Source organism: Flavobacterium sp. HJJ, assembly GCF_015351475.1.
GTDB lineage: Bacteria > Bacteroidota > Bacteroidia > Flavobacteriales > Flavobacteriaceae > Flavobacterium > Flavobacterium marginilacus.
The window spans coordinates 1-57,671 of the sequence record NZ_JADKPR010000023.1 but is presented as its reverse complement, the minus strand read 5'-3'; the positions used below and the strand labels follow the sequence as shown (position 1 = coordinate 57,671).

37 protein-coding genes (1 of these 37 running past the window's edge) are annotated in these 57,671 nt (G+C 36.9%); 16 read left to right on the top strand and 21 right to left on the bottom strand.

Annotated elements, in window-relative coordinates; translation table 11 throughout:
- The 3 genes from IRZ80_RS16485 to IRZ80_RS16475 all read left to right on the top strand — a co-directional run.
- Nucleotides 1-351, top strand: the 3' portion of a protein-coding gene (locus IRZ80_RS16485; RefSeq protein ID WP_194642676.1) for an ArsR/SmtB family transcription factor. It extends 93 nt beyond the left edge of the window; only the last 351 of its 444 coding nucleotides appear in the window; the start codon falls outside the window, past its left edge; it ends in the stop codon at nt 349-351.
- A 95-nt stretch (nt 352-446) separates the two neighbouring features.
- On the top strand, nt 447-1,163 hold the full coding sequence (locus IRZ80_RS16480; RefSeq protein ID WP_194642675.1) for a DsbA family protein: 717 nt from the start codon (nt 447-449) through the stop codon (nt 1,161-1,163).
- 9 nt (nt 1,164-1,172) lie between these two features.
- A complete protein-coding gene (locus IRZ80_RS16475; RefSeq protein ID WP_194642674.1) occupies nt 1,173-2,165 on the top strand; it encodes a Gfo/Idh/MocA family protein in 993 nt (330 codons plus the stop codon).
- Between the two features lie 72 nt (nt 2,166-2,237).
- Here IRZ80_RS16475 and IRZ80_RS16470 read toward each other — a convergent pair whose 3' ends face one another.
- The 13 genes from IRZ80_RS16470 to IRZ80_RS16410 form a co-directional block, all read right to left on the bottom strand.
- A complete protein-coding gene (locus tag IRZ80_RS16470; protein WP_194642673.1) occupies nt 2,238-4,631 on the bottom strand; it encodes a glycosyl hydrolase family 95 catalytic domain-containing protein in 2,394 nt (797 codons plus the stop codon).
- 118 nt (nt 4,632-4,749) lie between these two features.
- Entirely contained in the window at nt 4,750-5,457 is a 708-nt protein-coding gene (locus IRZ80_RS16465) for a transposase (RefSeq protein WP_194642672.1), read from the bottom strand.
- Between the two features lie 139 nt (nt 5,458-5,596).
- The gene (locus IRZ80_RS16460) at nt 5,597-7,105 is read right to left on the bottom strand and encodes a family 43 glycosylhydrolase (RefSeq protein ID WP_194642671.1); all 1,509 of its coding nucleotides are present in this window, start codon (nt 7,103-7,105) and stop codon (nt 5,597-5,599) included.
- Between the two features lie 60 nt (nt 7,106-7,165).
- Nucleotides 7,166-9,115: a sialate O-acetylesterase gene (locus tag IRZ80_RS16455; RefSeq protein ID WP_194642670.1), complete on the bottom strand. Its 1,950-nt coding sequence runs from the start codon at nt 9,113-9,115 to the stop codon at nt 7,166-7,168.
- Nucleotides 9,116-9,265: 150 nt separating this feature from the next.
- Nucleotides 9,266-10,774: a cellulase family glycosylhydrolase gene (locus IRZ80_RS16450; RefSeq protein WP_194642669.1), complete on the bottom strand. Its 1,509-nt coding sequence runs from the start codon at nt 10,772-10,774 to the stop codon at nt 9,266-9,268.
- 194 nt (nt 10,775-10,968) lie between these two features.
- Nucleotides 10,969-13,197, bottom strand: coding sequence for a glycoside hydrolase family 3 C-terminal domain-containing protein (locus tag IRZ80_RS16445; protein ID WP_194642668.1), 2,229 nt, complete (start codon nt 13,195-13,197; stop codon nt 10,969-10,971).
- A gap of 49 nt (nt 13,198-13,246) precedes the next feature.
- Nucleotides 13,247-14,827 (bottom strand): GH39 family glycosyl hydrolase, encoded by a 1,581-nt coding sequence (locus IRZ80_RS16440; RefSeq protein ID WP_194642667.1) that lies wholly within the window; start codon nt 14,825-14,827, stop codon nt 13,247-13,249.
- Between the two features lie 111 nt (nt 14,828-14,938).
- Nucleotides 14,939-16,948: a glycoside hydrolase family 97 protein gene (locus IRZ80_RS16435; RefSeq protein WP_194642666.1), complete on the bottom strand. Its 2,010-nt coding sequence runs from the start codon at nt 16,946-16,948 to the stop codon at nt 14,939-14,941.
- An 87-nt stretch (nt 16,949-17,035) separates the two neighbouring features.
- Nucleotides 17,036-19,435, bottom strand: a complete 2,400-nt coding sequence (locus IRZ80_RS16430; protein ID WP_194642665.1) for an alpha-xylosidase — start codon at nt 19,433-19,435, stop codon at nt 17,036-17,038.
- Between the two features lie 30 nt (nt 19,436-19,465).
- A complete protein-coding gene (locus IRZ80_RS16425) occupies nt 19,466-21,946 on the bottom strand; it encodes a glycoside hydrolase family 2 TIM barrel-domain containing protein (RefSeq protein WP_194642664.1) in 2,481 nt (826 codons plus the stop codon).
- A gap of 113 nt (nt 21,947-22,059) precedes the next feature.
- On the bottom strand, nt 22,060-23,478 hold the full coding sequence (locus IRZ80_RS16420) for a hypothetical protein (RefSeq protein WP_194642663.1): 1,419 nt from the start codon (nt 23,476-23,478) through the stop codon (nt 22,060-22,062).
- Nucleotides 23,479-23,500: 22 nt separating this feature from the next.
- Nucleotides 23,501-25,075 (bottom strand): RagB/SusD family nutrient uptake outer membrane protein, encoded by a 1,575-nt coding sequence (locus IRZ80_RS16415; protein ID WP_194642662.1) that lies wholly within the window; start codon nt 25,073-25,075, stop codon nt 23,501-23,503.
- 11 nt (nt 25,076-25,086) lie between these two features.
- Nucleotides 25,087-28,224, bottom strand: a complete 3,138-nt coding sequence (locus IRZ80_RS16410; RefSeq protein ID WP_194642661.1) for a SusC/RagA family TonB-linked outer membrane protein — start codon at nt 28,222-28,224, stop codon at nt 25,087-25,089.
- A 755-nt stretch (nt 28,225-28,979) separates the two neighbouring features.
- Between IRZ80_RS16410 and IRZ80_RS16405 the strand changes: the two genes are divergently transcribed.
- The 7 genes from IRZ80_RS16405 (at nt 28,980) to IRZ80_RS16375 (ending at nt 34,038) form a co-directional block, all read left to right on the top strand.
- A complete protein-coding gene (locus IRZ80_RS16405; RefSeq protein WP_194642660.1) occupies nt 28,980-29,699 on the top strand; it encodes an NUDIX hydrolase in 720 nt (239 codons plus the stop codon).
- 55 nt (nt 29,700-29,754) lie between these two features.
- Nucleotides 29,755-30,459 carry an NUDIX hydrolase gene (locus tag IRZ80_RS16400; protein WP_194642659.1) on the top strand — a complete coding sequence of 235 codons (705 nt, stop codon included), beginning with the start codon at nt 29,755-29,757 and terminating at the stop codon, nt 30,457-30,459.
- 86 nt (nt 30,460-30,545) lie between these two features.
- Entirely contained in the window at nt 30,546-31,820 is a 1,275-nt protein-coding gene (locus IRZ80_RS16395; RefSeq protein WP_194642658.1) for a Y-family DNA polymerase, read from the top strand.
- Nucleotides 31,811-32,251, top strand: coding sequence for a LexA family protein (locus IRZ80_RS16390; RefSeq protein WP_194642657.1), 441 nt, complete (start codon nt 31,811-31,813; stop codon nt 32,249-32,251). Before IRZ80_RS16395 ends, IRZ80_RS16390 begins: the two co-directional genes overlap by 10 nt.
- Nucleotides 32,252-32,433: 182 nt before the next feature.
- Nucleotides 32,434-33,234 (top strand): polysaccharide deacetylase family protein, encoded by an 801-nt coding sequence (locus tag IRZ80_RS16385; protein ID WP_194642656.1) that lies wholly within the window; start codon nt 32,434-32,436, stop codon nt 33,232-33,234.
- Between the two features lie 111 nt (nt 33,235-33,345).
- Nucleotides 33,346-33,615: a hypothetical protein gene (locus IRZ80_RS16380; RefSeq protein ID WP_194642655.1), complete on the top strand. Its 270-nt coding sequence runs from the start codon at nt 33,346-33,348 to the stop codon at nt 33,613-33,615.
- Nucleotides 33,616-33,690: 75 nt separating this feature from the next.
- Nucleotides 33,691-34,038, top strand: coding sequence for a hypothetical protein (locus IRZ80_RS16375; RefSeq protein WP_194642654.1), 348 nt, complete (start codon nt 33,691-33,693; stop codon nt 34,036-34,038).
- A gap of 192 nt (nt 34,039-34,230) precedes the next feature.
- Here the strand turns inward: IRZ80_RS16375 and IRZ80_RS16370 are convergent, their stop codons facing one another.
- The 8 genes from IRZ80_RS16370 to IRZ80_RS16335 form a co-directional block, all read right to left on the bottom strand.
- The gene (locus IRZ80_RS16370; RefSeq protein WP_194642653.1) at nt 34,231-35,934 is read right to left on the bottom strand and encodes a sodium/sugar symporter; all 1,704 of its coding nucleotides are present in this window, start codon (nt 35,932-35,934) and stop codon (nt 34,231-34,233) included.
- A 299-nt stretch (nt 35,935-36,233) separates the two neighbouring features.
- Entirely contained in the window at nt 36,234-37,268 is a 1,035-nt protein-coding gene (gene galE / locus IRZ80_RS16365; RefSeq protein ID WP_194642652.1) for a UDP-glucose 4-epimerase GalE, read from the bottom strand.
- A gap of 1 nt (nt 37,269) precedes the next feature.
- A complete protein-coding gene (locus tag IRZ80_RS16360; RefSeq protein ID WP_194642651.1) occupies nt 37,270-38,319 on the bottom strand; it encodes a UDP-glucose--hexose-1-phosphate uridylyltransferase in 1,050 nt (349 codons plus the stop codon).
- Nucleotides 38,320-38,464: 145 nt separating this feature from the next.
- Entirely contained in the window at nt 38,465-39,637 is a 1,173-nt protein-coding gene (gene galK, locus IRZ80_RS16355) for a galactokinase (RefSeq protein WP_194642650.1), read from the bottom strand.
- Nucleotides 39,638-39,727: 90 nt separating this feature from the next.
- Nucleotides 39,728-42,154 carry a DUF4982 domain-containing protein gene (locus IRZ80_RS16350; RefSeq protein ID WP_194642649.1) on the bottom strand — a complete coding sequence of 809 codons (2,427 nt, stop codon included), beginning with the start codon at nt 42,152-42,154 and terminating at the stop codon, nt 39,728-39,730.
- A 130-nt stretch (nt 42,155-42,284) separates the two neighbouring features.
- Nucleotides 42,285-43,319, bottom strand: a complete 1,035-nt coding sequence (locus tag IRZ80_RS16345) for an arabinogalactan endo-beta-1,4-galactanase (RefSeq protein WP_194642648.1) — start codon at nt 43,317-43,319, stop codon at nt 42,285-42,287.
- 13 nt (nt 43,320-43,332) lie between these two features.
- Nucleotides 43,333-44,427, bottom strand: coding sequence for an arabinogalactan endo-beta-1,4-galactanase (locus tag IRZ80_RS16340; protein WP_194642647.1), 1,095 nt, complete (start codon nt 44,425-44,427; stop codon nt 43,333-43,335).
- Between the two features lie 15 nt (nt 44,428-44,442).
- A complete protein-coding gene (locus tag IRZ80_RS16335; protein WP_194642646.1) occupies nt 44,443-45,495 on the bottom strand; it encodes an aldose epimerase family protein in 1,053 nt (350 codons plus the stop codon).
- Between the two features lie 97 nt (nt 45,496-45,592).
- Here IRZ80_RS16335 and IRZ80_RS16330 point away from each other — a divergent pair, with 97 nt between their 5' ends.
- The 6 genes from IRZ80_RS16330 to IRZ80_RS16305 all read left to right on the top strand — a co-directional run bounded on the left by IRZ80_RS16330 (nt 45,593) and on the right by IRZ80_RS16305 (nt 57,084).
- Nucleotides 45,593-46,591, top strand: coding sequence for a GntR family transcriptional regulator (locus tag IRZ80_RS16330; protein WP_194642645.1), 999 nt, complete (start codon nt 45,593-45,595; stop codon nt 46,589-46,591).
- Nucleotides 46,592-47,341: 750 nt separating this feature from the next.
- Nucleotides 47,342-49,219, top strand: coding sequence for an NPCBM/NEW2 domain-containing protein (locus IRZ80_RS16325; protein WP_194642644.1), 1,878 nt, complete (start codon nt 47,342-47,344; stop codon nt 49,217-49,219).
- Between the two features lie 29 nt (nt 49,220-49,248).
- Entirely contained in the window at nt 49,249-50,307 is a 1,059-nt protein-coding gene (locus IRZ80_RS16320) for a glycoside hydrolase family 43 protein (RefSeq protein ID WP_194642643.1), read from the top strand.
- Nucleotides 50,308-50,322: 15 nt separating this feature from the next.
- Nucleotides 50,323-52,944, top strand: coding sequence for an alpha-L-arabinofuranosidase C-terminal domain-containing protein (locus tag IRZ80_RS16315; RefSeq protein ID WP_194642642.1), 2,622 nt, complete (start codon nt 50,323-50,325; stop codon nt 52,942-52,944).
- Nucleotides 52,945-52,955: 11 nt separating this feature from the next.
- Nucleotides 52,956-55,328: a glycoside hydrolase family 127 protein gene (locus IRZ80_RS16310; protein ID WP_228520936.1), complete on the top strand. Its 2,373-nt coding sequence runs from the start codon at nt 52,956-52,958 to the stop codon at nt 55,326-55,328.
- A 58-nt stretch (nt 55,329-55,386) separates the two neighbouring features.
- A complete protein-coding gene (locus IRZ80_RS16305; protein WP_194642641.1) occupies nt 55,387-57,084 on the top strand; it encodes a GH39 family glycosyl hydrolase in 1,698 nt (565 codons plus the stop codon).
- Nucleotides 57,085-57,671 lie beyond the last annotated feature (587 nt).

Here is a 57,671-nt window from a genome sequence, read left to right as displayed (position 1 = left end):
ATGACTTTGCTCTGGAATAAAAACCACAGGACCTGTGGCGAAATTGTCTCACAAATTCCCTTAGCACAATCGACCATTTCCAAACATTTATTAGAATTAAAAAAAGCTGATCTATTAAAAGTAAAAAATGTCGGTAAAAAAACCATTTATTCCATTGAAGTAGAAAAAATACAAATTCTTAAAAAGTATTTAACCAATTATTTATCGAACAAATTACTTTCAAAAGAAGCAGAAACTGCAATACTTCCTCCAGCTCCAAAAAATAATAAAAGAGACAAACTATATTTAAAGGATTACAACTACCAATTTCCAAAGAAAAAAAGTAATTCAGACGAAAGCAATATTGAGTAGAATTATAATAAAAACTTAAATAATAAAAGTTCGAAATTCAATTTCTTTAATTTTGCACTTTAAAATATTTGGCAAAGCCAATAAAATAAACAAAAATGGAAAATCAATTAAAAATACAAATCTGGTCCGATGTAATGTGCCCGTTTTGTTATATAGGCAAAAGAAAAATAGAAGAAGCATTAACACAATTTGAAAATAAAGATTCAGTCGAAATAGAATGGAAAAGTTTTGAATTGGATCCGTCATTTAAAGCTACTCCTAATGAAAGCATTGCAGACCATCTCGCTGAAAAATACGGCAGAGACAGAGATTGGGCTGAATCAATGCTGGAAAACACAACTCAAACTGCTAAAAGTAACGGGCTGGATTTTCATTTTGAAAAATCGATTTTGGCCAATTCATTAAACGCACACCGATTAATTCATTTAGGAAAAAAGCACAATCTAGCCAATGAGTTAGAAGAACTGCTGTTCAAAGCTTATTTCACAGAAGGAAAAAACGTAAATGATTGGAATACACTGCAGGAAATTGGTCAGAATGCGAGATTGCCTATTGACGAAATCAAACAGCTTATAGATAATGATATTTACACAAAAGAAGTACGCCGAGATCAGCAGGAAGCCCAAAAACTTGGAATTACTGGTGTTCCTTTCTTTGTATTTGACAATAAATATGCAATATCCGGCGCACAGCCAACAGATACTTTTTTGAAAACCTTGGAAAAAACTTGGGCAGAAGGAAATTTTGAAACCAAACTAAAACTTCAAAATACCCCTGATGAAAACAGCTGTGGTATCGATGGTTGTGAATAACACAAAATTATGAACGAAACAACAAAAAATCTAAGATGGGGAATAATAGGCTGTGGCAATGTCACTGAAATAAAAAGCGGTCCTGCCTACCAAAAAACCGCAGGTTTTACTATTGGCGCGGTAATGCGCAGAGATCCTGAAAAAGCTGCAGATTATGCCAAAAGACATGGTATTGCAAAATTCTATACCGATCCCGATGCCTTAATAAACGATCCCGAAATTGATGCTGTTTATATTGCAACACCGCCCGATACCCATAAATTTTATGGTTTAAAAATTGCCGAAGCAGGAAAACCATGCTGTATAGAAAAACCATTAGCGCCAAATTATCAAGACTGCCTGGACATTGCTGAAGCTTTTGAAGCAAAAAATATTCCCATATTTGTTGCTTATTACAGACGTACGCTTCCACGATTTGAACAAATTAAAAACTGGATTGACTCGAAAATCATTGGTGATATCAGGCACATCAGATGGCACCTGAGCAAGCCTGCAAACGATCAGGACCGTTCAGGCGAATACAACTGGAGAACTGATATAAATGTAGCACCAGCAGGATATTTTGATGATTTGGCCAGTCATGGACTGGATTTGTTTATCCATTATTTCGGTAACATAAAAAAAGTCTCTGGTCTCAGCTTAAATCAACAGGGATTGTACACTTCAAAAGATGCCTGTGTCGCATACTGGATCCACGAATCGGGGATAACAGGGAGCGGAAGCTGGAATTTTGGCACATTCGAACGGGAAGATATAGTCGAAATTTATGGCAGTGAAGGAAAAATCACGTTCTCTATATTTGAAAACGATCCATTAATCCTAAAAACTGCCACAGGAGAAACTACTCATAACATACCACATCCTGAAAATGTTCAGCTGCATCATGTAGAACAGATGCGGGATCAGCTTTTAGGAAATCACAAACATCCGTCAAACGCATTTACAGCTGCACACACCAGCTGGGTGATGGATCAGATTATTAGAAACCCGATTATAAAGTAAAAGTTAAACACGAATTTCACGAATTGCCACAAATTCTTTTCGTGCTGATTCGAGAAATTCGTGTTAACTATTTTACCAGACAATTTCCGATTTCTGACCTTTAATTAAAGTAATATTTTGTTTTTTGCTTCCGCAAATGAGGGTTGTTTTACCACCATTTTTGGAAGAAACAGTAACTTTTTGCAGAATTTTATTATTCCATTCCATCGAAATTTCAAAACCTCCTCTGGCACAGATTCCTTTTACCGATCCGCTTTCCCAAGCATCAGGCAGTGCAGGCAATAATCTAATTTCATTTTCATTAGACTGAACCAGCATTTCGGCAACAGCTGCTGCACCGCCAAAATTACCGTCAATCTGGAATGGCGGATGTGCATCGAATAAATTAGGGTACGTGCCTCCTCCTCTTCTTGGATGCTCCGTTTTTTTACCATCAGGGTCAACATATCTGAGAAGCTCACGAAACATTTTATAAGCGCGGTTCCCATCCCAAAGTCTTGCCCAAAGATTGATTCTCCAGCCTTTTGACCAGCCAGTTGTTTCATCTCCCTTGATTTCCAAAGTTTTTCTGGATGCTTCTGCTAAATCAGGAGTTTTTAGAGGCGTAATATGATCTCCTGGAAAAAGTCCAAACAACTGTGATTGATGACGGTGCCTTGGATCTTTATCATCCCAGTCAAAATACCATTCCTGCAGATTTCCTTTCTTCCCAATCTGATAAGGATGTAATTTCCCTAAAGCTTCTTCCAGTTTTCCTCTAAAATCGGCATCAATATCTAAAACTTTTGAAGCTTTTATTGTTTTGTCAAAACATTCTCTAATCATCGCCAAATCAGCAGTTCCTCCGTATAAAGTTGCCCCTATGAATCCATCTGGTGTCAAATACTGATTTTCGGGTGAAGTAGATGGTGAAGTGATTAAATTACCATTTTTATCAGTAACCATCCAACCCAAACAGAATTCAGCTGCGCCTTTCATCAATGAATAACCTTCATTTTTCAAATAATTTTTATCCTGCGTAAAAACATAATGCTCCCAAATGTGCGTGCTTAACCAAGCGCCTGCCAAAGGCCAGCAGGCCCACATTGGGTCTTCTTTTCCAAACTGCCCGACAGGATTACTCATCGCCCAGATGTCAGAATTGTGAGCAGCAGTCCATCCTTTGTCAACTCCATAAAAAGTCTTGGCAGTTACTTTACCCGTTACCGAAAGATTTTTGATCAAACCCAAAAGAGGCAGATGCATTTCGGACAGATTGGTGTTTTCTGCCAGCCAATAATTCTCCTGTGCATTAATGTTCAATGTATAATCACAGCTCCAAGGCGGATTCACATAAGAATTCCAAAGTCCCTGCAAATTGGCAGGAACTCCCAAAGTCCTTGAACTGCTTATTAATAAGTAACGACCATACTGAAAATACAGTATTTCTAAATTCTTGTCTTCTTTTCCATCCGCGTAGCGCAATAAACGTTCATCAGTCGGCAAATCGGGAGCTGTTGTTTTTCCTAAATCCAATGAAACACGATTGTGGAATTTTTGATAATCAGCAATGTGGGATTGTTTTAATTTATCGAAAGTTTTACCAAAAGCTTTATTCAAATGATCAGATGCAATCGCTTTGTTGTCCAAGCCTTCGGTGTTCGGATTTTTATCAAAACCATTAAAACTCGTTGAAACTGAAACGTAAATCACAGCTTCAGATGCATTTTTAATTCCTAAGCTCTTATCAGAAGTTACAATTGTTCCGTCCGTACTTTTGATTTTAACTAAACTTGTAAACCGTGTTCCTCTTTCTTTATTGCTCAAAAAAGCAAGCGGAACAGTGTATTGCTCGTTTTCGTGTATCGGTGCAACGCCATTTAGCGCAAGCACATTGTCTTTGAGTTCCGAACTTGAAGTCAGTAAACTGCTAGAATGAATATCAAAATTTAAAGCACCTTTCTGACTGCTGGTCAACTTAATCACCATAATTTGATCGGGTGCAGAAACAAAATATTCGCGTGTGTATTTTACGCCGTCAATTTCGTAACTTACCTTAGAAACTGCATTTGAAATATCCAATTCCCTGTAATAATTAGAAGTTTTTCCGGTATGAAAATTATTGATTTCAAGCGTTCCTAATGGCGCATAGGACTCGGCATTTTTACCTTGTAATTTTTTATTCAACTCTTCGGCAAGCTGGTAATTTTCATTTTTCAGCGCTTCGCGAATGGCGGGAATGTTTTTATATGCTTCGGGATTCATATTGGCATTTACGGGTTCTCCCGACCAAAGCGTGATATCATTCAGATATATTTTATCCGAATTGACACCTCCAAAAACTGTCGCCCCCATTTTACCATTTCCCAAAACCAGCGTTTCCTCAAAATAATCGGCTGGCTGTTTGTACCACAATTTATGGGTAGATTGTGCTATCGATTTTCCGCAGAAAATGGAAATGGCAAAAACTATATATAACTTTTTCATAAAATAAAATTTAATTTTTTTTTCTGTGTGACGGGATTCCTGTACAGACGGGTTTCAAATCTATCTCAACGCTGTACTTGATATACCCACGTACAGACGGGTTTCAAACCCGTCTGTACTATTCAAAAAAACAATCCTCATCCCATTTCTTAGGATTATTTATTATATAATCTATAATTCTATTGTATTCTGCTTCATTCCTAATAATATGATCGTGAAATCGTTCCTGCCAATTTGAAACACCTTTTGAATTTCTCTTTTCATTTATTCTTCGGGATGAAAATGATTTCAAAGCTCGGATAAATTCAAATACACCGTGGATATTTTTATCGGAATTAATATTAGTGGTACAGACGGGTTTCAAACCCGTCTCTACGGTATCTAATTCTGGATTGAAATTCGAAACCCCGAAATTATGCGTGGTACAGACGGGTTTCAAACCCGTCTCTACGGTATCTGACTCTGGATTGAAATTCGAAACCCCGAAATTATGCATGGTACAGACGGGTTTCAAACCCGTCTCTACGGTATCTGATTCTGGATTGAAATTCGAAATCTCGGAATTATGCGAGGTACAGACGGGTTTCAAACCCGTCTCTACGGTATCTGACTCTGGATTGGAATTCGAAACCCCGAAATTATGCGTGGTACAGACGGGTTTCAAACCCGTCTGTACGGGATTCAACTCTTTTGAATTATCCACTCCTATAATACAATGAATATGATTTGGCATAATCTGAAATTCTCCTAGAATAATATTATCATAATGATTTGGTAAATCCAACCAACAATCCATTACAATTTGACCGTATTCATTCAAAATCATTTCTTCATCTTTTATATGTCAAAATAAATGATCTTTATTTTTTGTACAAATGGTGATAAAATAATCTCCTGGATTATCATAATTCCACCATTTTGCTCTCGCAGAATCAATGCGATATTTGCCCTGAAATTTAGTCATATTATTTCACCCCCTTATAAACAAAATTCTTAAACGTCACCGAACCATCTCCTACCGCAGAAAGTCCCAATTTAAGACTCATAAAACCACTCAATACATTATGGTTGAAAGAGGAAACCTCAGCAGAGTTCTCGATTTTCAGCCAATCCTTTCCATCGATGCTGTAGAACATATTAACCACTTGTTCCCTTTTTTCCAAACGTAAAAACAAATGGGTTTTGTTCACCCCTTTTACCGTTGGAAATTGCCAAACCCTCAGAATCGCCATAATGTTTTCCTTATCGAAAGCGATTCCGGTAAACAATTTAGTATCGTAGAAAAGAACCAGTCCAGCAGAAGCATTTTCTTCGATTTCAACTTCAACATCTGCTGTATAGGAATGATCAGAAGGAGTGCATAACAATGGTGAACTTTCACCAATACCCGTTCCTTTTCCTTTGATTTTTATTCCATTGGAAGAAAACGTAGTTCTTTGGGAATCAAATTCGTCAAAAAACTGCCATTGTGAATTGAGCTTACTTCCTGTAAAAGTATCCGAAAGTGTGAAATCACTTTTTACGGATTGACCAGCTGGTTTTTTTATTGCATCTTCGGTTTTGATGCCGTCTTTTATTTTGAACCAGCCATCTTTTGTCCATTCTATAGGCTGTAAAAGAGTTTGACGTCCCATATTGTAATAGCCGTTTTCATAGCCGTGAAAAACCATCCACCAATTTCCTTTAACATCGTCAATTATCGTTGCGTGACCTTTAGACCACCACTTTTCCGAACTGTCATTTGTTCTGATGATAGGATTATTCGGCGCGTTTTCCCACGGTCCAAAAGGAGATTTGGAACGTGCCGAAATTACCATGTGGCTGGTTGCCGGCCCTGCGGTTCCGCCTTCGGCAACGGTCAGATAATAATAATCATCTTTTTTAATCATTTTCGGGCCTTCAAGACAAAAACATTCTATTGACCAATCGCTTGGTATTTTCCAGCCATCATAGGCGTGTATCGCTTTTCCGATTACCGAAAGTCCGTCTTTAGAAAGTGGCACATAACTTCCGTCGCTGAAATACAGAAAACGATTCCCTTTATCATCCACAAAATGTCCTGGGTCAATGCTTCCAATTTTTAAGTCAATCGGATCACTCCACGGGCCATTTATAGTATCTGCCGAAACTACATAATTGGTATTATTGGCGGGGAAATAAATATAAAATTTATTGCTGTATTTAACCAAATCTGGTGCCCAAACGGAACCCACGCTTTTGGTAAGTGCGTGTGTAACGGGTTTCCAATTAATTAGATCCTTGGAAGTCCAAATCAATAATCCTGGATAATAGTTGAAAGAGGAATGCACTATATAATAATCCTCTCCGTCTCGAAGGATTGATGGGTCTGGATAATCTCCAGCAAAAATTGGATTGCTGTACGTATTTGGTTTTTGCTCGCTTTGATGCTGTGCATTTACAATAAACGATAAAAAAAACAATAAAAACCGTATTTTTAATTTTAGAAATTCCATAATCTTTTAATTTTTTGCACTACAGACGGGTTCTTATACAGACGGGTTTCAAACCCGTCTCTACGGATTTATTTTATACTTTTCATTCGTAGTAATCGTTTCCCAATTATCAGTTCTGAAAGGCGAAGCCGGAAATTTTTCTTTGTTGAAAAGGTTAATTTCAGTATCGTCATCTGCCCAGCCGTAATGCACGGCAACAGGATTAGGAACACTTCCGCTGGAAACGATTACTTTGTTGTCTTTGATAATCGCTTTCGCGGAATGAAAAACTTTATCGGTGCCAGCGATTTCAAAACCTTTTACGTTCTCGGAATTATCAGAAGTTGACAATCCGCTTCCAATGTCATTAAATGAAAGAACAATTTGATTTGCCTTTATTTCCTGAGATTTAAAAATTGGTCCGCTGTAAACTTGCTTTTTCCCATACACATTGTTCAGAGCTATTGCAGACAAACGCAATCCTACATCTTTTTTGTTGGTTGGATGAATGTCTTTTGCATTTCCAATATCAGTGGTTACAGCCATTCCAGTATTTGGCAATTTCAAAGTTTCGGATTGTGCTTCGCGAAGTTCTGCCCAACGACTTCCTACTTTACTGTTTCCTTTGAACTCATCGAAAGTTGATAATTGCACAAAGTAAAAAGGAAAATTCCCCTGATTCCATTTGGTTCTCCAATCATTTATCATCAAAGGGAAAGCTTTTTTGTATTGGCTCGCTCTCCAAACATTGGCTTCACCCTGATACCATAAAACTCCTTGAATAGCATACGGAACGAGCGGATTTACCATCGCATTGTACAATAACGAAGGATAACTGTTTGGTGAAACTGAAACTTTTACTTGTACAACATTGAATTTCCATAATCCATCAAGTGTCACAGCCGAACCATTGAAATCGATTCTCAAATCAGCTGGATCTCCGTAAATACCTCCTCCTCCAGTATAATCGGTGATTTTTACAGCAATTACGTTTGTACCTTCTTTCAAAACATTTACGGGAATCTTATACATCCGTTCCCTATCCCAAATGTTATTGGTTCCGACCAAAATTCCGTTAACATACGTCTCGTCTTCGTCATCTACTTTTGACAAATATAGAACCGCTTCTTTTTTGGCTTGATCTGCTGTTAAAGTAATCGTTTTTCGCATCCACACGACTCCATCAATATTTCCGATCTGCTGATTTTCCCAAAGAGAGGGTACTTTTATTTCCGGCCATTTCGTATCATTAAAATCTGGATTTTTGAATTGGTCCTGATTAACTTCCGTTACTTGAAAACTCTGAATTTTTTGAATATTATCTAAAAGTGATTTTTTATACGTTTCAAAAATGGCATCCATATTTACCGAAGGTACGCCTGCAATCATATCCTTGAATTCATCGCTTTTTTCAAAAGCTTCACGGCTTGTCCAGGTCTCCACACAGGTTCCGCCCCAAGAAGTGTTGATGATTCCGATTGGGATTTTTAATTCGGCATATAGTTTCTTTGCAAAGAAGTAACCCACTGCAGTAAAATCCTTGATATTTTGTTTATTGGAAACAGTCCATTTTCCAGCTTTTAGATCTTCTTTTGGTGTACTGCTTAAATCTTGAGCTACGCCAAACTGACGAATCATTGGCTCGTTTGACTGTTCTTTTTGGACTTCAAAATCAGGAAGTTTATACATTTGAAATTCCATGTTCGATTGTCCGGAACAAATCCAGACTTCGCCAACTAAAACATTTTTTATGACAATTTTGTTGTTACCAGAAATGGTCAATTCAAAAGGCCCGCCCGCTTTTTCAGTATCCAGTTTGACCATCCATTTTCCGCTTTTATCGGCAATGATGCTTTTAGTCTGTTTATTGAACTGAACCTGAACTTTTTCATTGGCATCAGCCCAGCCCCAAACTGGAATTGGTTTGTTCCGCTGTAAAACCATTCCGTCAGAGAATACTAATGGCATTTTAACATAGGCATTAGCCCAAAAACCATTGACAATAAATAAGATAACAAGTATTTTTTTCATTTGTATTATTGATTTTAAAATGTTAGTCATTTAACTTTGTTCTATAAATATACAAATGACCAAGTTATAAAAATATTTCGGGACGATTATTTAAAACAAAAATGCTCTAAATAATAATCCCGAAACTAATTTAATCTATCTTCATTTAATTTATTTTAATCCATCAAGTAACCCCGTTAATGCCTGCTGATCATAAACCGTATTGGTGCTTCTGTCAAATAAAGACATAGTATTTACACCTAAATTTCCAGCATCCCAGTAAAAAGGTATCATACCATTGGCTCTTGCCTGTTTTACAACATATTTAAAAAAGGCCGCTCTTGATTTTAAATGCAATGTTAATGCATCTCCTGTTAGATCACGTCTTATTGCGCCAAATTCGCCTAAAACCACAGGAATTCCTTTGTCTACAAATTGTGTTTTCATAGAAAGGAAAAACTTATCTACGTCAGCTTCTTCACCCCAAGTAGGATTGTGTGCAGTATCGGTAGTGGAATGATTTCCTACTCCCCAATAGTAAAACATTTTGCCCCAATCAGCGTCTTTGTCCATAAGAGTAAATTGATAAGGGTAGAAGTGAACCTCAGCCATCATTCGGTTTGCAACCTTGTCCGTAGGTAAAGTTGTCATCAATTTATTTGTTTTATCGATATCTGTTGATGGTCCCTGAATGATTAAGTTACGATATGCGTTTTTACCACCTGTAGATCGAACAGCATCAATAAATGTTTGATGATACGATTTTAAAACTGCCATCTGGGTAGCATCTTCAACATTAGGTTCGTTTGCACAAGCAAAAAGCAAGTGCTCATCAAAACCGCGTAAATAGGTCGCAATCTGTTCCCAAAATGCTTTTTGTTTAGCATTATTTGCTTCTTTTTTATCTTCGGTACAATTTTTTTCTAACCAGCCGCCATCCCAGTGAATGTTAACTATAACATACATATCATTATCCACACAGTATTGCACTACTTCTTTTACTCTTGCTAACCATGCTGCACTGATTTGTGCAGTTGTACTATTAGCATACTGATTCCAAGAGCAAGGAATCCTGATAGCATTAAAGCCATTTGCTTTAACCAGATCAATCAGTGCTTTAGTAACTTTTGGATTTCCCCAGGCGGTTTCACTTCCAGGTGTCGCCTCCAATGTATTTCCAATATTCCAGCCTAATTTCATTTTGGCAGCCAGCTGCGCAGCAGTACTTCCCATTCCTACAGCATCATCAGCAATCGGGTTAGTATTATAACTAGGATATAAACCAGTAACAACGATAGTTCCTCCAGCTTGTGAAATTGAAATCTGAATTGAGGCAGATTCACTAGAACTTATAGTTACTGTAGCAGTTCTTGCAGCTACAGCTGTATTTTCTAACGCTGTAATTGTTACTAAACTGGTCCCTTTTGTTCCAGAACTTTTACTCAACTGAATCCAACTGACATTTGAAGCAATTGTCCATGTCTTAGCATCAGTAGTAACAGTTACACTCGCAGCATTTTCTTTAGCTTCAAAATCTATCTTAGAAACATCTGCGGTAAGTGTTTTCGTTTCTTCTTTTGGTGCTGCAGCAACAGTATCATTGGAACTGCAGGCCATAACACTTAAAAAAGCGAAACAAAGAAAGAAAAGAATTCCATGTCTTTTAATTTTGTTATTCATAATAGTATTGATTTTTGGTTGGTTTAATAGCTGCTATTATTTTATTATGATTATCCTTAACTAATACCAAACAGATCGAATTAGCTGCAGATTAAAAAGATTTACACAGATTTTTAAAAAAATAGTAATGAAATCTGTGAGAATCTGCGCAATCAGTGCGAAAAAAAACATGGTATTATTTGCGGACAGTCATATTATTTTATAACAATATCAATTTTGTTTTTAATATCTCGGGAAGAATTTCCAATATTCAAAGTATATTTTCCTGGCTCTACGATCCATTTTTTGCTCTCGGCGCTATAATATGCTAATTCTTTTACAGGAACCTGAATTGTTACAACTGCAGATTTTCCGACACCAACAAATACTTTTTGAAATCCTTTTAACTCTTGAGCAGCGCGGTCGATTTTTGAATCTGCTTTAGAAACATACAATTGTACTACTTCTTTACCATCTGCTTTTCCTGTGTTCTTAACCGTTACTGAAACTGTGATTGTTTCATTATCAGCATAAGATTCTTTATCTGCTTTTGCATCACTGAAAGCAAAAGTAGTATATGATAATCCGTATCCGAAAGGATATAAAGGTTCAACGTTTTTAGTATCAAACCATCTGTATCCTACCAAAATTCCTTCTTTATATTCAACCGCTTTATCGCCGGGGAAACTATTAGTAGCGTGAGCAGGAGAATCCATTAATTTCTTGGGCATTGTCCAAGGTAATTTCCCTGAAGGATTTACTTTTCCTAACAATACATCGGCCAATGCGTTTCCTCCTTCAGAACCATTGAACCAGCTCCAGACTAATGCATTTGTTTTTTTGCTTAAATCATTAATTTCAAAAGGAGCTCCAGCAATTAAAACCACTATCGTTCTTGGATTTACTTCCAATACTTTTTTAATTAATTCTTCTTGGCCAAATGGTAAATTTAATGTTCGACGATCTGAAGATTCTGTTTCATAATCGCGGTTTGAACCTGCAAAAACAACAGCTACATCTGAGTTTTTAGCCGCTTCTATTGCTTCCTGCAGTTTGGCTGGATCTAATTGATCGATTGTAACTGGACCTGTAGAAGTTATATTTCCTAAGTTTCCAGCATTTTTTTTATCATAACGCTCCAAATATCCTTCTGCATAATTAATTTTAATAGAAGCTGGGAGTCTGTTTTTTAATCCTTCTAGAGGAGTGATTTCTCTTTTTGTTTTTACACCAGCTCCAAATCCTCCCAAAGCATTTTTCTTCGCTGCATTATTACCAATAACTGCAATAGATTTTACGCCGTCTAATTTTATAGGCAGTGCGTTATTTTCGTTTTTCAAAAGTACTATCGCTTCTGAAGCAATTTTATAGGCATCCTGATAATGTGCTTCGGTAGCAATACTTCCTGTGGCACGTTTTTTTCCGCCCATTGCTTTTACCTGATACAAAGTATGCAGAATACGTCTTACATGTTTGTCAATTTCTTTTTCTGAAATTTCACCTTTTTGGGCTGCTGCAATTAATTTGTCAGCCAGGAAAAATTCGTTAAACTTTTTTGGAGTTCCCATTTCGACATCCAATCCATTCTCCAAAGATTTTACAGTAGAATGCACTGCAGCCCAATCAGACACCACAATACCTTTAAAGTTCCATTCGTCACGTAAAATTTTATTTAGCATATAATCATTCTCACATAAATATTCACCTCTGAATTTATTATAAGCTCCCATAATACTATACGCTTTTGCTTCTCTAACAGACGCTTCAAAAGCAGGCAGATAGATTTCGCGGAGCGCACGCTCATCAATCTGCACATCAACAAAATCACGGTTCGTTTCCTGATTATTAGCAGCAAAATGTTTTACGCAGGCCATAACATCATTATCCTGCAGACCAACAATTAAAGGCACAGCCATCTTTTTGTTCAAAAATGGGTCTTCACTCATATATTCATACGTTCTGCCCCCAAGCGGTGTTCTGACGATATTAATAGCTGGTGAAAGCAGCATATCCTTATCTCTGGCACGCATTTCCTGTCCTAAGCTATTCCCGAAAGTATATCCCATTTCTGTATTCCAAGTAGCAGATAATGCGCCGCCCGCTGGATAATAAGTCGCAAAATCGTTTGTTAATCCCGCTGGAGACCAGTTATCACGGGAAATTTCTTCACGTACTCCAAGCGGTCCATCTGCCATTTTTAATTCTGGAATTCCCAAGCGTTTTACTCCTCCGGAAGTAAACATACTGTTACCATGCAGCATTCCTATTTTTTCTTCCAGAGTCATTTGAGAAATCAGCTTCTCAATAGCGGCATCATTCTCGTTTGTTATCTCTTTTCCAACATAAGTATTCTGCTGTTTTTTAGATTTCACTGCCTGTGCACTGCCGTCAGCAAATGCCAGAATAGACACAGCTATGGCAGCATATTTTATTTTATTCTTCATTTTTATTCGGAATTATTATGATTAATTATTGGTTTAAATTTTCAAGTAACTATTGCTTAACAAAACTGAAAAAGACAACATCATTCTCATTTATCTTATAACTTCTGCTGTACTTTCCTGTAGCATCAATGATCACTTTTTCAGTTGCAATTGGCAGACCGCTGTTCTTCTGCTTAATTGATTTTACTTGTTCAAGAGTTAGCTGGCTTGGTCTTCCCATCGCAAAATAATCAGTGTAAGCATCATTGACTTTATAACCCACTTTATAAATCTCCAGATTATATTTTCCTTTCTGTAAGCCTTCCACTTCAATCTTAACCTCCCCTTTTGATTTTGATGGTAAATCTTTTATATAATAGGCTTGATTATTCACATCCTTTTCAGGAAGTGTATAAGTGAAATCCCAAAATAAAAGCTGTACATCGCCCTTAGCATTTTTAGTTGCCCAAGAGGAAGTGTCACTGTTTTTTAGCTCAGTCTCTCCTAATTTGTTCATTAGAAAATAAGAGAAATAAGCTGGTTTTTTAATTCCCTGCGTGTTCAATAATCCAAAGCCTCCGTGAAAAGGCGTGAATCTTGGGCCCGGTTCTTCAAAAATATCGGTAAAAACCCAATACGACATTGAATTTGGAGCATTGCCTGATTGTTTTAATTTTTTAAGAATATAAGCCGCCGAATGGTAGCTGTCATGAATTGGATCGGCAGGAGTGTAAGACGTACTCCATTCGGTATAATGGAGTTCGAGATTAGGTTTCACAGAAGCTGCAATTTGTTTTCTAGAATTAATAACATCACCGCTCACGCTCCCCTCGTCCTTATTTAAAACAGTACCTGTAGAACCGTATTCATCCAAATATCCTTGGCTTACACCATAGGTATGTGTCGAAATAAAATCAATTGGTACATTATTTTTAGCGCAAAAATCAATGGTTTCCGGAACCCAGCCAGCGCCTGCAGTTGCGGGACCGCCAACTTTGTAAGCAGGGTCTACACTTTTGACAGCTTTTGCAGCATACTCATATAATTTGAAATAATCCTGCTGCGTTCCTGTCCAAAATCCTGGCGAAAGATTCGGCTCATTCCAAACTTCAAAATACCAGGTTTTTACTTCAGCAGCTCCGTAGCGCTGAGTAAAATGCTGTGTCAGGTTTTTAATTAAATCACCCCATTTAGTATAATCTTTTGGCGGAGTAACATTCCCTTTCCACCAAAAAATAGTTTCTTTTCCGCTCGCTAATGCTGACGGCATAAAACCCAATTCCACAAAAGGTTTCATTTTAATACTCAAAAGAAAATCGAATAAAACATCAACATACTGGTAGTTGTATTCGGGATTTCCTTTGCTGTCCTCACGATACACTGCCATATCATCTGTCAGTAAACCATGCATACGAATGTATTTAAAATCACATTCCTTTTTGGCCATAGCCAGCTGCTGCTGCCAATCGGCACGCAAGCCCTCATTGGCACGGCCTGCACCAATACATTCTTTGAACATGGTGTTCATTTTCCCGGTAACATTATTATAATTTACTTTTATAATTCTGTTATCGGAACTGCTGTTTTGTCCAAACAAATTGAAATTGATTGAATTAATGAAAACCAGTACTGTTATTAAAATTCTTTTCATAAAATATGTTTGAAATTAAACCATTGAATTGTGATTTTTTTACTGTGAAAATTGTTGCTGTTATTGTTGTAGAGATGCACTGCAGTACATCTTTACAACAAAATATCCAGACTATAATTTTTTGAATCTAACTGCTGTTCCTCCGGCTCCTCCTAAATGTAATTTTAGTTTATCTGAAGCTTTAACGGTTTTCTTCGAAATCGCAATTGCAGATGGATTATGTGTCTCATCAGTACCTTCGGCATCAGCATAAATCTGAGCTTCGTAAGTCGCGTTTTTATCTAAAAATGACAATGAAACTTCAACATCACGTGCTTTTTCATTTGTGATAGTTCCTAAATACCAATCAGCACTGTTTCTGTCTTTACGGACAGTAGTAATGTATTCTCCAATTTTTCCTTCCAGTACTTTTGTATCTTCCCAGTCAGTTGGGACATCTTTTAAGAACTGTAAAGCTGGTTTGCCTTCGTAATTTTCAGGAAGATCGGCCATCATTTGAATTGGAGCATAAATGGTTATATACAATGCCAGCTGCTGTGCTGCAGTACCGTGAACTCTTTTTCCAGGATAACCTTGCTTCACCTCAACATCAAAAATCCCCGGCGTAAAATCCATTGGTCCGGAAAGCAGTCTCGTAAAAGGAATAATAGTTAAATGACTTGGAGGGTTTCCTTCGCTCCAAGCATTGTACTCCTGCCCTCTCGCTGCTTCTCTCGAAACCATATTTGGAAAAGTACGGCGTTCTCCTGTGTCTTTTATTGACTCATGATACAATACTGCCAAGTCATATGTTGCTGCTTTCTCTAAAATATATCTGAAATAATTCACTCCAAATTGACCGAAATGATTTTCTTTCATATTTAATTTAGACCCCACGTGTCCAATTTTCACAGAGTGCATTCCTAATCTTTTGTACAAAGCAAAAGCATCGTCCACTTCTTTTAAGTAATTAATCAGGTTTGAACCAGTTTCGTGGTAACCAATTAACGCAACGCCTTTTTTATTTCCATACTCCACAACTTTTTCTAAATCAAAATTGTCTGCACTTTTTGTGAAACTGAACATGTGCATTTTGTTTTCATACCAAGCCGGTGTCCAGCCTTTGTTCCAGCCTTCAATCAGCAGATGATGAAAACCTTCTTTAGCTGTAAAATCCATATATTCTTCGGCACGTTTGGTTGTTGCGCCCTGAATTGGACTTTCCCAAAATGAATATTTCCCGATGTGCATTCCCCACCAGATTCCGAAATATTTGTATGGTTTAAAATAATCTACTTTACCTAATTTATTTGGATCATTAAGATTCAGAATCAAATAAGAAGTGATTAAATCCCCTGGCTTTTCACCAATTTGAAGTGTTCTCCATGAAGACGTAAAAGCGTCTTTTACTCTTACTTTCACCCCATCAGCCCAAGGCACCAAATCAGATTTCAACTGTGTTCCTGTATTGTTTACCAAAGTCATGCTGGCAAAATCTTTTAGATTAGCTTCATGAAAACTTAAAGCCAGTCCGCTTTTGCTTTCAATAGTAAGCGGTGTAAGAACGGTATCAAGAGTGCTTACCGGTGCATCTTTAAAAAGGTATTCATCACGATTTTCTCTGTTAGCCGGAATCCACCATGCTTTTCCGTCGTCTTTCAGATTGAAAGTCGTTTTTTCATCCATGATAAAAATACTGTCATTCTTTTCTTGTTTTGGATATTCGTATCTAAAAGCAATACCATCATCATAGGCGCGAAACTGAATGTTCAGTCTTCGTTTTTCACTGCTCTTTTGCTGCAGCTGCACAACCATCTCATTATAGTGGTTTCTGATTTTTTTCTTTTCTCCCCATACTTGTTCCCAAGTTTCATCAAAAGAACTGTTTTTTACATCGATAACTTCAAAATTGGTACTGAAATCCTCATTTCCTTTTAGCGTAAAACCTAAATCAGACGGCTCAATTACTTGGATTTTGCCGTGTGAAACAGCATATTTTGGAGCTGTTTTATCAAGGCTGAACTTAATTTTGTTTATTCCTCCTGGAGAAGCCAGTTCATAAGATTTACTTTTTTGGGCCTGTGCAGTACCAACAACTGTTAGTGCTGTTAAAAATGCCGGAAGTATGATTTTTTTTAACATGGTATTATTTTTTAAATGTAATTTTTAAAATCGGGGGAAACCCTAACCTAACCCCCGATTTTCAATTTAAACAAAACTCAATCTAAATTATTTTACCCACTCCGTTTTGAAAGTGGTTTTTCTATTTAATGGATTTGATGCTGTTTCAAAATTGTTTCCTTTTTTGGAAACTGTGATAGTCTGTACTGCATCGCCATCTGGCAGGAACACTTTGGCTTCAGCCTCTTTTGTCACATCAGATGCATATACTTTTAAAATCAATTTGCTCCAGTCCATATCTTTGGTAGACTGAGCCAGTCCAATATGAGGAAGTGCTGTACCGTCTTTTACTAAAACTACGATTGGCACTTCGCCAGCCTGAATTTTATGCCATCCGCCCTGATATACTTTCTTAGTCTGATAATCAATCCATGTTCCAGGCGGAAGGTAAACGTCTCTTTCTGTAACCTCTTCAAAGAGCGGGGCCACCAAAATACTTGAGCCAAATAAATATTCATTATCTACTAACCAAGATCCTGGATCATTTGGATATTCAAGGAACAAAGCACGCATCATCGGCAGTCCTTTTTGAGAACTTTCTTTTGCCTGAGCGTAGATGTATGGCATTAACTCGTAACGCATGTTATCAGCTTTTCTGAAAGTTTCCAAAAAGTCTTTGCTGTATAACCAAGGCTCTCTTGGAGGTTCGCCGTGGCTTCTTACGTGTGAAGTAAACATTCCGAACGGAGCCCATCTTCTGTATAAATTCTCTGGAGATTTAGTAGCAAATCCTCCCACATCATGACTCCAGAAACTGAAACCGCTTAATCCCAATGAAAGCCCGCCTCTTAACTCAGCAGACATTGCTCCGTTGCTAGTTTCGGCATCACCGCCCCAATGCAATGGGTAACGCTGGCTTCCTGCCCAAGTACTTCTGGCCCAGATTAATGTATAGCCTTTTTCTTTTTGAGTAATTTCAGCAACCGCTTTGTTATAACGCAACGGGTATAAATTATGCTCATAAAAACCTGTACGACCCGAATGGTAAATTCCTTCCGGCGGTGCAGCTTCACCAAAATCAACTTTAAAAACGGAAACGCCCTGATCAAATAATTTTTTCAATTTTCCCTGATACCAAGTTATTGTTTCAGGATTTGAGAAATCCAGTACAGCATCTTCATACGGAAGATTCCCTTTGCGGTCTCTCACTGCCAGATTTTTGTCCATGATTTCATTGAACAAGGTGTTTTTTGGTGTGAAGTAAGGCAGCTGCCATAAACACACATGGTATCCGTCATCTTTCAAATCTGACATCATTTTTTGTGCGTCCGGGAAACGGGATTTTGCAAACTCATAATTGTTTCTCCAGTCTACATCAAACCAGCCTGTATCGAAGTGAATAACATCTGTCGGGATTTTATAGGCACGTAAATCTTTAGCAACCTGACGGCCTTCTTTTTCAGAGAAATAAGTAATACGGCTCATCCAGAAACCAAATGACCAAAGCGGCGGCATTGCAGCTTTTCCTGTTAAGTTGGTGTATTCGTCAAGAACTTCTTTTGGTTCTCCAATGAAGAAAAACAAATCGGCTTCATCATCACCAATATACATTTCATTGGCACTGCCGAAATATTTCCCAAAATCAACTGTGATTGGTGTTGAATGGTGCATGAAAACGCCATAACCACGGCTACTCATATAAAACGGAACAGGTTTGTACATCGTTTCGTTCTGAATACCATTGGCATCATCTGTCCATAAAACTACTTTTTGACCTCTTTTGTTAAATTGTGTGAAAGACTCTCCACAGCCAAATATTTTTTCGTCTGGTTCTAAGCTGAAAGCCGCTCCCATACTTCTGGAATAATCGCTGTTTCTACGTACAAACGAGAATGGCAGTGTTGGTGTATAGGTGTTTTTAAAATCAGAATCGTGAAGCGTGCTGGTAAGCAGTTTTCCTTTTTCGTCATAAATTTTGATATGCCATGGTTTTGACAAAATTTCCACAGAACCATGCTTGCTTGTGTATTTGTAACCGCCTTCTATTTTGGAAGATTTCCATAATTCCGGATGATTCGGAGCAACTCCGTTAATTAACATCAAGGATTCTTTCTCTGGATGAAACTGCGGTCCGGAAGTAGTTTTGATACGAATAGAACGATCAGACACAAACTGAATCTGGAAAGGAAGTTCAGGAGACACTTCGTACTCTGTAGTTGGGAATTCATTAGCAGGAACAACACCCGGCTTCATCATCATATTGTTAAAAGCCTGACGTGTCTGGTAATTGTAACGCAGATATTTTATAGTTCCTTTTCCTGTTGCAGGATCGAAACTGGCTAACTCATCAGCAAAATAAAAAGTGTTCAAATAATTCTGAAAATCTTTGCTGATATCTATTGGAGCGTTTAATACATCCGCATTCTGGATTTGTGCCGAAGCTTTTTGCGAAAGCAGTAAACCAAAGCCCATAAAAAGCGATAAGGAAGCTAACTGTATTTTCTTCATTGTGTTTATTTTTGGTTATTAGTTAAATATTTATTCTGCTGTAATTATAATTGTATTTTGTTTTAATCTGCCAGCCTGCGCTGTCAATTCTATTTTCCCTTTTGTAGTTCCTGACTGAACAACGACTAAACATTTTCCGTTAAGCGCTGTATGCTTTAAACCTTTGTACGATTCATGACTTACTGGATCACCGCTGCAGACTCCCACAATTTTTCCGTTTCCTTTTAATGAAAATTGTATTTCGTTATTTGCTTTTGGCGAAAGCACACCTTTTGCATCCAAAATATCTACCGTTATAAAAGACAAATCGTTTCCATCTGCTTTTATTGTACTTCTGTCGGCTGTTAATTTTAATTGAGAAGGATTTCCAGCGGTTTTTATTTCGGATTCTAAAACAGTTTTTCCGTTTTTGCGCGAAACGGCTTTTAAAGTTCCTGGCTGAAAAGGAATTCTCCACATTACATGAAGATCGTCTCCTTTTTTGCTTCTAATACCAACTGATTTTCCGTTTAAAAATAATTCTACCTCATCGGCATTATTGTAATACGCCCAAACATCAACAGTTTGTCCGGCTTTCCAGTTCCAGTGTGGTAAAAGGTGAAGAACTGTTTTGTTGGTCCATTCACTTTGGTACATATAATACACATCTTTTGGGAAACCAGCCAAATCCACAATCCCAAAATAAGAACTGATAGACGGCCACTCATAAGGAGTTGGCTCACCAATATAATCGAAGCCTGTCCAAATGTACATTCCGGCAAGGAAATCGTATTTTTTCATCACTTTCCAAGTCGCTTCGTGAGTAGAACCCCATGGTGCCTGAACCTGATCGTATGCAGATACTGTATTATCTGGATTTCCATCGGTAAATTTAAGATCCCATCTTACCGGCCATTTCTTAACCACATCCGAAACGGCATCATAATAACCTCGCGTTTCTAGAGCCGAAGTAGTTTCGGTTGCAATAAACGGAGTATTTGGAAAATTTTTTTGATGGTGCTCAAAAGTCTGGTGAGCATAGTTGTAACCGATAATATCCAAAGCTCCCGAAGTGGCTAATTTATTGAAATAAGTATCGTTTTTTTCAAACTGAAGTGTTACCTCATCAATTTTCATATTAACGGCAGGATTCATTCCAGCAGTTACTAATCGTGTGGTATCCAGTTTTTTTACGATTCCAGTTAATTCTTTGGCAATGATCGGACCTTCATCACTCCATTGTTCTGGGATTTCGTTACCGATACTCCACATAAATATACTTGGATGATTTCGGTCACGAAGGATTTGATCCTGTAAATCCCTAACATGCCATTTATCCCAGTCTAGGCTGTAATCGTATTTGGTCTTGCCTTTTTTCCACATATCAAAAGCTTCGTCCATAACAATGAACCCCATTTTGTCACAAAGATCCAAAAGCTCTGGTGCAGGAGGATTGTGAGACGTTCTGATTCCGTTAACACCCATTCCTTTCAGAATTTCCAATTGGCGTTCAATGGCTCTGGTATTAACCGCAGAACCCAATGGACCTAAATCATGGTGCATGCAGACACCTTTAATCTTAACTTGTTTTCCGTTTAAAAGAAAACCTTTGTTAAGATCAAATTTGAAATATCTGATTCCGAAACTGGTTTTGTATTCGTCAGCAATCTTGTTATCTATGGTGATTGTTGTAACTGCAGTGTACAGTTCCGGTTTTGCGTCAGACCATAAAATAGGATTATTAACGATTAAGTATTGATTGAGAACCTGATCTGTATTTGCAGCAATGGTTATATTTTGGGTAACCGAAGTTACTTTAGTGTCTTCTTTAAAAATAGCAGTTGTTACTATCGCATTTTTGGAAACTGAATTTTGATTTTTAACTGCAGTTTCAATATTTACCGAAGCTTTATCGGCAGTAACTTTTGGAGTGGTAATATACGTTCCCCATTGTCCAACATGTAATTTATCAGTTGTTTCCAACCATACGTTTCTAAATATTCCTGAACCGGAATACCAGCGTGAATTGGGTTGTTTTGAATTATCAACCTTAACAATAATTTCGTTGTTTTTATCTCCATAATTCAAATAAGGAGACATGTCATATTGAAAACCAATATATCCATTTGGGCGTTTTCCTAAATAATGCCCGTTAATCCAGACTTCGCTGTTTTTATATACCCCATCAAAAACAATTGACGTGATTTTTTCTTTATTTTCTAAAGCAACTTTAAATGTTTTTTTATACCATCCCAATCCTCCGTTAAGAGCGCCTCCGCCATATCCGGCAGGACTTTTTTCATCAAATTTACCTTCAATACTCCAATCATGAGGAACATTTAAGGTTCTCCATTTTGTTGAAGCTGCAATCGTATCATTATCAATAATACTATCATTCAAATGAAAACTCCAATCTGAATTAAACGCAATTTTTCTGGAATTGAAGCCAGCTTCATTTCCATTACATGACACTGCTAGAATTATTATTCCCAGCAGGGCTAAAGTTTGTATAAAACTGCTTAAATATTTCATTAGATAAATTATAATATTTTTAAAGTAATATAAATGTACCGATAAGTAAATCAAAATATTACCTATCGATACATTTAATTATTATTCAAAAAGTGTTTTTATCACACTCTTAATTATAGAGAACTTAAAACAAAATGGAAAACCATATATTCACTCTTGTTTGGATCTCTTTTTCCAAACCAGATATCGGTAACAACATTGCCTGTTTTTGCAGTTTTTACAATTTTCCACTGATTTTTATCTGTTGTAGAAACGGATGCCCAAGAATTTCCAATTGGAAATGAAGGAGTTATACCTGCAAAAGTGATAATATTTGTTCCGTCAGTACTTGTAGTGTAAGTTCCTGAGGCAGTAGTACCATTACTTGTTATCGTTTTTACAGTGCCATTACTAGAAAATGAAATTTTATTTTTTACAACAGTAACCTGATCAGCTGCTGTGAAAGCTGCCCAATCCGGATAATCTGCAACTGAATTCCAGTTGTTTAAGAAAGCTCCATCTAAACTTGTCCAATTGAAAGGAGTGTCTTTGCTTAACGCCCATGTTTTAGTAGTTGTAGTTGTAGTCGATAATAAATCACCTACTGTACCTCCATTTAAATCAATACTTGGATTTGGATCTGCAACAGCAGTTGGCACCCAATTGTCACTATACTCTTTTGATATAAAGTTGTAAACCAATGTTGCTGCTCCATCACAGCTGCCTTTTCTTAAAACACCAACTTGTAATGTGTTTGCAGTGATAGACATAATTTTCATTGATTTCCAGTTATCAACACAGTTCTCATATTCATTGCTATGCAAAATAGTCGCACCAGAAGTAGTTATAATTTTTTTATCAGCGTCTAAAAAGTACGTCCCTGATTCTTTACCATAACTTGGGCTCATTTTATGATCTGTTGTCAAAAATGGACCTCCATTTAAACTAAATGTCATAGTTCCATAATCGCCTTTGGCTGCAATCCATTGATTCCCTTTCCATTCTGGACTCCAATTCCAGCAATCAGTACCGTAACATCCTTTATCGCCTCCTTCTAACCATGCATTATCGGTACCGTAAAAGAACATAGGTCCTGCAAAAAATTTCGAAACTCCATTTGCATCTAAATCCAAAACCCATGTTTTAGATTTTCCAACCCCGCCCGAAAGTAAATTCCAAAGAGGATCGTTTACATAATTTAAGTTATCCTTAGTAACAGTAATTGTTACTGGATCTAATTCTACTATACCACCGCCAGTAACTGCAGTAATTTTTATCGTATAATTACCTTTAAAAGCATATTTTACGGTTTCATTAGCTTTGTTTGATTTCCCCGTAACATAGTCCCAGGTAAGTACAACACCTGGGGTAGTATTTTTCAGAATTACAGTATTTCCGCCTGGATCCGCTGCTAAATCCTGAGTAATATCAAAATGTATATCCGATTTATCAGTAATACCATCTAATGAATACGTATCCGGTGAACAAGATGGCACTAATACTAGTACCATTAACATCAAAAATGATGTAATTAATAATTTAGTCTTTTTCATTTTTTTAAATTTTTAGTTAAAATTACCAACCAGCATTTTGCTTTAAAACTCCACCAGATAACGTGATTTGTGTATTAGGAATTTGCTGCAGTCCTTTTGTAGCTTGGATTTTGGCAGCCGAAATCGTTTTTGTACCAGCAACTCCTCCGCTTAGCAAGGTTGTAGTTTCTGCAATAGCTGAAGAAGCTGTACCGATCCCCTGGCGCAATAAATCATAATATCTAATACCTTCAAGAGCAAATTCTAAATGTCTTTCTTTTAAAATATTATCTTTATTTACAGGCAGAGATACAAAACTGGCTTTATAAGCTCTTTGTCTTACTTGGTCAAAATAAGACTGAGCGCTTCCGCTTCCTAATTCAGCAGCCATCAGCAAAACATCAGCATATCTCATTACAGTATAATCCTGGAATTGACTGATTTCCCAAAACGCACTTCCCATTGCAATAGGAAGTTCAATTCCTTTATCATTAATCATTGGGCAATATTTTTTGTTGTAATATCCAGTATACTCCCTTTGATTGTTTATTTTGTCAAACGCAATGTTTTCTTCTTTAATTCCAATTACAGTTGCACCACGTCTTGTATCGTTGGCATTATAAGTATTCCATAATTTCGAATTTACAGTAACGCCCCATCCGTGTGCATAAGGAAAAGATGAAAACTCTCTCATTCCAAACATTACTAACCAGCTGTTACCATCAGTATTTCCGTTATAATCACTAGTATATGTATATTTTATAGAAAACACATTTTCTTTATTACTTTCTCCTGCATACTTAACTCCTGAAGCTGCTGGCCATAAAGTAGAAAAATCATCAACCAAGCCATGACCGCTAGAGGCAATAACATCTTCTAAATGTCCTAAAGCCTGAGCTTTAGTTACAACGCCAGCTAAGTCAGCTTTTCCATAATATCCTGTATAATATAAAAATACTCTGCCTAATAAAGATTTTGCGGCCCATCTTGTAGCATGTCCGCTAACTGTTGCACTGTATGCTACTGCAGGCAAATTATTTGAAGCGAATGTTAAATCTTCAGCAATAACTTTATAAACCTCATCTGGATTTGCCTGTGGAATATTTTCAGATGAAGCAACCGTTAATAATGGAATATTGCCCCATACACGTACCATTTCAAAATAAAGATAAGCTCGGATAAATTTAGTTTCGGATTCGTAAGTGTTTCTCAAAGCTGTATTTCCTTTCCAGTCAATCTGATCCATTTTAGTTAAGAAAATATTACAACGGTAAATTGCTTTATAATAAGCAATCCAGTTACCATTAAGTAAATCTACGTCAGAAGGTGATCGAGAAGGATCAAACTCATCTATAAGTGCATAATTGTATCCATCTGAAGCACCAGTTCCTCCAAAACAATCATCAGACATCACTTCACTCAAAACCGGAATACCAACACCACTAGCCCCTGTCGCTACTTGCAATCCATCATAACAGCCTACTAATGCTGAATTAGCATCGTCTGTAGTTTTGTAAAAATTTGTATCTGTTTGTCCTATTATAGGTTCTGTTTCTAAACTGCAAGAACTTAGACACAATAAACTCAAACAGAAAATATATAAATATGTATTTTTCATTATTTTATTTATTAAAGTTTAATATTTAATCCCATCATGAATGTTCTTGGTCTTGGGTAGTATCCTACATCAACCCCCGAAGAAAATTTTTGATCATCATTTGAAGAACCAAATCCAATTTCAGGATCCATACCGTTATACTTTGTAAAAGTGTAAAGATTTAATGCTGAAAAGTAAAGTCTGAACTGGCTTGCAAAAAATCGTTTTGACTTATTCATTTTTGCAAAATCATATCCTATTGTAACTGTACTAATTCTCAAGAAATCACCATCATGAACATACAAATCTGAAAAATCTGTGAAATTTCTATTATCTTCCGTAACTCTTGGCATTGTATTAGAAGAACCTTCACCATGCCAACGGCTCAATATTTCTGATGTGTAATTACCATAAGCACCCGATTGATTTCTATACGATTGTACAATTTGGTTTCCTGCTACACCATTTGCCATCGCAGTAAAATCAAAAGCTTTATAACTAGCAGACAAAGTGAAACCAAAAGTAAAATCTGGATTAGGTTTTCCTATTTCTGTTTTATCATCAGCACTAATTTTATCATCTCCGTTGGTATTTACCTTAATAAGATCACCTGGAGCTGCGTTAGGCTGCAGAACTACCCCATTTGCTGATTTGTAGTTATTAATTTGTTCTTGAGTTTGAAAAACACCTCCTGTTTTATATCCCCAGAAATAACCTAATGGATGTCCGTTTTCTGCTCTGTAGAATTCACCTGCATTATCATAAAGCTCATTACTTAATCCGTGGATAATCCCGCCTTCAGCTGGTATTTGACCCACTTTATTTTCATTATATGCGCCATTGGCACTAACACTATAATTAAATTCTCCAATTTTATTCTGATATTGTAATGACAACTCTAAACCTTTATTAACTACATCACCGCCATTTTTATACGATGGGTCTGCCCCGTCTATCGCTTTTGAAGGTGCTAAAATTATCCAATCTTTATTAGTTTTTTGGTATGCATCAAATGTAACACTTAAGGCATTGTTTAAAAATTTAGCATCAAAGCCTAAATCTATCTGTTCTGAAGTTTCCCATTTCAAGTAAGGGTTTGCCAATCTATTAGGATAAGCTCCCGGTGTAAGAACCCCCTCAGTATTACCAAAAGTATAGTTGGTATGATCTGTTTTTATTGGTGACAGATATTGGAATGATCTTGCATTTTGATTCCCAACCTGTCCCCAGCTTGCTCTCAATTTAAGAAAGTTTATCGCTTTCGAATCTTTCAAGAATTCTTCATTAGACATAACCCATCCTGCAGATACCGATGGAAAATAACCCCATTGATTTTCTGTAGAAAAAATAGAAGATCCATCCATTCTAAATGTTGCATTAATCAAATAGGTTTCATTAAAATCATAATTTAATCTTCCATAATAAGACATTCTTTTCGTCTCACTTTTTTGACCATTAAATGATATTTTAGACCCATCTTTGTTAGTCGTATTATCTAACCAGGCATGATCTAAATCGCTAAAAACCCCATCGGCATTTGTAGTCCCCATTGAAGTTCCATCGTAATTTATATACGATGTCCCTAACATTGTTTCAAAATGATGATTTTCTGCAACATTAAACTTATACGTTGCTAAATTGTCCCAAGTAAGGGTTTTTCCCTTATTCATGCTTTGAGAAACTTTATCAAATTTGCTAAATGCATAAATTGACAATTGATATTCTGGAGAATACGAATGACTTTCACCTGCATAATAATCAAGACCTAGAGTTGTTTTAAATGTTAAATTTTTTATTGGCTCAATTTGCAGATAAACATTCCCTAATAATTTTTGATTATTGCTTTCGTTTTGATTATTGTAAGTCATCATTGCATAAGGATTTGCAACTCCATTTAACCAAAGCTCACTACTATTTGTCTTTGAAGTATCAAAATAATTTCCGTCTGCATCATACATTGGTAATAACGGAGTAGTTTGAAAAGCACTTCTCAAAGAGTTATTATACTGATTACCAACACCAATACCATTTTTATCAATATAAGCAAAACTTAAATTTTCGCCTAAAGTAACAACGTCTTTATATAATTTATGCTCTGAGTTGAATCTAAAATTATAACGCTTGTAGTTTGATAAATCAGCTCCTCCAACAACTCCTTCTTGTCCCAAATAAGACAATGAAGTAGAATAAACTGAACTGTCTGAACCTCCTGAAGCACCAAATGCATAATTTTGAGTAGCAGCATTATCAACCAGCATTTTATCCATCCAGTTTGTTCCGCTTCCTAATGCAGCAATTTGAGCATTAGTAAAATAAGGAGGCCTACCTGAATTTACAGCAGCTTCATTTAAAATAGCAGCATACTCTGTTGCATCCAATAAATCTACTTTTCTAGCTACAGACTGAACACCATAATATTGATCAAAAGTAATTTTACCAGCAGAACCGCGTTTTCCTTTCTTTGTAGTTACCAAAACAACTCCATTAGAAGCTTGAGAACCATAAATAGCTGCAGAAGCAGCATCTTTTAAAACAGAAATAGATTCAATATCTGAATTACTTAAATAGGATATATCACCTGTAAGTATTCCATCTACAACATACAGAGGACTGCTTCCTCCTGTAGAACCAACACCTCTAATAACTACATTCAAACCCTCTCCAGGCTGTCCTGAAGTAGATGTAATCTGAAGTCCGGCTGCCTGTCCTTGCAGTGCCTGCAGTGCACTAGTAGTATTAGTTTTTGCAAGAGATTCGCCACTAACCTGAGTAACAGCGTTAGTTACCAATTTTTTCTTTTGTGAACCATAACCGATAACGACAACTTCTTTAAGATCTGCTACATCAGTCTGCAAAACAGCATTAATCATATTTTGCGTTCCTACAGTTATATGCTGGGTTTTATACCCCATAAAACTGATCGTCAATACATCACCAGTTTTTGCATCTAACTTAAATTTTCCATCAAAATCTGTTGATATTGATGTCTTTGTACCGTCAATTGTAATAGTTGCACCAGGAATTGGCATGTTGTCCCCTGTTGATTTTACAGTTCCGCTTACAGGTCTGGATTGCTCTTGTGCAAAACCAGACTGCATCGTAAATACAGCAAGCAACAGCGCCATGCAAAACTGGAACATTGTTGGTTTAATACAATAATTGCTTTTCATAATAATTAATAATTTGGTTAAATTGTTGTTAGTGTTTGTGTGTGTTCAAAAAATCTAATTAATGTGCATTCATAATAAGTTGGTTCAAATAATTCTTGTTTTTAATTTATTTGTTAGGGTCTCCATCTGCACGGACAACAGTTTCAGAATTTTACAAAGACATGCACTCTTTCAAAATCCAATTCCATCATTTCGTCAAATAGTCTTTAATACTTTTGGCATAGCTTTTTTGCAGACAGTAGTTCTTTAAAATATCGCCAGGAAAAAAATTTAAGATTCCAAATTGAAAACTGCTTTCTCGAGAATAATAATTTCTTTCTGCAGGTAACAAATCCAGATTATTTATGGCTGATTCCTATAACTGATACTTAAAAAACACATTTTCCTCTAAATTATATGCCCGACTTAATATTGTTTTCATTACTTTTGGTCAAATAAACCATAACGTTATGGTTAATTTGACTACAAGTGTACGGCGTATTTTTTATATTAACAAAATTTTGCGATTAAAAATTTGTTATTAACAAAAAAGACATTCAATAATTATTGATTTAATATACTTCGAGAGCTTTTTTTAACATCATTTACATTAACTTTGAACACAATTTATAGCTGATTATTAATTATTTAACAATTAATAAGCTCAAAAAGCAAAAAAACAATTTAACAAAGGCTCATAACTATTTCACAAAATATTTTACAGCAGGCAATACAGCTTTAAGAAAAATTTAATTTAGCACCAAATTCACAATGCAATGGGAGAGGAAAATAAGAATCAGGTTTCAATACAAATGACAGAGCATTCGTCTATGAATGCCATTTCTATTGACTGTGTTATATTTGGTTTTGACAACGGAATTTTAGAAGTACTCGTAGTACAGCACGGAGAAGGTATAAGTAAAGGAAAATGGGGACTGCCCGGCGGATGGATAAACAAAAAAGAGAGTACCGATGATGCCGCCCACAGACTATTAGCCGATCTGACCGGAATGGACAACATTTATCTTGAACAGCTAAAAGCTTTTGGAGAACCCGACCGTTTCCCAGTCAGAAGGGTTATTACAATAGGATATTATGCTTTGGTAAAAAGAGAAGATTATGATATTAAGGCAGGTTTTACCGCTTCGGATGCCAAATGGTATAAAATCAACGAAATACCCAAACTAATATATGATCATAATGAAATCCTAGATTACAGCATAAAAAATCTTCGCAACAGGGTACGCCAGGCACCAATAGGTTTTAATCTGCTCCCAGAAAAATTTACTTTACTGCAGCTTATGCATCTGTATGAAGAAATACTGGGCATAGAGATGGATAAATCTAATTTCCGCAGAAAGATTTTACACATGAAATTACTGGTCGCATTAGACGAAAAACAAAAAGACGTATCACACCGAGCCGCACAGCTGTATAAATTTGATTCCGAAATTTATGAAAAACTAACTCAAAAAGGATTTAATTTTGAATTTTAAACTTGCTTTTAAAACCAAAAAATAACATTTTTACATTCTAAAAAAACAGCCAAAATTGACAACTAAAGCACAGACAGAAATAAACAATACAGCAATTGAAGGAATCACAATTGACTGTGTTATATTTAGCTTTAACAAAGAAAGTCTTGAGGTGCTGCTGGTACAGCATGCCGAAGGAGAAAGTGTAGGTAAATGGGGGCTTCTTGGCGGATGGATGAAAACAGAAGAAAGTGCCGATGATGCCGCACAGCGGATATTGCATGAACTTACCAGCATGGATAACATCTATCTAGAGCAATTGAAAGCTTTTACCAACCCAAAACGTGTAATTGAACGAAGAGTTGTCACTATCGGTTACTACACTTTGATAAATCGTGAAGATTACAACATAACAGCCAGTTTGACGGTAAGAGAGGCCAAATGGCATAAAATCAAAGACATTCCTGATTTAATTTTCGATCACAATGAAATTCTGGATTTTAGTCTGATGCATCTGCAAAACAGGGTTCGTCAGGCTCCCATCGGTTTTAATCTCCTGCCCGAAAAATTTACGCTGCTGCAGTTAATGCATCTTTACGAAGAAATATTAGGCATCGAATTGGACAAATCGAATTTCCGCAGAAAGATTCTGCATATGAAATTGTTAGTTGCCTTAGATGAGAAACAAAAAGACGTTTCCCACAGAGCAGCAAAACTTTACAAATTTGACTCCGAAATTTACGAGAAACTTACACAGAAAGGCTTTAATTTTGAGTTTTAAAATTCTAGCCGAAAGACTTGTTAACAGTTCCAAAAATTTACTTTCCCAATCCAAAAGCATATCGCACTATTCCGTAATTTTGCGGTATGTATGCTTTAGTCGACTGCAATAATTTTTATGCTTCCTGCGAACGTGTTTTTCAGCCGAAATTCAACGGAAAACCTGTTGCGATATTATCCAACAATGACGGCTGCGTCATTTCCAGAAGCGAAGAAGCCAAAGAGGCCGGGATTCCAATGGGCGCACCAGCATTTAAAATTAAAGAATTGGTTAAAGAGAAAAATATTCAGTTATTTTCATCCAATTATCCGCTTTATGGTGATTTAAGCAATCGGGTAATGGCAATTTTGGAACAATTCACTCCAAATTTAGAAATCTACAGCATAGACGAAGCCTTCCTCAATTTTGACGGTTTAAATATTCCAGACTTTCACGATTATGGTCTCCAAATGAGAAACCGTGTTCAAAAATGGGTTGGAATTCCTACCTGTATTGGCTTTGCCGAAACCAAAGCTTTATCTAAAATCGCCAATAAGATTGCCAAAAAATTTCAGGACAGAACCAAAGGCGTTTATGTAATCGACAGCGAAGAAAAACGCATCAAAGCCTTGAAGTGGACCAAAATTGAAGATGTCTGGGGCATTGGCTACCGCACCATCAAGAAAGTCAAACTCCGTAAAATAAATACTGCTCTCGACTTTATCCAGCCACAGCACGAGGCCTGGATCAAGAAAGAAATGGGTGTTGTAGGTCTTCGTCTAAAATATGAACTGGAAGGAAAATCAGTATTAGATTTAGAGCCACTCAAAGAGCAAAAAAAGAGTATCGCAACAACCCGAAGCTTCCCGAAACAGATAGCCGACTTTGATTTACTCCGCGAGCGGCTGACCACTTTTGTCGCCGTCTCTGCCGAAAAACTACGCAGACAGCATTCCTGCTGTCACACTATCATCGTGATGCTAGTCGTCGACAAGCACTCTGTCAAAACATCCAAGTATTATTTTAATATGGCGGTGACATTGCCGTTTGCGACCAATTCAACCTTAACCATTTGCAATGCAGCCGTAGATATGCTAAAAAAACTGCACAAGGGAAATGAAGGGATCAAATTTAAAAAAGCAGGAGTTATCCTCACAGAATTAATCGATGAGAATCAAAAGCAGTATCAGTTATTTGAAGAAGAAAACCCAAAACATTTGGCTTTGATGAAAGTAATGGATCGGCTGAACCACAAAATTGGCGAAGCCAAAGTAAAATTGGCCACCCAAAACCTAAGACTAACCTGGAATATGAACCAGAATCATCTTTCACCCAAATACACCACAAGTTTCAAAGATATACTCGAGATACAATGTCTATAAAAAAACCACAAAAACTGACTTTCTTTCATCCAGATTTTGAAAGCAAAATCCAAATCCCGTATGTCAGCGAAGGGGTTTCTGCAGGTTTCCCGTCACCTGCCGCCGATTTTATGGAAACCAGTATCGATCTAAATAAAGAGTTGAGCGAAAATCCATTGGCAACGTTTTACATCAAAGTCAGCGGTAATTCAATGATTGATGCGGGAATAGATGACAAAGATGTCTTGGTTGTCGATCGAAGTCTGGAACCTCAAAACAATAAAATAGCGATTTGCTGCATCGATGGTGAATTTACAGTAAAACGCATTAAGACCGAAAAGGACTGTTTGTACCTCATGCCTGAAAATTCCAGTTACGAACCCATAAAAGTAACCGAAGAAAACCAGCTTATCATTTGGGGAATGGTGACTTATGTAATAAAGAAAGTGTAAATAATTTAACTGCAGGATTCGCAAAGCTTTCCGAACTCAGCGTAATTCTTTGCGTTCTTTTCAGTTCAACAAACTTACTGTCAGCACAAAAGGAAAATCTTCTTTTTGTTTTATAAAAAATTGTGGGTAAGTTTACAGAGCAATACACTATTAACTTTAAACCAACCACAATTTACTTACTCATGAAATTTAAAAACCTCCTTATTCTTCCCTTATTACTGCTGGTCAATAATTTATCATTTGCTCAAAAAGAAACCGCAGACTGGAACGGTAAAAAATGTGCCGTCGTGCTTACTTATGACGATGCCCTGAATATTCATCTCGACAAGGTAATTCCGGCGCTTAATTCATTTAGTTTCAAAGGCACTTTCTATCTTATCGCTTCGTCCCCTGTCGTGACCGGCAGAATGGAGGAATGGCGGACTGCTTCCAAAAAAGGACATGAATTGGGGAATCACACCTTATACCATCCCTGCGACGGCAGTTTACTCGGACGTGACTTTGTTACCAAAGACAATGATCTTTCCCGCTATACAGTTGCCAGAGCTGTAAAAGAAATAAAAACGGCAAACCAATTTCTGAAAGCTATTGACGGCAGATCGGAACGCACTTTTGCCTATCCGTGCGGTGATTTAAAAATTAATGACACACTTTATTATGATTATCTGAAAACTGATTTTACAGCCGCAAGGGGTGTACAGCAGGGATATCTTCCTGCCAAAACTGTTGATTTGTCCAATGTGAATTCATTTGTAGAAAACGGAACTACCGCAGCACAGATGATCACACAGATTGAAGAAGCCGAAAAGGCAGGATCCTTTATTGTTTTCTTATTTCATGGTGTCGGCGGTGAACATGCACTAAATATAAACTTGGAAGAACATCAAAAACTGCTTCTTTATCTTAAAAAAAGAGAAAAGGATATTTGGGTTACAACTATGGTGGATTTGGGTAAATATATTCAGAAACAGCAGGCTAATTAGTTAGCAGACTGGAATATTTCACAACATTTAAGTTTAAAAAACAGGAAGCTATGGAAGAAATAACTTTAGAAAAATCTCTTGATTTCTATCTAGAAACTTTAAGACATTTAGATGAAAAAACATCTTTCAAGTTCTGATGAAGATCTTAAAACAATAATATTGGAAGAGCTTGATGCAGATGCTCACACTTTTTTACATCATTTTACGGTTAACCGCTTAAGCGAAAACAATATTATCCCCAAAAGTGTTGAAAAAAACAGCTTAGAATTAAGGGAACTAATTAGAGAACTAATAGATACTAAATATAAAACAGATGAAATCCGTTTTGATGAAAATTGGAATAAAGCACGTGAAATAGCAAAAAAAAATAATCCAAATTGAATCGAAACATAAACCAAATTAATTTAATCCCAAACCCATTGTAATATCTTCATTAATTATCAAAATACAAATCAAATGAATAAACAATTGACTAACTGTAATTTTACTCTTTGGTTAGAATTTGAAGCAGTTAGCCCAAATGACTGGGACATTGAAAACGAGTTTTGCAATATTCAGGTTAATTTAGAAGATGGACGCCATTACGGATTAAATGTATGGACATACAAATATTTAGAGACTGCAATTAACGAAGACAAAAAAACAGGAGAAAATCTAAATGGATTATATCAAATACCTCCTGACTTGCTTGTACGGGAATTAACAAGAGAATGTATTGAACAGTCCATTAGAGATTTGCTCAAAATTGGCGACTTAGAAAAAATTTTGAATCCCAGCATATATGTCAATAGAAATGACAAATAGAAAACTCAAATAACAACTACGATAACGTATTTGAGCAATTATTTAATGAAAACTTAGTTTTGTATTTGAAAGATACATCCAAAAACATTCGAAAGCAGTAATCTTACAATACCCACAAAACCATTTTGCTTCAAAAAAAAAGGGTGAAACTAAACGAATTTAGCTTCACCCTTTTTATAACTAACTTATTTTTTACCAGAACTTAACGTATAATGCAGCAATAACCAGCAAAGTGATTATCACCATAACGGTAGTTTGTGGTTTCAATTTGAACATTTCTGTATCCAATTCGAATGCTTTTGGATTCACTTTTGGTCCAGCCATACTGATACCAATCATTAAAAGCATTGTGAATAAGAATGATAATCCCATACAAATGTGGAAAGGAATTTCGTAAGTTCCTTTTGCAGTCTGGTACGCAGTGTATAAGATTGTCTCGTTTCCAAATAATGCAGGTGCAAATTCGTTGAATAAAACAGATAGTAAGAAACCTGAAATTACACCAACAATAGCAGCTGTACCAGTTGTTCTTTTCCAGAACATACCAAGAAAGAACATAGCAAATACACCAGGGCTAATAAAACCTGTATATTTTTGGATATAAGTAAAACCGCCTACTCCTCCAATTCCTAACAAGTCATCCCAAGTAAACAATACAGCTAAAAGCATTGCTATGAAAACTGTATATCTTCCGATATTTACCTGTGCATTATCTGAAGCATTTCTTTGGATGTATTTTTTGTGAACATCTAAAGTATAGATAGTAGAGATACTGTTTACTTTTCCAGCCAAAGAAGCAACAATTGCTGCAGTCAAAGCCGCTACTGATAATCCTTTAATTCCTGTAGGAAGGAAAGTTAACATTGCAGAATATGCTCCGTCTTTGTGCCCTCCAGCCAATTGAGGTAAATGTCCATTTTGGTATAAAACATAAGCAGCAATACCAGGAAGCATTACGATAAGAGGCATTAATAATTTCAAAAAACCAGCAAATAAAATACCTGTACGTGCAGTCTGCAGATCAGCTCCCAAAGCTCTTTGAGTGATATACTGGTTACAGCCCCAGTAGTTCAGATTAATAATCCAGATACCAGCAGCATACGACATTAAACCAGGAAAAGTAAGGTATTTATCGATAGCATTTTGATCAAATGCAGCTGAAACGCGTTGAGTAGGTTCAGGAATAATCATTTTGAAATGCTCTGGTGCTTGACGCATCAATTCTTTGAAACCAGCAATAGCACCTTGACCAGAAGCTGGTAAATACTCTGCAACTGTAGTTAATGCAATGTAAGACGTAACTAAACCACCAATAATCAAAACAGCTACCTGAATAACATCTGTATAAGCTACAACTTTCATACCTCCTAAAGAGATGATTAAAGCAAAAACTGCTAAGCCAATCATAATAGCATGCAAGTAGTCACCTCCTGTCAATCCATTAATAGCAACAGCTCCTAAATATAAAATAGAAGTTAAGTTTACAAAAACATATAAAAACAGCCAAAAAACAGCCATAATCAAAGCTGTTGATTCGTTATATCTTTGTTTCAAAAATTGAGGCATGGTGTAAATCTTGTTTTTTAAATAAACAGGAATAAACCAAACAGCCACAATAATCAAGGCAATAGCAGCAAGCCACTCATAAGCAGCAACAGCGATTCCTAAAAAGAATCCTTCCCCGCTCATTCCGATAAATTGTTCTGCTGAAATGTTTGAAGCGATTAATGATGCTCCAATTGCCCACCATGTTAAAGTTCCTTCTGCAAGGAAATATGCTTTGGCATCGTGCTCGTTTCTTTCACGCTTGCGATAAATAATGTACCCGTAAACGGACACCACTATAAAATAAATAATAAATACTGCATAATCTGCAAAAGCCAAGTTATTACTCATGAGTAAATAATTTTTTAAAAGTTAATATAAAGGTCATTTGTTTTTCTTTTTAATAGTTAATATCTGAAATAATTTGGGAGTGCCAATATAACACATCTTTCAAATAAAAAAGAGTAATTTCTCACTCAAATTAAACATAAAATAAAAAATATGTTTTAATAATATTGTTTTATTATGAATTATTGAATGTCAAATGTAAAATAAAAAAATTTATTAGCAATGCTTATAAATGTGTTTTTTACATTTATTTTGTTTTCCCAATAGTAAACTCCGTATGATTAGTCTTTTAACTAAACATTTTAAGATTTAAATTTAGGACTTTTTCTGATTTTCTGCTCCCATTTCCATGCACTTGCCATCGCTTCTTCCAATGATGAAACAGTTTTCCAGCCCAAAACATTATTGGCTTTATCCGTGTTGGCATAAGCCTCTGTAACATCCCCTTCTCTTCTTTCAACAATTTTGTACGGCAGTTTCTGACCGCTCACTTTTTCAAAAGCGCTGATTACTTCCAGAACTGAGCTTCCCGTTCCTGTTCCAAGGTTGAAAATTTCTAATGGTTCTGCATTTTTCTTGTTTAATAAACGCTGCAATGCAATTACGTGTGCTTTAGCCAGATCGACTACATGAATATAATCGCGTACACAGGTTCCGTCAACGGTTGGGTAATCGTTGCCATAAACAGATAATTCGGCACGCAGTCCCATTCCTGCCTGAGTAATAAAAGGAACTAAATTTTGCGGAACTCCAATTGGCAGTTCACCAATTTCAGCAGAAGGATGTGCCCCGATAGGATTGAAATAACGAAGAAGAATAGCATTGATGTTACTAACTTTCACCACATCTTCAATAATCTCTTCCCCTATCTGTTTAGTATTTCCGTAAGGTGATAATGCAGGCTGAATAGAAGTATTCTCCGCAATAGGCATTACTTCGGCCTGACCGTAAACTGTACAAGAGGAGCTAAAGATAAAATGTGCTTCTTTCTTTTTCTCTAATTCCTGTAATATGTAAACCAATGCGCCTAAATTATTTTCATAATAAAGCAAAGGATTTTTTACGCTTTCGCCAACAGCTTTGGAAGCCGCAAAATGAATTACTCCCGCAACATCATCATGCTCTGCAAAAAAGCGCTGTACATCCTTTTTTTCTCTTAAATCAATTCCAGAAAAAATCGGTTTTTTACCTGTAATTCGTTCGATACCATCCAAAACTTCGATAGAAGAATTGGAAAGATTATCGATAACTACCACATCAAAACCTTGATTCTGTAATTCGACAACGGTATGAGATCCTATAAATCCCAAACCGCCTGTAACGACTATCTTACTCATTTTATTTGTTTTTATAATGTATATCTGAAAGTGCTTTTAATACTGCTGCACTTTTCTCTGGTGTAATATCTCTTTGTGCTTCACCCATCATTTCATACCCAACCATAAATTTCTTTACAGAAGCGGAACGCAATAACGGCGGATAAAAATGCATATGAAACTGCCATTCCGGATGCTCTTCACCATCTGTAGGTGCTTGATGAATACCTGAAGAATACGGAAAAGAGGTCTCAAAAAGATTATCGTATTTTATCGTTAATGCCTTTAAAATTGAAGCATAAGCCGAAACTTCCACAGAAGTAAACTCGGTAATTTTGGTAATATGCCTTTTGCTGATAATCATTGTTTCAAACGGCCAGATTGCCCAAAAAGGAACCAAAGCCACGAAGTGATCATTCTCAATAACGATACGATCTTTCACTTTTAATTCCTCCTGCAGATAATCCAGCAGAAGGTTGCTGTTATTTTTTTTAAAATATGCTTTTAAACTATTTTGAGTTTTTTCTACTTGAGTAGGCAGAGAGGACTGCGCCCAAATCTGTCCGTGCGGGTGCGGGTTGCTGCATCCCATAACACTCCCTTTATTTTCGAAAATCTGAACGTGATTAATGTAATCAACATTTCCTAAATCGGTGTATTCTTTCTGCCAGGTTTTAACAATATTCTCAATTCCCTCCAGCTCCATTTCAGGCAGCGTCAGATCGTGTCTTGGCGAAAAACAGACAACTCTTGCAATACCGCGTTCCGGCTGTGCTTTAAAGAAAGTAGGTTTTAAATCTTCTTCAAACAAAATAGGTTCCTGCTTTACGGCAGCAAAATCATTTTCGAAGACAAAACTCGATTCATAATTAGGGTTCACTTCTCCATTGGCACGAACATTCCCTGCGCATAAATAACAAGCAGGATCATACTCTGGAAGTACATCTGTGTGGATTTTTTCGTTCTGTCCCTGCCAGGGTCTTGTTGCTCTGTGCGGCGACACCAATACCCATTCGTTAATTAACGGATTGAAACGTCTGTGCGGATCTTCGTTTATATCAAAATTTTTCATTTTATTCATTTTATGGTTTTACCACGGGCTAAGTGGGAATTTTTTCGCCACAAATTGTACAAATTAACGCAAATTAATTTTTGCCCTTTAAAAAATTTGTCCAATTTATACAATTTGCAGTGTTATTTTTTCAAATTCTAGTATTCTAAAGTGCTCCTTCGTACAATGATGTACCGTTTCCGATTTTTACATCATAAATTTTCAGTTCTATATCAAAAGCTTCTTTGTATAATTTTGAGAACTTATCTTTTATCTGCTGCTCTTGTCCTTTTTTAACTAAATTAATAGTACAGCCTCCAAAACCGCCTCCCATCAGTCTTGAACCAATAACTGCAGTTTCAGCTTTAGCCAAATCAACTAATAAATCCAGCTCTTCACAGCTTACTTCGTAATCTTTGGACAAACCTTCGTGAGTTGCAAACATAAGCTGTCCTAATAATTCAATGTTTCCATTGTCTAATGCTTCACACGCCTGAATAACGCGGTTGATTTCTTTTACCACAAAAAGAGAACGTCTGAAAACGTCGTGACTCATTTTATCTTTTAAATCAATGATCGTCTGCTCTGTACAGTCTCTAAAGCTTTTTATCTCTGGGAAATTAGATTTTACAATTGCAATTCCTTCTTCACATTGCTGTCTTCTTTCATTGTAAGCCGATGTCATCAGCGAGTGCTTAACATTCGAATCAAACAAAATCAATGAATAATCATTAAAATTGGCATTGTGGTATTCGTATTCTAATGTCTTGCAGTCAATTTTGATTACTTTATTTTCCAAGCCCATTACACTCGAAAACTGATCCATAATTCCGCAGTTGATTCCAACCCAGTGCTCCGCTTTTTGTCCCGTTAATGCAATATCAACTTTAGGAATCTGTAAACCAAAAAGCTCTTTGATTCCAAAAATCGTCCCGCACTCCAAAGCTGCCGAAGAAGATAATCCTGATCCAACAGGAATATTACTGCTAAATACACAATTAAAACCTTCAAAAGAAAATCCTTTATCCTGTAATTGCTTAATAACTCCCAAAATATAATTGGTCCAAACCACTTCGCTCAATACAATCTCTTGTGTCAAATCAACTTCAAATTCTTCATTTAAATCGATAGCAACAATTTTAGACTGCTTCGAATTGCTTTTTGCAAAAGCGAAACAAATAATCTTGTCGATGGCTGCTGGCAAAACATAGCCGTCATTATAATCGATGTGTTCACCAATAATGTTAATTCTCCCTGGAGAAAGTACTATTTTTTCTGGAGCATCACCAAATGTCTCTTGAAAAAAATCAGTCGTTTTTTTAATTAATAAATCGTTCATTTTCTTTAAATTACTATTGTTTTGAAATTAATTATCTTCACCCCCAGCCCCTCTCCTTTGGTGAGGGGGAGCGAGTTTATATTGTATTATTTATTTTTCAGACATCAAGGTCAATTTACCGCTCTTGAGTCCCGCACCATTTACTTCAAGTTTTATATCGCCTGCAGCTGTTGTCGATTTTACAAGTACTACCAGCTTTCCGCTGAAAAGTTTCATGGTATCTTTATGAAATATTTCAAGTGAAGTCGCATCGCCATTGCAGGCTGCTCTGTACGTACCCGCTCCCGTAACCTTAAATTTTAACTGATTCGCTGCCGTAGGACAAGGAATTCCGTTTTTATCAACTACAGATACGGTTACAAAAGATATATCTTCGCCATCTGCAGTTATTGTTTTCCTGTCTGCGTCCAAAACAATCTGATAAGGCTTGCCGGCAGTACGTTCTTCTTCTTCAGCGACAGCTTTTCCATTGTCATCTAAAGCCACTACTTTTACAGTTCCCGGCTCATATTTTACATCCATCCACATCAAACGGTAACGATTCTGAGGTGTATTTTTATTTTTTTTCTGCACGCCCATACTTTTGCCGTTTACAAAAAGCTCAGCACTGTTGTAACTTGTATACACAAAAACAGGTGTTGTCTCTCCTTCTCGTCCTTCCCAGTTCCAATGAGGCAGAATATGAAGTGTTGCTTCTTTTGTATTCCAACGGCTTCTGTATAAGTAGTAGCGGTCTTTTGGCAGACCCGCTAAATCATTAATTCCAAAATAAGAACTTCGGGACGGCCAGCTTTCGTCATAAGGAGTTGGTTCTCCCAAATAATCGAAACCAGTCCAGACAAACTCACCGATTACCCAAGGCTTGTCATCCTGAAGCACAAAATCTTCATCAGGTACATTCGACCAGTTGCAGGCTTCCAAATCATATGATGATGACTGGAAATCCGGATACTGCTTCATCTTTTTCTGAACTACAGGGAATTTATAAATCCCTCTGGAACTAACTGTTGAAGCTGTTTCTGAACCTAAAATAAAGCCTTGCGGAAATTTTTTAAATGCCTCATCATACAAATGCACGCGATAATTCAATCCCGGAATATCCAGCAAAGCTCCAAAACCCGATTCCATAGTCGCTTTTACTTGATCCATTCCCACAGTTACCGGACGAGTCGGGTCTTCTCTGTGAAATATTTCCTGTAACCACTTCGCTCTTTTTACACCAGCTTCACCCCATTGATCCGGCACTTCATTTCCAGAACTCCACATAACAATAGAAGGATGGTTTCTTGTTGCCTGCACCAAATTCACAACATCTTTTTCAGCATATTCATTAAAAAAACGATGATAGCCGTTGTCAACTTTTGCTTTTGCCCATTCGTCAAAACTCTCTGCCAAAAACATGAAACCCATTTCATCTGCCAATTCAAGCTGTTCGAAAGAAGGCATATTGTGTGAACTGCGTATCGCATTACAGCCAAGATCTTTTAATATCGTCATTTGTCTGCGCAACGCCGCTTTATTTACCGCAGTTCCCAAAGGACCCAAATCGTGGTGAAGACAGACTCCCTTAAATTTGGTTATCTTTCCATTTAGACTAAAGCCTTTATCAGCTTCATATTTTATTTCCCTAATCCCAAAACGTGTTGAAATCTCGTCTTTCAGTTCTTTTCCTACATACAGTTGAGAAACTGCTTTATACAAATAAGGAGTTTCAGGACTCCATAATTTTGGCTTATCAACTTTTATGTTTTGATCGAACTCTTTTCCGAATTGAATATCCGATTCTTCTGAATTTAATTTATGACCATCAGCATCAAAAATAGTGGTTACCAAACGTGTATTTTCCCCAGAAGCTTTTGTCTTAATATTAACTTTTGCCGATTCTTCGCTTATAAAAGGTGTGGTTACAAACTGTCCCCATTGGTCAATGCTTTCATTGTTTTTTACAATGACACTTACTTTGCGGTATAAACCGGCACCAGGATACCAGCGGGAAGCAAATTCTTTATTAGTTAGTTTTACTGCCAATGTGTTGGCTCCTTCTTGTACAAATTGAGAAACATCAAAATAAAAATAACTATAGCCATACGCCCATTCTCCAACTTTTTTTCCGTTCAGATAGATTTGAGGTTCGCTCATCGCTCCTTCAAAAAGCAAAAGTATTTTTTTCCCTTTTGAATTATTAGACAAAGTAAATGTATTGCGGTACCATGCTGTTCCAATATGAGGTAAAGCTCCCGTTCTTCCAGTTTTTTCGGAAGCAGCTTTCTCTCCGTTCTGAACAATCGCAACATTCTGAATATCCACATTTTTATCAAAAGGACCATAAATTGCCCAGTCATGCGGTACAGTTACCGATTCCCATTTTGAATCGTTAAAATTTACATTAGACGCCTCTGCAAAATCACCTTTTTGAAATTTCCAATTGGTATCTAACACTTTAACCTCTCGTACTTGAGACATAGCCACCTGTGTAAATGCTAAAAATATAACAAGAATACTTATCAATTTTTTCATTTTATAACATATTAGAATTTTAGTTTTTGTTAAAAGCCTTATAAGAATAGCTAAAGTTACTTATTTATAATTTCATTTTGTTAGCCAATATTTTTATTGCACTTCAATTTATATAACCTTATATGGTTTATTATTCTTTAAATGCATCCAATGCCATAGACGGCTTCCCGTCAGATTTCCAAGCACTTAATTCATAGTGGCTCCATGATTTTGCACCTTGAGGCTCCCAGTAAATCACGCCCAGACCTTTATTATTTGGCACTGCCTTTACTGCTTTGATAACGGCTGCCAGCATATCATAGGTATTTTGTTCCTGCGTATCTATCCCGCCAACCTCAACAATCATTACCTCTTTATTGTATCGGGATGCCATGTCATTCAGATTATTAGCCAGATCTGTTATGTTTTCTTTATAATCTGTTTTAATCCAAAAAGGGTAATACGACAATCCGATTACATCATACTTAACATTATTGGCTTTGGCATTATCAAAAAACCATCTGAATTTTTCACTGTTATTTCCTTCGTCTAAATGAACAATAACTTTGATTTTTTTATCGACAGCCTTTACAGCATCATATCCTTTATTCAGTAACTGCGCCAGCTGATTGAAGTTGCTTGTACTTCCATCCGGCCACAGCATTCCCCCTGGTATTTCATTTCCTACCTGTACCCATTCTGGAGTAACATCTGCTTTTTTTAAAGCCTTCAAAACATCTTCGGTATGAAAATAAACATCATTTAGCAACTCTGAAAAAGTATGATTTTGCCATTCCAGCGGTTTATTCTGTTTCCCTGGATCAGCCCAGGAATCGCTGTAATGGAAATCAATCATAATACGCATTCCCATCTTTTGGGCACGGACAGCCATCGTTACTGTTTCCTCCTTACTGCAGTGCCCGCTTGCTTTATCATCCGAAGGATTTACCCAGACACGCAGTCTTATAGTATTTATTCCCCGGTCTTTCAGCAGCTGCAGGCAGTCTTTTTGAGTTCCGTCGGTATCAAAAAATTTATATCCTGTAGCTTCCATTTGCGGCAGCCAGCCCACATCGGCTCCTTTTGCAAAAACATTTATTTTGGGTCTGCTTTCATTTTTATTAAACATACTGCATGAAAAAGCAAATACCATAAGAATCCCTATTGAAAATAATGTCTTCTTCATATTCTGTTTTTTTTTAATTTAAACTAAAAACCTGTAAAACAGGCAGTGCTTTATTTGTAAAATCATAGAACGCCTGGTTTTCGAACGTAGAACCATTGACCGCAGCACTTCCTTTGAAAGCAATCCATTCTCCTCCCCAGTAAGCAAATCCAATTCCGGATTTAGAAGTTTTTACAAGATCTTTGATTGCTAACATATAATTCTTTTGTCCTTCAGGAGTTGCATCATAACCCGAAACCAGCTGATCGTTTTGACCTACTATATTATTTGTTGCATCATTCCAGCTTAAAGTAAATGGATAAGCAGTTTCGGCAATGAGTACTTTTTTACCAAATTTAGTTCCCAATGCATCAATCGTACTTTTGACAGCTGTCAAATCTTTACCGTGCCAGATAGGATAGTAAGAAAGTCCAATATAATCATAATCTACTGAATTTACTTTTCCAAAAAACCAATCCGTATCCGATGCTTTAACACCTGCATAATGAATCATGATTTTTGTTTTTGGTGCTTTACTTCGAATTACAGCACCCGCAGTTTTTAATAAATCAATACATTGTGCTTCTTGATTAATCAAATGTCCCTGAGGCCAGAGCAAACCGCTGTTTATTTCATTCCCAATTTGGATAATATCAGGATTAATCTCTGTTATGATAGTAGAAGTATAATTGGCAACAGCTGTTTTTAAGTCTGCAAAAGATAAGTTTTTCCACTCATCCGGAGTAGTCTGAGTTCCTGGATCTGCCCAAGTATCAGAGTAATGAACAGTAAGCCAAACCTTCAGACCAGCCTGCTTTACTCTTGCAGCTAATGTTTTAACTTCAGCCAATCCAGAATGACCGTCAGCAGGATTTTTCCATAAACGGATTCGGATTGTATTACATCCTGAGTTTTTTAAAGTCGTAAGCATATCTTCTGCTTTACCGTTATTAGTAAAAACAACTTTAGCACTTTCAATTTCCGGAAGAAAAGAAATATCTGCGGCTCTGATAAAATCATCTGCCACAACAGGCGGATCTACCGGTGTTACCGGAGCATCACTGCCTGAACAAGCAGACTGCATAACTGCTAAGACTAAAAGTGATAATATGATTACGATTTTTTTCATTATTACAGAATCTTTTTAAAATGACTGAAATTTATAAACCGTTTCATGAGTATATTCGTCTCCTTTTTTAAGGACTGCACTAGGAAAGTGTTCGTGATTTGGCGCATCTGGGAAATTCTGCGTTTCAAAACAAATACCGCTTAATGGGTGATAATCGGCATTCTCTTTTCCTTTTACTTTATTAAAACAATTACCGCCAACATAGATATGAACTCCTGGCTGATCAGTATACACTGTCATTTTCAGATTATTTTTATTATTGAAAAGAACAGCCGCAGCTTCATCTTTGTGCGTTACAACAAAAGTGTTATCAATTTCAGAAGGGCATTTTTTTGCTGTCAGAAAATCAAAAGAAGAACCTGCTGTTTCCAGATACCTACCAGTTGGAATATTATCAGCTGATTTTTCCAGCATTTGATCCGCATTGACAATTAAATCCTGATCTTTTACATTAGACGAATGGCCTTCTAAATTAAAATAACTATGATTCGTTAGATTCACTACTGTATCCTCAGTTGATTTTCCTGCGTATTGAATCAGCAGTTCATTTTCTTCTGTCAATGTATAAGTCACCTCTACAGCTAAACTCCCTGGGTAATTCTCCTCATTTGCAGGACTGGTATAACTCAAAGTAACTGATGGATTATCACCTTCTGTCACTTTTTCAACCGTCCAGATTTTTTGGCTAAACCCAACAGAACCGCCGTGTAAAGAATTGCCATTGTTGTTTTTATTCAAAAGTATTTTTTGCCCGTTCAATTCAAAAGAACCGTCATGAATCCTTCCAGCAAAACGCCCTACAGTAGTTCCCATATAAGGCGGACCTTCTAACTGAAACGACTGCAGATAACCCTCCAAAGTATCAAATCCCAAAACGACATCTACAATTTGGCCGTTTTTCAAAGGAACCTTCAGCTCTGTTACAGTAGCTCCGTAAGTAATTATTTTTAAGGACATTCCATTTTTATTAAATAACTCATAAGAGTATACTTCTTCCTTATCTGGCATTAAACCGAAAAAATTCTTTACAGAAACTGTCTTAATTTGTGAATTGCGTTTTATTTCCATTGTTTTATTATGAAATTTGAAATCCAAATGTAAAATAAATTTCAACTTATACATACCAGTACCTACCAGTTTTTTATATATTTGAAAAAAAAATGTCATGAAAATCATTTCTATCCAAGACAACCTCGGAATTCCAAAATACAAACAGATAATTCAGTCCATTGAAAAAGCAATTGACGAAGAAAAACTTGTAAAAGGAGACCGTCTTCCCTCGGTAAATAAAGTCTGCCTTGCTTTTTCATTATCCCGTGACACCGTCTTATTAGGATATGATGAACTCAAAAAAAGAGGAATTATTTATGCCATTCCCGGCAAAGGATATTATGTAAAAAGTGTTGAAATCAATATAAAACAAAAAATATTTCTGCTCTTTGATGAGCTCAACACGTTTAAGGAAGACATTTATAACTCATTTTTAAAAAATATTGGAAAAAACGTACAGGTAGACATTTTTTTTCATCATTTCAATGTTACTGTTTTTCAGAAACTGCTGAATGACAGTAATGGAAATTATACTAAATACATCATTATGCCAACCAATTTAACCGGCATAGTGGAATCGATAAAAACCCTACCAGTAAATGACGTAATCATCCTCGATCAAACCAATGATGAACTAAAATCATTTCCGGCTATTTACCAAAACCACAAAAAAGACATCTTCGAAGGATTATATAAAGGAAAAACAAAACTCAACAAGTATAAAAAACTTATTATGATTTTCCCCGGATTTAGAGAACCGCTGAATATGAAGATTGGATTTGAAAATTTTTGCTCAGAATATGCTTTTGACTATGAAGTCATCAATGAATTTTCAGAGAGCGAGATAACTATTGGCGGTGTTTACATTATTCCAAATGACAGGGATTTGGTTCTTGTGATTGAGAAAGCCCGAGAGCAAAACTTAAAACTGGGAACTGATTTTGGCATCATTTCGTATAATGAAACTCCGTTAAAGAAAGTAGTATCTAATGGAATCACAACAATTTCAACCGATTTTAGTACTATGGGAAAACTTTTGGCACAAATGGTTCTTCGGGGAAAAAAAGAACAAATTGAAAACAAGTGTGCTTTAATTATCAGAAATTCATTGTAGAACAAACCAATCAATTACTTCTTTTCTGACTGCAGTTTTCTAATTCTTTACAATTCAGGATACCTCTAAAAACAAAATAAGAAGACACCAAACAGCCTTCTTATTTTTAACTTAACTAAAAACTAAACCAAATTTAAATTATTATTACTTATTACTTATTTTTTATATCATATAATCAAAATCTCACTTCCTGATTTTTTAAAAAATTTATACCCAAAGAAAAACTTCGGGTATAAATAAGTAACCAAAATTTTTTAATTTTTTGTCTAATGAATTTCGAGAAACTCAAAATAAACTAACAAAATGCAATTTATTAAATCAATAACAACAAACCACTGTATTATTGAATCTACAGGGACAAAGTTACAGTTAATCAAAAAACTTAAAGAGGGACAAATTTGAAAAAAACAACGGTCAAAATCGTAAATTATAACCTCCCAAAGCAATAAATCATACATTTTACAATTTATGACATATTTAAAACAAAATACCCATAAGTTACTGAATACAGAACACTTACTAAAAACAGACATTTTACTCTGCTGATTTGCGGTAGTTTTCGACACAAAATTCCACATACTCATCCTTCATTTGGAATTTTAACCCAATAAAAAAGTTTTTTTACAAATTCATAAAAAGCTATTTTAAAGGAAAAATTACCATACTCTTAATTTACTTCCAGTTTTTTTATCAAGTTGAGTTGTTTGCTTGCTTTTTTAAATTACTTTTACAAATGTAAAAAACACACTTATGGAAAATATATTTCAAAAATCATTCAGTAGGATTTGTTTTAAATCGAATAAAGCAGCATTCATTATTTTATTTCTTTCAATAATCAGTAACACTGTCCAATCACAAACAAAAAATAATTTTCATGACTGGGCATCAACTCCGCCAATGGGCTGGAACAGCTGGGACTGCTTTGGCCCTACTGTTACCGAAGCCGAAGTCAAAGCCAACGCCGACTATATGTCAAAATATTTAAAACCTTATGGCTGGGATTATATTGTAGTCGATATCAGATGGTATGTAGGGAATGACAAATCACATGGTTATAATGAAAAAGATCCTGATTATGTATTGGATCAATACGGCCGTTTTATGCCGGCTGTAAACCGCTTCCCTTCGGCTGCAGGCGGAAAAGGTTTTAAACCATTAGCAGATTATCTGCATAAAAAAGGATTAAAATTCGGGATTCACATTATGCGCGGGATTCCGGTAATAGCTGTAAAACAAAATTTACCTATAAAAGGTACAAATTTAAAAGCACAGGATATTTATTCGGACAAAGACCAATGTACTTGGCTGCACGATATGTACACTGTAATTCCGACCAAACCAGGCGCACAGGAATATTACAATTCACTTTTTGAACTGTATGCTTCTTGGGGACTTGATTTTGTAAAGATTGACGACCTCTCTTCTCCTATTTATTTTGAAGGCGAAATAGATATCATCCGCAAAGCAATTGACCGCACGGGACGCAAAATAGTTCTAAGCACTTCTCCCGGAGAAACACCAATCGCACACGCAGACCACGTTCAGAAAAATGCCAATATGTGGCGTACTGTCGGAGACTTTTGGGACAGCTGGCAGCAATTGAAAGACCATTTCGAAGTTTTTGAACGCTGGAACAAATGGCGTGCTTATGGAGCTTATCCCGATGGCGACATGCTTCCTTTGGGACGCATTGGAATTAGAGCCGAAAGAGGAGATCCGCGTATGACCGCTTTTACCAAAGATGAGCAGTATACTTTAATGACTTTGTGGAGTATTTTTAAATCTCCATTAATGTTTGGCGGTAATCTTCCAGATAATGACCCTTTCACGCTTTCGTTATTAACCAATAAAAATGTATTGAAAGTCCTTAACGAAAGTACGAACAACAAACCTCTTTTTACCGATAAAGACAAAGCTGCCTGGATTGCTGACGACCCAAAAACTGGAGCAAAATATTTAGCCGTTTTCAATACAGTGGACCAAATTTCAATCTCCGAAGAAAAAGCAGTCTGGAACAGCGAAATAATATCAAGATCTACTCCAAAGCAAAGCACGACTGTGAATATTGATATTACAGGTACCAAAAAATTATATTTGGTAGTAAACGACGCTGGTGACAATACCGATTGGGATCATGCAGACTGGATTAATCCAACTTTATATAATGAAAAAGACTCTCTGAAACTTACTAATATAAAATGGAAAAAAGCAACTTCAGGATGGCAGAAGCCAAAGATTAACCAAAGTGTTTCCGGTAATGCGCTTACAGTGAATAAAGTTAAATACGAAAACGGCATCGGGACGCACTCTAATTCCATTATAGAATTTGATCTGCCCGAAGGTTATACGCGCTTCAAAGCCACAGTTGGTCTGGACGAAGCCTGTATCTCCCAAAACGTAGGTGCTACAGTGAAATTTTTTGTGTTTACTCAAAATCCATCTGGACCACCGCCTGCGCCGAGCGCAAAAATTTCAATAGACCTTAAAAGCATCGGGCTTTTGGATAAATACATAATTACCGATTTATGGTCTGGGAAAAAAATTGGAGAATTTTCGGAAGAGTTTACTCCGGAAATCAATCTGCATGGAGCCGGGTTATATAAAATTGTCAAAGTATCTAATAAATAGGGCTCCGCTGTATTGTTCAAATTAAAAACATGAAAAATTTCAAATCCCTGATTGGTCTAAGCATTATGATTTTTGCCGGCAGTTTTGCATTGGCACAAAAAGCCAAATTCCCTAAAGAAAAAGAGATGGGAGCTTACCTGATGGTTTATTTTAAAGATGATACTCACGGCTTGTACATGGCTTTGAGCAAAGACGGCTACAGTTTTACCGATGTAAACAATGCCAAGCCAATCATAGCCGGCGATACAATAGCTGAGCAAAAAGGAATACGCGACCCGTACATATACCGCGCACCCGACGGAATGTTTTATCTGGCACTGACCGATCTTCATATTTACGGGCAAAAAGAGGGTTACCGAACTACCGAATGGGAACGTGACGGCAAGCAGTACGGCTGGGGTAACAACCGCGGACTCGTTTTAATGAAATCACCAGATTTGATACATTGGTCACATACTGTCCTCCGGGTAGATCAGGCATTCCCGGAATTGGCAGACATTGGCTGTGCCTGGGCTCCTGAACTTATTTATGACGAAAAAGAAAACAAAACCATGATTTACTTTACCATGCGTTTAGGCACTCAAAAAAACAAAGTCTATTATTCGTATATGAACAAGGATTTCACCAAAATGGAAACCCTGCCAAAAAGCATTTTCGAATATCCTGAAGACAAAGAATACATAGATGCCGACATTACAAAAGCAGGCGGCAAATACCACATGCTTATTGCTTCTCATAATGGAGGTTCCCATATAGAGCAGGCCATTTCAGACTCTATTAATACTGGATACCAATTAAATCCACAGCGTGTCGACGGCGAAAAAATAGGATGCGAAGCTCCAAACGTTTACAAGTTTATCGGCCAGAATAAATGGATGCTGATTTATGACATCTACCGCATCAATCCGCACAATTTCGGGTTTAGCGAGACTTCTGATTTTGTGAATTTCAAAAGCTTGGGTCACTTCAATGAAGGAGTAATGAAATCGACTAATTTTTCGGTGCCAAAGCATCCTTCTGTTATTCAGATCACAAAAAAAGAAGCGCAAAAACTGGCTAAAAACTGGAACTGCGACATAAAATTTTAATGTATTGATACTATCATGACAGCTATTTTCAACTTTCAAAAACAAAAAAAATATTTTCTGGGACTACTTTTTGCTTTTTTTACAGCATTTTCGGCATTCGCCAATAACCCAAAAGAGGCCTACATCTTTTCTTATACCTCTGGAAAAAGTTTCGACGGACTTCATTTTGCCTGGAGTACCGATAAAATCAACTGGCATCCAATAGGTCCGGAATACAGTTATATCCATTCCGATTACGGAGCCTGGGGTTCACAAAAAAGAATGGTTTCGCCGATAGTGTTTCCCGGCGCAGACGGACAATGGCACTGCGTTTGGAGCCTTAATGAGAAAGACGGCAATTTTGCACACGCTTCGTCCAAAGATCTTCTCTATTGGGGACGCCAGTCGTATCCTGTTGTTATGACAGATAAAAACTGCCTGATGCCCGAGGTAACTTACAATAAAGAAAAACAGGAATACACCGTTTCATGGATAAGCCAAGAACAGGCAGAAACTAAAGCATGGAGCACAACTACCAAAGATTTTAAAAAGTATACAGAAACTAAAAGCATTCCGGTATCCGAGCATAAAAACTCCCGCAGTACTATTATTATTTCCGGGAAATCAGAAACAGGTTCTATTAATAAAGTAGATTGGAGCGTAGTTGACGGACTGATAAAAACTCAGCAATTGTCAGCCTATAAAAATCTGCTTTGGTCTGAAACTGCCAAAACTGACAAAGACCGTTTTGCAGATTTGAAACCTGTTGATGCAAAATTTACTGCCGATGTTTCCAAAAACAAGAAAATCAGCAATACACTGCTTGGAATCTTTTTTGAGGACATCAATTATGGCGCAGATGGAGGTCTGTATGCTGAACTGATTCAAAACAGAGATTTCGAATATACTCCAGCCGATACCAAAGGCAGAGACAAAACCTGGAACAGCACTAAATCTTGGAGTCTAAAAGGCGAAAGTTCAAAATATATTATCGATTCGATAAACCCGATTCATCCGAATAACAAACATTACGCAAAACTTTCGATTAAACAGACTGGAACCGCTTTAGCTAATGAAGGTTTTGACGGAATTGCAGTAAAAGCGGGCGAGAAATATGATTTTTCAGTATTTGCACGTTCAGCAGAAAGCAAAACAGGTAAACTTCTTGTTCGTCTTGTCAGCAAAAATGGAGAAGTTTTAGGCGAAGCATCAACTACAGCCATTTCAAAAGACTGGAAAAAATACAATGCTGTGATTACATCAAAAGCTTCCGAGGCTAATGCCAGTCTGGAAATAGTTCCGCAGATGACCGGAGAATTAGACGTAGACCTGATTTCACTTTTCCCGCAAAAAACTTTCAAAGGCCGTAAAAACGGACTTCGTGCCGATTTAGGCCAAACCATTGCCGATCTAAAACCAAAATTCATGCGTTTCCCTGGCGGCTGTGTTGCCCACGGGGATGGGTTAGAAAATATTTACAGATGGAAAAACACCATCGGACCGTTGGAAACGAGAAAACCAATGCCTAACCTTTGGAGATACCATCAGACTGTTGGTTTGGGTTATTTCGAGTACTTCCAATTCTGTGAAGATATTGGAGCTGCGCCGTTACCAGTAATTGCCGCTGGAGTACCCTGCCAAAATTCATCAACCGGAGGAGCCGGACAGCAATGCGGTATTCCAATGGCCGAAATGGAAAGTTACGTACAGGACATTCTGGATCTAGTCGAATATGCCAATGGCGATGTGAATACCAAATGGGGAAAAAAACGTGCTGAAGCAGGACATCCAAAACCTTTCAACTTAAAATATATAGGCATAGGAAACGAAGACCTTATCACTGATATTTTTGAAGAACGTTTTACGATGATCTTCAAAGCTATGAAAGAAAAATATCCTGAAATAACTGTAATCGGAACCGTAGGCCCAAATTTTGAAGGCACGGATTACCAAGAAGGCTGGGATATCGCAACCAAATTAGGAGTTCCAATGGTAGACGAACATTACTATCAGTCACCAGGCTGGTTTATTTATAATCAGGATTATTATGACAGCTATGACCGCTCAAAACCAAAAGTGTATCTTGGCGAATATGCCTCTCACCTGCCAGGAAGACCTAACTGTCTGGAAACTGCATTGTCCGAAGCGCTGTACCTTACTTCTGTTGAACGCAATGCAGATGTCGTGAGCATGACTTCTTATGCCCCATTATTAGCCAAAGACAAACATACACAATGGAATCCTAATCTGATATATTTTAATAATACCGAAGTAAAACCAACTGTTGGCTACGAAGTACAGAAACTTTATGGACAAAACGACGGCGACCTGTACATTCCGAGCGAAACTGCGCTTTCCAACAATCAGGAAAATGTAAAAAGCCGTATCGCCATATCAATAATCCGAGATTCTAAAAGCAGTGATCTGATTGTAAAACTGGTAAACATGCTTCCGATTCCAATCAGCACTTCAGTAGATTTAAAGAACAGCAATCTGGAAAATACGCAGGCTGTAAAAACAGTATTAACAGGGGAACCAAGCGATAAAAATGCAAGGCCAACTGTTACATCCTGCTCAGCATCTGAGTTAGCAAAAACCGAATTACCGGCTTATTCATTTACAGTTTATCGTATTAAAACAATTGGCACAAAAAAATAAAATTCAAAAAAATGATACAGAATAGTATTAAAAAAACGCTTTGGATCGGACTAATATTAGTTTCAGCATCGGTCGTTTACGGACAGTCAGCCAAACTTGAAAGTTTTCCATTATCATCCGTGCGTCTGCTTGACAGTCCTTTTAAAGCAGCTCAGCAAACCGATTTGAAATATATTTTATCGCTTGATGCAGACCGTCTTCTGGCTCCTTATTTCAAAGAAGCCGGATTGGAAACAAAAGCAAAAAATTATCCCAATTGGGAAAATACAGGTCTTGATGGTCACATTGGCGGTCATTATGTTTCGGCTTTATCCGAAATGTATGCAGCAACTGGAAATCAGCAGATAAAACAAAGGCTCGATTATATGCTTAATGGTTTCGAAAAATGCCAGCAGAAAAACGGAAACGGATACATTGGCGGTGTTCCGGGAAGCAAAGCATTATGGGAAGAAATTACCAAAGGAAAAATTGAGGCCGGAAGCTTTTCCCTGAATAATAAATGGGTGCCATGGTACAATATCCATAAAGTATATGCCGGACTGGCTGATGCTTACACTCTGACTGGAAGTGAAAAAGCCAAAAAGATGCTGATCCAGCTTTCGGACTGGTGCCTGAATCTTACCGCAAATCTTACCGATGACCAAATCCAGCAGATGCTGCGCAGCGAACACGGCGGTATGAATGAAGTTTTTGCTGATGTAGCAGCAATCACAGGTGATAAAAAATATCTGGTTCTGGCACAAAAATTCTCTCATAAAGCCATTCTTGATCCGCTTTTGAAAAATACAGATGCCCTTAACGGAATTCACGCCAATACACAAATCCCTAAAGTAATAGGTTTTATGCGTGTTTCCGAAGTGAATGGAGATAAACAATGGGCAGATGCAGCAGACTTTTTTTGGAATACCGTTGTAAATAACCGCACGATTTCTATCGGAGGAAACAGTGTCAGAGAGCACTTTAACCCAACAAACGATTTTTCGTCTATGCTGGAATCGAGAGAAGGCCCGGAAACCTGCAACAGTTACAATATGCTTAAACTGAGTAAGCATTTGTTCCTTGCCAATCCTTCTTCAAAATATATAGATTATTATGAGCGTACAACCTACAATCATATACTGTCATCCCAGCATCCAGAGGGGGGATTTGTGTATTTCACTCCTATCCGCCCGCGTCATTACAGAGTGTATTCAGAACCGCAGCAGTCTTTCTGGTGCTGTGTGGGATCTGGTTTAGAGAATCACGGAAAATATGGCGAACTGATTTATGCCCATGACAAACAAAATCTCTATGTTAACCTTTTTATTCCTTCGACCCTGAATTGGAAAGAAAAAGGAATTACTGTAACTCAAAACACTAAATTCCCGTTTGAAGAACAATCTTCATTAACATTAACATTAAAAAAAACGCAGCAGTTTGCTATTAAGTTCCGTTATCCTTCTTGGGTTGAAGACGGAAAAATGAAAATTACTGTCAACGGCAAAGAAATCAGTATTTCAAAAGATGCGAATTCCTATGTTTCCATCGAACAAAAATGGAAAACAGGAGATGAAATTTCGATTATTTTACCAATGCATAACAAAACAGAACAGCTTCCGGACAAATCAGCTTGGGTTTCTTTTCTGCATGGACCAATTGTGTTAGCTGCAGTTACCGACACTACAGATCTTAAAGGATTAACAGCCGATGACAGCCGCATGGGGCATATTGCCAGCGGGCCGATTTACCCAATAGAAGATGCTCCATTACTGGTTTCGAACAATACTGATTTAGCTGCTTCATTGAAAACCGTAGCGGATAAACCTTTTACTTATTCCGCTTCCGATATTATTTATCAGCAAAAATACAAAAACCTGAAACTCGTTCCTTTCTTCCAGATTCACAATGCGAGGTACATGCTGTATTGGCCATACACAACACAGGAAAAACTGCCCAAAATACAAAAAGCGATGAAAGAGCGGGAAGAAATTCAGATGAAACTGGAAGCTCTTACTATTGATGCAGTTACCGCCGGAGAACAGCAGCCGGAATCAGACCATAATTTCAAAGGAGAAAAGACTGATACTGGAATGTTTAAAGAACGTCATTACCGTAATGGACAGGGCTTCTTTAGTTATGATTTAAAAAATCCGCTTCTGGAAGCCCGAAAACTGCGCATTACTTATTTTGGTGCCGACAAGAATAAAGATTTTGATGTTTATGTCAATGATACTTTGGCAGTATCAATAAAGATGGACGGATCCGAAGGAAATCAATTTATCGACAAGACAATTGAACTTCCTTCAGCCATTATTGAAGGAAAACAAAAAATACTGCAGATACAATTTAAGGCAAAGCCAAATTCTAGTATTACGGGTATTTATGAAGTACGGTTATTGAAATAGAATAACTATTCAATAAGAAAGGGTTGGTTTTTAGCAAAAATCTTAAAATATTTATATTATGATTAAACATTTTTTGACATGCTGCCTATGTGTAAGTTTTACAATAACTACCATTAAAGCACAGGAAACCTTTGTTCCGCAAAAATCAGCCGAAGTAAAAATAATGCTGGACAAACCAGTCGGAGACATGTACCCAATGTGGGCATGGTTCGGATATGATGAACCAAATTACACCTACATGAAAGATGGCAAAAAACTGCTGACCGAATTAGCAGCACTTTCACCTGTACCGGTATATGTAAGAGCACACAGCCTGCTTGTAAGCGGAGACGGAACTGCAGCACTTAAATGGGGCAGTACAAATGCTTATACAGAAGATTCCAATGGCAATCCCATATATAACTGGAAAATTGTCGACAGTATTTTTGACACTTATATCAAACGCGGTATGAAACCGCTTGCGCAGATTGGATTTATGCCACAAGCAATGAGTACACACTCCGAGCCTTATAAACATTTCTGGAAACCGGGAGATCCATACAGCGATATTCTGACGGGCTGGGCTTATCCGCCAAAAGACTATAACAAATGGGCAGAACTAGTTTACCAATGGGTAAAACATAGTGTTGAACGTTATGGTAAAAAAGAAGTGGAAAGCTGGTATTGGGAAGTATGGAACGAACCCAACGGTTACTGGAAAGGCACTATGGAAGAATTCTTTAAGCTATACGATTATTCGGCAGATGCCGTGAAAAGAGCACTTCCAACAGCAAAAATCGGCGGTCTTAATATCGCTGGAACAAGGAGCGAAAATGCCCAAAAGTGGACAAATGCTTTTATACAGCATTGCATCAGCGGTACTAATTATGCAACAGGCAAAAAAGGCTCACCACTGGATGCTTTTCTTTTTCACGCAAAAGGAAATCCAAAATTAGTGGACGGCATAGTCCGAATGGATATGTCACCGCAGTTAAAGGACATTTCGACCGGATTCAAAATTGCATCCTCCTATCCGGAAACTAAAAATCTCCCGATCATCATTGGTGAAAGCGACCCGGAAGGATGTGCTGCCTGCGGCATGGCTACCAATCCGCAGAACGCTTACCGCAACGGCACTATGTACAGCAGTTACACAGCAGCATCGTTTGCCAGAAAATATCTGCTGGCCGATAAATATAATGTCAATTTTCTAGGTGCGGTTTCCTGGTCATTTGAATTCGAAAACCAGCCTTGGTTCTATGGTTTCCGTGATTTGGCAACAAACGGAGTCGATAAACCAGTACTGAATGTATTCCGTATGTTTGGTAAAATGAGTGGTAAACGCGTAGCTGTACAAAGTAGCCGCATGACTCCATTGGATGCAATTGTAGAGAACAGCGTACGCGGTGAACAGTCTGAAATTGGTGCACTTGCCAGCGCTGATAAAAAAACAGCTGCCATCATGCTCTGGAATTACCATGATCTTGACCAATTGGAAACTGCTGAATCAGTTCAGGTCAGCATTAGCGGTATCAAAGCTAAAAAAGTAACACTCACCCATTACACCATCGACAGCCTGCACAGCAACTCATACGAAGTTTGGAAAAAAATGGATTCTCCGCAAAATCCAACTGCAGAACAAGTAACAGCGCTTGAAAAAGCCGGTCAATTAGAAACCATTGGTAACCCGCAAAAACTAAATGTAAAAGAGGGAGCTTTGGAAATCAACATCTCCTTGCCCAGACAGGCAGTTTCCCTGCTCAAACTCGACTGGTAAGCTAAGCAGTTATTCTGTCTGGAACAGAATATTTTGCAGCATATATACCTTATTGCCTTACATCCCTTTTGTGTCTTGTCTCTTTCAATAAAGCAAAGAAAGACACAAAAGGTTTTTTTTATTTAAGCTAAAACTTAAGCGGCACTTCTTTGCATTTAGAAAAAAATGCAGTTCATATTTTTTTAGATATAGACGCATTCAAAACTTATAAAAAAAATGATATTTTCTTTTTGCTATTGTAAAATAAATTTGCCTATATTTGTAAATGTGTTTTTTACACTTATTATTTTATTCTTACTTATAATCTCAGATCCAAATAGTTATTTGAATAGACAAATCAAAACCTGAACAAAATAATAAACTCCTGCTATTTGAATAAAGCTGCAAAACAAAACTGCTTTATATTTTAAAATCATTTATAAAAGATCTTGGAAAAAGATAAAATACTTTATCAAAAAACCAACTTCAAAAAACCGCCGATACAGTTATAAAAAAAATTAACACCATAAATTATGAACCAAAAAATTGACAATTTAGCCGCAGACAATATAAGAGCGCTGGCTATCTCTATGGTAGAAAAAGCAAAT

What these genes read in the sequence shown, in the direction of transcription:
- IRZ80_RS16480 (WP_194642675.1), top strand. Translation starts at nt 447, where the DNA reads ATGGAAAATCAATTAAAAATACAAATCTGGTCCGATGTAATGTGCCCG.
- IRZ80_RS16475 (WP_194642674.1), top strand. Translation starts at nt 1,173, where the DNA reads ATGAACGAAACAACAAAAAATCTAAGATGGGGAATAATAGGCTGTGGC.
- IRZ80_RS16470 (WP_194642673.1), bottom strand. Translation starts at nt 4,631, where the DNA reads ATGAAAAAGTTATATATAGTTTTTGCCATTTCCATTTTCTGCGGAAAA.
- IRZ80_RS16465 (WP_194642672.1), bottom strand. Translation starts at nt 5,457, where the DNA reads ATGATTTTGAATGAATACGGTCAAATTGTAATGGATTGTTGGTTGGAT.
- IRZ80_RS16460 (WP_194642671.1), bottom strand. Translation starts at nt 7,105, where the DNA reads ATGGAATTTCTAAAATTAAAAATACGGTTTTTATTGTTTTTTTTATCG.
- IRZ80_RS16455 (WP_194642670.1), bottom strand. Translation starts at nt 9,115, where the DNA reads ATGAAAAAAATACTTGTTATCTTATTTATTGTCAATGGTTTTTGGGCT.
- IRZ80_RS16450 (WP_194642669.1), bottom strand. Translation starts at nt 10,774, where the DNA reads ATGAATAACAAAATTAAAAGACATGGAATTCTTTTCTTTCTTTGTTTC.
- IRZ80_RS16445 (WP_194642668.1), bottom strand. Translation starts at nt 13,197, where the DNA reads ATGAAGAATAAAATAAAATATGCTGCCATAGCTGTGTCTATTCTGGCA.
- IRZ80_RS16440 (WP_194642667.1), bottom strand. Translation starts at nt 14,827, where the DNA reads ATGAAAAGAATTTTAATAACAGTACTGGTTTTCATTAATTCAATCAAT.
- IRZ80_RS16435 (WP_194642666.1), bottom strand. Translation starts at nt 16,948, where the DNA reads ATGTTAAAAAAAATCATACTTCCGGCATTTTTAACAGCACTAACAGTT.
- IRZ80_RS16430 (WP_194642665.1), bottom strand. Translation starts at nt 19,435, where the DNA reads ATGAAGAAAATACAGTTAGCTTCCTTATCGCTTTTTATGGGCTTTGGT.
- IRZ80_RS16425 (WP_194642664.1), bottom strand. Translation starts at nt 21,946, where the DNA reads ATGAAATATTTAAGCAGTTTTATACAAACTTTAGCCCTGCTGGGAATA.
- IRZ80_RS16420 (WP_194642663.1), bottom strand. Translation starts at nt 23,478, where the DNA reads ATGAAAAAGACTAAATTATTAATTACATCATTTTTGATGTTAATGGTA.
- IRZ80_RS16415 (WP_194642662.1), bottom strand. Translation starts at nt 25,075, where the DNA reads ATGAAAAATACATATTTATATATTTTCTGTTTGAGTTTATTGTGTCTA.
- IRZ80_RS16410 (WP_194642661.1), bottom strand. Translation starts at nt 28,224, where the DNA reads ATGAAAAGCAATTATTGTATTAAACCAACAATGTTCCAGTTTTGCATG.
- IRZ80_RS16405 (WP_194642660.1), top strand. Translation starts at nt 28,980, where the DNA reads ATGGGAGAGGAAAATAAGAATCAGGTTTCAATACAAATGACAGAGCAT.
- IRZ80_RS16395 (WP_194642658.1), top strand. Translation starts at nt 30,546, where the DNA reads ATGTATGCTTTAGTCGACTGCAATAATTTTTATGCTTCCTGCGAACGT.
- IRZ80_RS16390 (WP_194642657.1), top strand. Translation starts at nt 31,811, where the DNA reads ATGTCTATAAAAAAACCACAAAAACTGACTTTCTTTCATCCAGATTTT.
- IRZ80_RS16385 (WP_194642656.1), top strand. Translation starts at nt 32,434, where the DNA reads ATGAAATTTAAAAACCTCCTTATTCTTCCCTTATTACTGCTGGTCAAT.
- IRZ80_RS16380 (WP_194642655.1), top strand. Translation starts at nt 33,346, where the DNA reads ATGAAAAAACATCTTTCAAGTTCTGATGAAGATCTTAAAACAATAATA.
- IRZ80_RS16375 (WP_194642654.1), top strand. Translation starts at nt 33,691, where the DNA reads ATGAATAAACAATTGACTAACTGTAATTTTACTCTTTGGTTAGAATTT.
- IRZ80_RS16370 (WP_194642653.1), bottom strand. Translation starts at nt 35,934, where the DNA reads ATGAGTAATAACTTGGCTTTTGCAGATTATGCAGTATTTATTATTTAT.
- galE (WP_194642652.1), bottom strand. Translation starts at nt 37,268, where the DNA reads ATGAGTAAGATAGTCGTTACAGGCGGTTTGGGATTTATAGGATCTCAT.
- IRZ80_RS16360 (WP_194642651.1), bottom strand. Translation starts at nt 38,319, where the DNA reads ATGAAAAATTTTGATATAAACGAAGATCCGCACAGACGTTTCAATCCG.
- galK (WP_194642650.1), bottom strand. Translation starts at nt 39,637, where the DNA reads ATGAACGATTTATTAATTAAAAAAACGACTGATTTTTTTCAAGAGACA.
- IRZ80_RS16350 (WP_194642649.1), bottom strand. Translation starts at nt 42,154, where the DNA reads ATGAAAAAATTGATAAGTATTCTTGTTATATTTTTAGCATTTACACAG.
- IRZ80_RS16345 (WP_194642648.1), bottom strand. Translation starts at nt 43,319, where the DNA reads ATGAAGAAGACATTATTTTCAATAGGGATTCTTATGGTATTTGCTTTT.
- IRZ80_RS16340 (WP_194642647.1), bottom strand. Translation starts at nt 44,427, where the DNA reads ATGAAAAAAATCGTAATCATATTATCACTTTTAGTCTTAGCAGTTATG.
- IRZ80_RS16335 (WP_194642646.1), bottom strand. Translation starts at nt 45,495, where the DNA reads ATGGAAATAAAACGCAATTCACAAATTAAGACAGTTTCTGTAAAGAAT.
- IRZ80_RS16330 (WP_194642645.1), top strand. Translation starts at nt 45,593, where the DNA reads ATGAAAATCATTTCTATCCAAGACAACCTCGGAATTCCAAAATACAAA.
- IRZ80_RS16325 (WP_194642644.1), top strand. Translation starts at nt 47,342, where the DNA reads ATGGAAAATATATTTCAAAAATCATTCAGTAGGATTTGTTTTAAATCG.
- IRZ80_RS16320 (WP_194642643.1), top strand. Translation starts at nt 49,249, where the DNA reads ATGAAAAATTTCAAATCCCTGATTGGTCTAAGCATTATGATTTTTGCC.
- IRZ80_RS16315 (WP_194642642.1), top strand. Translation starts at nt 50,323, where the DNA reads ATGACAGCTATTTTCAACTTTCAAAAACAAAAAAAATATTTTCTGGGA.
- IRZ80_RS16310 (WP_228520936.1), top strand. Translation starts at nt 52,956, where the DNA reads ATGATACAGAATAGTATTAAAAAAACGCTTTGGATCGGACTAATATTA.
- IRZ80_RS16305 (WP_194642641.1), top strand. Translation starts at nt 55,387, where the DNA reads ATGATTAAACATTTTTTGACATGCTGCCTATGTGTAAGTTTTACAATA.